The organism is Maritimibacter sp. UBA3975, from assembly GCF_002384975.1.
GTDB lineage: Bacteria > Pseudomonadota > Alphaproteobacteria > Rhodobacterales > Rhodobacteraceae > Maritimibacter.
In genome coordinates, this window is the sequence record NZ_DGCP01000011.1 from 516145 (window position 1) to 571275 (window position 55131).

Sequence of the window (55131 nt, forward strand, 5' to 3'; positions counted from 1 at the left end):
TGCCTCCCCCGGACCCCCTCCGAGGTATTTTCAGACCGAAGAAGGGGTCAGAAGCTCGCCTCTGGCTTGAAGTCGTCCGGGATGGCGTCGCGTCCGTCGAGAACGAGGTCGGCCATGACCTGTCCGATCATCGGGGCGATCCCGAAGCCGATCTTGAACCCGCCGTTGGCGATGAAGTGACCGGGTCTGTCGGGCCAGGCCCCGATCATCGGCGACCGGGTGCGCGCGCGGGGGCGCAGGCCCGCCCAGCGCTCGATCACCGGGGCGTCGGCGAGCGCGGGCACTGCGGCGAGCGCGCGGGCGAGGACGGCGTCGAGCTGGTCATCGGTGGTGTCCGGCGCGTCGAACTCCCGCTCGGTGGTGGAGCCGATGGCGGTGGTGCCGTCCGCATGGGGCACGACATGCACCGTGTCCGCGAAGATCTGCGGCAGGTCGCGGGCATCGAAGGCAAGGCGCGCGGACTGACCCTTCACCGCGACACCGACCATACGCCCCCGCTCCGCCGAAAGCGCCGCGAGGCCCGCCGCGCCGGTGGCCCAGACCACCGCGCCCTCATCCTGCGCCTCGGTGGCGAGAGTGCCGCCCAGTGCCTGCACCGCAGCCGCGAGCGACGCGCAGGCGTGGCGGGGAAACATGCGCGCGGTGAGCGTATCGTGAATGACGAGGCCTGTGGGCGTGACGGGCGCCCAGTCCGACGGCGCCGCGACCACCTCCCACACATAGCGCCCTTCCCAAAGCATCTGCGCCGTGACCGCGCGCGCCTCGGCCAACGCCCTTGCGTGATCGTCGGCGATGGGTTGCAGCCGCCCCGTGCGCGCATAGCTCGACGGCACGCCGCCCGTCTCCTCCACCCCGCGCCAGAACGCCTCGCCCATATCGAGGGCCGCGAACTGAAACGCCTTCTTCGCGTTCCAGTTTTCCGGCACATGGGGTGCGAGCGCGCCGACGATCCCGCCCGACGCGCCGCCACCCACGCCCGCCGGGTCGACCACCCGCACCCGCGCCCCCTTGAGCGCACAGGCATAGGCGACCGAGAGCCCGAAAGCCCCGGCGCCGCGCACGGTTACGTCCACCATTGCCAAGCCGTGATCCCTCCTTCATGCATCGGGAGCGGACAGTAGGGGATCGGCGCACGATGGGCCAGAGAGCGGAACTGGAGTGGCGGGACGGAAGCCTGCCGGTCTCGACCCGCTTCGACGATCCCTATTTCTCAATAACCGACGGGCTGGCCGAAACCCGGCATGTCTTTCTGGATGGCAACGACCTCCCCGCCCGCTGCGTGACGGGGTTCCATGTCGCGGAACTGGGCTTCGGCACCGGGCTGAACATGCTGGCGATGGTTCTGGCCCTGCGCGACAGCAACATCCCGATCCGCTTCACCTCGTTCGAGGCGTTCCCGATGCGCGGCGACGACATTGCCCGCGCGCTCGAGGCCTTTCCCGAGGCGCGCGCCGTCGCGGACCCGTTCCTCGCGGTCTGGGACGCGGGTATCCGGTTCTTCACGGTCGGCCCGGTGTCCGTCGAAGTGATCGAAGGCGACGCGCGCGAGACGCTGCCTGCATGGACGGGCATGGCGGATGCGTGGTTTCTCGACGGCTTCTCCCCCGCCAAGAACCCGGAGCTGTGGTCGCCGGACCTGATGGCCGAGGTCGGGCGCCACACCGCACCGGGGGGCACCGCGGCGACCTACACGGCGGCGGGTTTCGTGCGCCGGGGGCTCGCGGATGCCGGGTTCGAGGTCACGCGCCAGCCGGGCTATGGCCACAAGCGGCACATGACGACCGCGCGGAAGGTGGGCTGATGGACCAGCAGAACAACCGCCTCGGCATCCTCCTGATGATCTCCGCCGTCTTCGTCTTTGCCGTGCAGGACGGCGTCTCGCGCCTGCTGGCCGACAAGTACAACGTCTATCTCATCGTGATGATCCGCTACTGGTTCTTCGCGCTCTTCGTCACCGTTCTGGCCGCCCGGACCGCCGGAGGGCTTCGACGCGCGGCGCAGACCACGCAACCGCTGCTCCAGACGTTTCGCGGCGTGGTGCTCATCGTCGAAGTGATCGTCACGATCTATGCCTTCGTGGTGCTGGGCCTGATCCCGACCCATGCGCTGTTCGCCTCCTACCCGCTGATGATCGCGGCCCTTTCCGGCCCCGTGCTGGGCGAGAAGGTCGGCCCACGCCGGTGGGCGGCCATCGCGGTGGGCTTCGTCGGTATCCTCATCATCCTGCAACCGGGCTTCGCCGTGTTCGCCCCCGAGGCGCTGATCGCGCTGGCCGCCGCCTTCCTTTTCGCCGTCTACGGGCTTGCCACCCGCTACGCGGCGCGGCGCGACAGCGCGGCCACGTCGTTCTTCTGGACCGGCGTCACCGGGGCCATCGCCGTCACCCTCATCGGCGTGTTCTATTGGGAGCCTCTGGCGCGTCCCGACTGGCTCTGGATGGGGATGCTCTGCATCACCGGGGCGCTCGGGCATTTCCTGCTCATCAAATGCTACGAACAGGCCGAGGCGAGCGCGGTGCAGCCCTTCGCCTATTTCCAGCTCGTCTTCGTATCCATCATCGCGATCACCTTCTTCGGCGAGTCGATCGAATGGAACGTCGCGCTCGGGGCGGTGATCGTGGTGGGCGCGGGGCTGTTCACGGCGTGGCGCGAACGCCAGCGCGGACGCAAGCCTAGCGCCGCTTCAGCATTGCGGTGAAGTCGAGCGGAACCACCTCACCCGTCAGCCGTGCCTCATAGATCGGCAGCGTTTCGGTCACGCGCATGACGTAGTTCTGGGTTTCCTCGAACGGGATCATCTCGATCCAGTCGATCACGTCCACGTCCGGATCACGCGGATCGCCCCGCTCCTCGGACCAGCGATAGGCCCGGCCCAGCCCCGCGTTATAGGCCACCGAGATCAGGACCGGGTTGTTCCCGAACCGCTCCTTCAGCCAGGCGAGGTATTCGGACCCCAGCCGCGCGTTGTATTCCATGTCGGTCGTGAGCCTCGACTGCTCATAGTCGATGCCCAGCCGGCTCGCCATGTCACGCGCCGTACCCGGCATGAGCTGCATGAGGCCCAGCGCCCCGGCATGGGATCGGACCGTATGGTTGAACTCGCTCTCGCGCCGCGAAATGGCCATCTCCAGCGCGCGCGGCACCTCCGGGTGGCCCTTGCCAATGTCGGGCGTCGGGAAATAGGCCCGCTCCAGCACCTTGTCGAAATTCACCGAATGCTTGGCGATCTTGAGCATGACATAGGGCAAATCCACGCTCTCGGCCCAGTCGGCGAGTTGCCCGGTCTCGGTCCGGTCGAGCCGCTCCGACAGATGCACGACGAAACGCTGGGTCAGGTAATATTCGTCCAGCGCGGCGGTCAGGCGCGCGGCCTCCATGATCGGGGTGCCCCAGAAGCTGGCCGTCTCGAAATCGGGGAACGCTTCGGTCCCCGCGAGCTTCGGGTCCATCGGCACACCGGCCTTCTCGGCGGCGAGCAGACCGTAGAACGCCGTCTGATGCTGGGCGCCGAACGCATAAGCCGCCTCGGCCTCCGCCGTCCGGTCCGCTGCTTCAAGCGCGCGCCCTTCCCAATACCCCGCGCGGCCCTGGCTGATCGGCGTGTCCACGGTGGCGCGGAAGTTGCGGAAATGCGTCACGGCCGCCTCGGGGTCGTCCAGCATCCTCAGCGCGACGAAGCCCGCGATCCACTCGTTGTCCTCACGGTCCCAGACCGCTTCGTCGATGAAGTGGTTGGCGGCGATGTCATAGGCCACCTGCGCCTCGCCCTCGCGCATCTTCTCGCGGGCGAACCGCCGCCGTTCATCGCCCCACATGAGCGGGCGGCCAAGATCCTCGGCAGAATCAGAGCGGTCCAGCACCATCTCGATTGCGTCATCGATCCGGCCCTTACGGAGCCGCCACAGCATCCGCTCATAGGCCAGCCCCGGATCGTCGGCGAGCGCCTCGGGCACTTTCGCGATCATGTCGTCGACACCCGCTTCGGTCTCGCGCAACCCGATGCGGGCACGCGCGAGGATCTGCTGGTCGGTCGTCACCCGTGCCATATGACGCTCGGCCTGACTGGTGCGACCGGCCCACAGCAGGCTGTCCATCCGTTCCCAGTGATAATCGGCGAGGGTCTTGGGCCAGTCATGCATGAACTGGTCCTCTTCGGAACTCGCCAGCGACATCTCGGTCCACGCCCGGCGCGCCTCGGCCATCGCCGCGTCCTGCGCCCCGCTCTCCCACAAAGCGCGGGCATAGCGGATCGCGCCGGTTCCCGTCTCTGGCGTGTGGCCCTGAAAGAACCGCAGCACATCGGCCAGAAGCGCATCCGACGGGATGTTGCGCTCGGTCCGTTCGCGCAGCAGGTCTTCGCCCGGCCAGTCGGGATGACGCTCCAGAAAGGCGAGGCTTTCCTCGAACGTCCCTTCCCCGGCGCGAAGGCGGTTCCACTGGATAATGTCGCGCGGCAGGTCGCCGGGGTCCCCGGCGGCCTCCAGCGCCTCGTCCCATTTGCCGTCGCGCATGAGCTCAAGGCCCTTCTTCAGCGCGTTCACCTCGGCTGTTTCCTGCGCATGAGCAGGCAAGGCGACCACGATGAGGACCATGAACAAACGGCGGAAAAGGCGGGCGAATTCGGCGGCTCGTCTCAACATGCCCGAATACCTATCCCGCTTGAGTGCTCTCGCAACACACATTCTTGGCATTTCCCGTCATCGCGGCTAGTTTCCGCCGCGTTTGCACCGGACCGACTCGCGGCACGGGCGATAGACCAAGATAACAACAGGAGCGTGACATGCTGAAAGGTTCGATTCCGGCCCTTGTGACGCCGTTCAAGGACGGCAAGGTGGATGTCGACGCGCTCAAACGGCTCGTGGACTGGCATATCGAGCAGGGCTCGCACGGCCTCGTCCCCGTCGGCACGACCGGCGAAAGCCCCACGCTTCTGCACGAAGAGCACCAGATGGTCGTCGAAGAGGTGGTGAAAGCGGTCGATGGCCGGATCAAGGTGGTCGCGGGCACCGGCTCGAACAACACGGTCGAGGCGCTGCACTTCACCGAACATGCCAAGCGCGTGGGCGCCGACGCGGCGCTCGTCGTGACGCCGTACTACAACAAGCCGACGCAGAACGGCCTGCTGGCCCATTTCCTCGCCATCGCCGAGGTCGGCCTGCCGATCATCATCTACAACATCCCCGGCCGCTCGGCCGTGGACATGGCCCCCGCCACGATGGCGGAACTGGCCAAGCATGAGATGGTCATCGGCGTGAAAGACGCGACCGGCGACCTCGCCCGCGTCGCCTGGCAGCGCGAGATGTGCGGCACCGACTTCGTCCAGCTTTCCGGCGAAGACGCGACCGCCGTGGGCTTCAACGCGATGGGCGGCGTCGGCTGCATTTCCGTGACCGCCAACGTGGCACCGAAACTCTGCGCCGAGATGCAGAACGCCACCCTCGCGGGCGACTATGCCGCCGCGCTTGAAATCTCCGACCGGCTCATGCCGCTTCACCGCGCTGTGTTCATGGAGCCGGGCGTCTGCGGCGCGAAATACGGTATGGCCAAGCTCGGCCTGATCGAGGACGAGGTGCGCCTCCCGCTCATGGCGCTCTCGGACGAGACCAAGTCGGCGATGGACAGCGCCATGCGCCACGCGGGCCTGCTCAACTGAGGCCGCAAGGCCGCCGGCGTTCAGTCGTCGGCGGCCATTGCCACGTGAAGCGCATCCGCACTGACCGACGCCAGACCCGGCGCATAGGGCTTTATCCCCTCCAGCTTCCAGCGCTCCCCGGTCCGGTGATCCGTGACCGCGACGATGAAGTACTTGGTTCCCACCGCCAGCAGGTCGAGAAACAGGCTCTCCCCCGGAAGGTCGTCGCCGGTCATCTGCCGGTGCATGGCGACGAGCAGGGCAATGGCCTTCACGATGTTCTGCGCTTCGGGAATTTCGCCAAGTGCCACGAGGTCCAGACTGCGCACCGGCCCGGCCGCGCCCAGCGCCTCGGCGCGGTAGGTCTCGCGCCCGATGTCATCGCGAAAGGCAGGGTCTTCGTAAATGTTGTAGCCGCTGATCTCACCCCCCACGGTCTCGATAACCGGTGGGAGCCCGACCGCATCCCGCATGGCCTCCTCCACCAGCGGCCGTTGGTCCTCGGGCACGTCCTTCAGCCGTTCCTCGATGATGGCTTCTAACCCGGCAAACGCCTCGTCCAGCGCCGCGTTCGCTTCCGCGTTCCCCCCGCCCATCGCAGTGCGCACCGCCATCGCGGCGGAAAGCTGAACAAGCCGGCGGTTCTTGTCGTCCGCGAACCAGATTTCTTCACCCGCCAAGTCGCCATAGATCGCGCCGTCCCGTCCCCCGTTCACAGCCACCCAACCGGGCAGAACCGTGACAGTCGTGGTCTTGCCGCTCCCCGACGGCCCGAGAAACCTGACTTGCGTGGGCGTGACCCCGAAAATGTCGAAATCGTCGGCGGTCGCGGGCGCAAGGTCGGTCTCGGCCCAGACGGGCACCGCCACGACTGCGGCCAACGCCGCCAGAAACAGTCGTCTGAACATGGTTTTCCCCCCGGAAAGTCCGTAATGGACACCGACAACATAGCATTTTTTGGCCAGACTGGACAGGCGCGGCCCGCCCGCCTACATCAGGCCGATGGCCAAGACTGACGAAAACAAGAACTACAAGGTGATCGCCGAGAACCGGAAGGCGCGGCACGACTACGCGATCGAAGACGATCTCGAGGTCGGCATCGTGCTGGAAGGGTCCGAGGTGAAAAGCCTGCGCGTGAACTCCGCCAACATCGCCGAAAGCTATGCCGAGGTGAAGGAAGGCGAGCTGTGGCTGGTGAACGGCTACATCGCGCCCTACGAACAGGCCAAGACCTTCGGGCATGAGGAACGGCGGCGGCGCAAGCTCCTGTGCAACAAGCGCGAATTGGCCCGGCTCTGGAACGACACGCAGCGCAAGGGCATGACCATCGTGCCGCTCGTGCTCTACTTCAACCATCGCGGCATCGCGAAGATGAAAGTGGGCATCGCCAAGGGCAAGAAGAACCACGACAAGCGTGCGGACAAGGCCAAGCAGGACTGGAACCGTCAGAAACAACGCCTGCTCAAGCACCAGGGCTGAGGCCGCAGCCTTCGCGCCCTGTTAACCGACGTCGGCCTCAGGTCTTACCGTTTCGGCGCGACCGGCACCCAGATTTCGTAAAGCATCTTGCCCGGCTCCGGGCTGTCGTCGTCCGGATAGCACTCGAACACAGCACCGTCGCGCTGAACGAAATCCGAATTGGGCAGCCAGTCGGAAAACACCGCATCGAATCGCGCGGGCAGCTCCGAGATGGCCGTGCGCTGGGAAAACACGACGTAATCCCCGCCGACGAGGTGCATTTCGCAGGTGCCCTCCGGCAGGTCCTCGGCCTCCTCGACCTCGATCCCCACGCCGTAACGGAACGATCCGTCCGCCCGCGCCTCCATCGAAATCCCGTAAAGCACGTCCGAGACCTTGTGCTTGATCCCGTCCTTCAGCGTGAAGAACTTTTCATAAAGCGCCGGGATCGTGTCACGCGACTCCATCGTGTAGTCACCGGCCAACCCGATGATGAGTTTCTCGCGGCTCTCGACGATGGCTGCGTTGGGCAATGTGACCATAAGGACCTCCTGTCGGAGGGACGGTAGCGCAGGCTCCGCCGGGCCGAAACCCCTACTCCGCCGGTTCCCACAATTCCACCGGATTGCCCTCCGGGTCGTGGATACGGGCGAACCGGCCGACGCCCGTCATGTCTTCCTCGTGGCTGATGTCCAGCCCCGCCTTGCGCAGCGCTGCGACCATCCCCGCAAGGTCGTCGACCCGGAAATTCAGCATGAATTGCTGGCTGTCCCGCCCGAAATAGTCGGTGCCTTTCGGGAACGGCGCAAAGACCGTCGGCCCCGCCTCCTGCATCCACGGGCGTTCCTCTGCGTCGCTTGGCGTCAGGTCGATGCCGAGGTGGGTCCAGTACCACTCCGCGAGCGTCCCCGGATCGTCCGACCGGAAAAAGACCCCACCGATTCCCGTAACCTTCGCCATGTTTGCGCTCCCACCCTGAATTGACGCCACGCAACGGTATCACATTTCTCCGGAACGCGGCGTCGGCACGCAACTTTTGGTCGCTTTGGCATTGTGACACCCCCGAAAACCCCGCTACACCATGCTCCAGCAACGGCCCCGACGGGGCGCAAAGGGAGAGAACGCTCATGAAGGTGCTCGTGCCTGTCAAACGCGTGATCGACTACAACGTGAAGGCCAAGGTTAAGTCCGACGGCTCCGGTGTCGATCTTGCGAACGTGAAGATGTCGATGAACCCGTTCGACGAGATTGCCGTGGAAGAGGCGATCCGGTTGAAGGAAGCGGGCACGGCGGAAGAAGTCGTCGTCGTGTCGATCGGTGTGAAACAGGCGCAGGAAACCCTGCGCACGGCGCTGGCGATGGGCGCGGATCGCGCGATCCTCGTGGTCGCCGCCGATGACGTGCATCAGGACATCGAGCCGCTCGCCGTTGCCAAGATCCTCAAGGCCGTGATCGACGAGGAGCAGCCCAAGCTGGTCATCGCCGGCAAGCAGGCCATCGACAACGACATGAACGCGACCGGCCAGATGCTCGCCGCCCTCCTGGGCTGGGGTCAGGCGACCTTCGCCTCGGAGCTCACCCTCGACGGCGACGCGGCCACCGTGACGCGCGAAGTGGACGGCGGCCTTCAGACGATCAAGGTCGGGCTTCCCGCCATCGTCACCGCCGACCTGCGCCTGAACGAGCCGCGCTATGCCTCGCTCCCCAACATCATGAAGGCCAAGAAAAAGCCGCTGGATGAAAAGACCGCCGACGACTACGGCGTCGATGTCACCCCGCGTCTCGAAGTGGTCAAGACGACCGAGCCGCCGACCCGCTCGGCCGGCATCAAGGTCGAGAGCGTCGATGAACTCGTCGCGAAACTCAAAGAGAAGGGGGTCGTGTAATGGCCGTTCTGCTTCTTGCCGAAGTCAATTCCGGCGAACTCGCTATGGACGCCACCGCGAAAGCCGTGACTGCCGCCCAGTCGCTTGGTGACGTGACCGTGCTTTGCGCCGGGGCCTCCGCCGCTGCCGCCGGTGAAGCCGCGTCGAAGATCGACGGTGTGTCCAAGGTGCTCGTCGCCGAGGGTGACTCGCTTGGCCACCGTCTGGCCGAAGCGACCGCGGAGCTCATCGTCTCCCTCGCCGGCGACTACTCGCACATCTGCGCGCCCGCCACGACGGACGCCAAGAACATCATGCCGCGCGTGGCCGCTCTTCTGGATGTGATGGTGATCTCCGATGCCTCCGCCGTGGTGGATGCCGACACGTTCGAGCGCCCGGTTTATGCCGGCAACGCTGTCCAGACCGTGAAGTCGAAGGATGAAAAGAAGGTCATCACCTTCCGGACCTCCACCTTCGACGCGGCCGGTGACGGCGGCTCCGCGAGCGTTGAGACCATCGACGCGCCCGCCGCGTCCGGCCTTTCCGAATGGGTCGAGGACAAGGTGGCCGAAAGCGACCGCCCGGAACTCACCTCGGCGGGCATCGTCGTGTCCGGTGGCCGTGGCGTCGGCTCCGAAGACGACTTCGCGCTGATCGAAAAGCTCGCCGACAAGCTCGGCGCCGCCGTCGGCGCGTCGCGCGCCGCGGTCGACTCGGGCTACGCGCCCAACGACTGGCAGGTGGGTCAGACCGGCAAGGTCGTCGCGCCCGAGCTTTACGTCGCGGTCGGCATCTCCGGGGCCATTCAGCACCTCGCGGGCATGAAGGACTCCAAGATCATCGTCGCGATCAACAAGGACGAAGAGGCCCCGATCTTCCAGGTGGCCGACTACGGCCTGGTCGCCGACCTCTTCACCGCCGTGCCGGAGCTGATCGAAAAGCTCTGAGCCATACGATCGTATGTACGCGGTGTGCACACGTTGTGCATACGCCGTGCACACCAAAAAGGCCCGCCACTCGGCGGGCCTTTCGCATTGCGGTCAGAGGAGTCGCCTGAGCGCCGCATCCAGCGCCGACGCCGCCCGTTCATGCGCTGAAATGCCCAGCATCCCCCGCGCCGCTGGCGCTTCGAACTCGGTATAGGCCAAGCCCGCGAACCCTTCCGAGATCTCATCCGGCGTCACCACCACTTCGACGATCTCCTCCACGAAGGGCGACACGGCATCGAGCATTTCACGGTCCACGAAAAGCGGGTCCGACCCCTCCGCCGTGTCCCGGTCGGGCTGTTCCGGTGCGTGACCGGAGAGCCAAAGAAGAACGACCCGCGAGTCGATCCGAGATACCAGCGTTTTCATCCGCGCGACCCATGCCTCGCGCAGCTCTTGTTCGACCATCGCGAACTTTTCCGGCGACGTCGTCTTGAGCGCGGTCAGCAGGTGGCGCGTGAAGTTGAACTCCGTGAAATCGACTTCGCGATAGATCGTTTTCAAAAGGTTCGACGCCCGCAGGAACCGATCGTTGCGGCGCGGATGCACGGCATAGAACCGGTTGGACATGTTCTGCGCGCCGGTGATCTGAATGACCGTCACCTCGGCCCTGGACGCGATGTCCACGACCGTGCCATCGGTCGAGAACACGTCGATCCCCGCATTGACACAGCCCAGGTTCACCACCGGCATGTCGAGCGCACTTTCGGTCAGCACAGGAAAGGGCAGATCGACGAATTTGCCATAGGTTTCCGTCCCGCCCAGCATCGCCACATAGGGCGCGTTCAGCTTGCGCTTGGGACCACGGAACAACAGTTTGGATTTCCCGTAACGACACGGGGCATAATCCAGGGCACCCTCGCCCAGGTTTTCATAGGTCATACCACCCACTCCATTTTCTTCACCCGGGATGGAGATTGGCAGACCTTCGTTGTGAAACACTTAATCGAAACAGGGTCCAAGGGGTGAATTTGCGCGTCGAGGTTAACCCGCGGGTCTTGCCCCTCCCGCACCCCCAAGCCTATGGTCCACGTGGACATCGGAAGGGTCGGCAATGGCAATCGAAACGGTAGGCGTGATCGGCGCCGGGCAAATGGGCAACGGGATCGCGCATGTCATGGCGCTCGCGGGTTACGAGGTGCTCCTGACGGACATCAGCCAGGACGCCCTGGACTCGGCCATTGAGACGATGACCGGCAACCTCGACCGCCAGGTATCGCGCGACAAGATCTCGGCCGCCGACCGCGACGCTGCACTCGGGCGCATCAAGACCACTTTGACGCTTGCCGATCTGGGCAAATCCGACCTCGTGATCGAAGCCGCGACCGAGCGTGAAACCGTCAAGCAGGCGATCTTCGAAGACCTGCTTCCGCATCTGAAACCCGAGACGATCCTGACATCGAACACATCCTCGATCTCGATCACTCGGCTGGCCTCGCGCACCGATCGCCCGGAGAAATTCATGGGGTTCCACTTCATGAACCCGGTCCCGGTCATGCAGCTTGTCGAACTGATCCGGGGCATCGCCACGGATCAGGCGACCTTCGATGCCTGTCAGGAAGTGGTCGAGAAACTCGGCAAGACCGCCTCGAGCGCCGAGGATTTCCCGGCGTTCATCGTGAACCGCATCCTGATGCCGATGATCAACGAGGCCGTCTATACGCTTTACGAGGGTGTGGGGTCGGTGAAATCCATCGACGAGGCGATGAAACTGGGCGCCAACCATCCGATGGGGCCGCTCGAACTCGCCGACTTCATCGGGCTGGACACCTGCCTCGCCATCATGAACGTCCTGCATGACGGGCTGGCCGATACCAAATACCGGCCCTGCCCGCTCCTCACGAAGTATGTCGAAGCCGGGTGGCTGGGGCGAAAGGCTGATCGCGGGTTCTACGACTACAGGGGGGACACGCCCGTCCCCACGCGCTGAAGGTTACTTGCCCAGAGACAGCGTGTGTTCGCGCAGCCACTTGATGAAGTCGCGCGGACTTTTGGACAGCGTCTTAAGCTGATCTTCGTTCAGCGGTTCACCGATGGTCGGGGCATGCGGCTGGTTGCAGGCGCGCACGATCTCATGGATCAACAAGCCCTGCCGCAGCGTGGCTGACACCTTGTTCGCGATATTGTAGGCGCGGGTGTTGCGGCCGTGGAACTTGACCGGCACCACTTTTGCGCCCGTCTTGCGGATGAGTTGCGCGGTAAACAGGTTCCACTCCGCCTCGATCGGAGGGCCCCACCAGGTTTCTGACGCCGCCACGACGCCCGAGGGAAACACGGCGATCACGCCGCCCTTCTGGAGCCGCTCGAGCGCCTGAGCGCGCATTTCCTTGCCCTTCTGCTGGGCATCCGGGTCATGCGGGAACGGCACGGGGATGAGGAACGAACTCGCCACCTCGTCCAGCCCGGTCAGGACCGACCGCGTCAGGATCTGGAAATCCGGACGCACGCGCGAGATGATTTCGCCCAGGATCATGCCGTCGACCAGCCCGTGCGTGTGATTGGCCACGACGATCACGGGCCCTTCCTTCGGGATGTTGTCGATCTGCGCCTGTGGCGTGCGGATCTCGATCCCCATCGCTTTCATCGCGCCGGCCCAGAAATCGATGCCGGTTGGCGCGCCGAGCCGCTCGAACTTGCCGATCATCCGGAAGATGAGGAGTTTGCCTGTCAGCATCTCCATCCAGCGGATCAGACGGGCCTGCACCTTGTTGTCGAACGTGTCGGCATAGGTCAGGTCGCGTTTGGAGTAAGTATGCCCGATCGCGGGTCTTTCAGGCGAAGGAGATGCGGCGACGGAGCCGCTTTCCTGCGTCTTCGTCGTCCGTCGTACCGCTTGCGTGCGGGCCACGTTGTTCACGGATTGATCCAAACGGGGTGCCCCCTCATATTGTGCGACTCGCGCGACACGTGTTTCTACATGCCTTCGCCGAATTTGTCAGCCACCAGCGAATCGAGCGCCTCCATCAACGCTTCGGCCTGTGGCCCCGAGGTCTCAACCTCGATTTCCGAGCCGCGGGACGCGGCAAGCATCAGGAGGCCCATGATCGAGTCGCCTTCGGCCTCCATCCCATCCTTAGATACGCGTGCGCGGGCGTCATGGTTTTCCACGACGTCCACAAATTTTGCCGAGGCCCGTGCATGAAGGCCTTTTTCGTTCACGATTTTCATCTTCCGCGCGAGTGACGTGCTCATGGATGCGTGTCCTCCGCCGTCGCACCGTCGATGGCATCAATGTACTTGCGACCGGCGGCCAGCGCTGCCCGCGTGGCCTCTTCCACCGTTCCGTGGCGGGTTTTCGCCAGTTTCACGAGCATCGGTAGGTTCGCACCATAGAGGATTTTGCGGTTGCGACCGGCGCAGGCCGGCAGCGAAAGGTTCGAGGGCGAGCCGCCGAACATGTCCACGACGACGATCACGCCGTCGCCCGTGTCGACCGCATCCGCCGCGGCCATGATCTCGGACCGCTTGCGAGCACGGTCGCAGTCGGCGGCGATACGGATGGCCCGGACCCCTTCCAGTTTTCCCACCACGTGTTCGACCGCAGACAGGTATTCACCGGCAAGGCCGCCATGCGCAACGATCACGATTCCGATCACGCGATGAACCTCGAATTTTCGTCCCTTGCCCTTTGCGCCTCATATCCCGTGGCGCTCGAGCTCCCGGTGCCTAATTGACACCTGCCAGCCCTTGTCTGCAAGGGCCTTGGCCATAGATTCCGCAAGGGTCACCGAACGGTGACGTCCCCCGGTGCACCCGAACCCTACGGCAAGGTGCGCTTTGCCCTCTTCGGCATAGGCCGGGAGCAGGAATTCGAGCAGGTCGAGAGTCTTTTCAGTGAATGCAGCATAACGTGGATCGCGGGCGACGTAATCGGCCACCTCCTGCGCGCGGCCTGTGAGTTTGCGCAGCGCGGGCTCCCAGTGCGGGTTGTTCAGGAACCGCACGTCGAACACGAGGTCGAGCCCGCGCGGAACCCCGCGTTTATAGGAAAAGCTCTGCACCGAGAGCGACAGTTTGGTGTCGTCTTCAGGGTCGAAAATCGCGAGGAGTTCGGCCTTGAGTTCGTGCGGCGACATTTCCGACGTGTCGATCAGAACGTCGGCGCGCACCCGGATGGGTTGAAGCAGGTCCGTCTCGCGCGCGATTCCGGCCTCGGGCGTCTCTTCCGGGGCGAGCGGGTGGCGGCGGCGCGTCTCGGAATACCGGTTGACCAGTACGTCGGGCCGGCAATCGAGAAACAGCACCTGGATACGGTCGGACCATCCAGCCTCGCCCGCGTCGATCAGGTCGAGCACGGCGGCGGTTGAGAAATCGCGGTTGCGCACGTCGATGCCAAGCGCGATCGGGTGATCGGGGGGCGAGCCATGCAGGAGCCGGGGGATCATGCTGATGGGCAGATTGTCGATGCTCTCGTAACCCAGGTCCTCGAACACCCGGATCGCCGTGGTGCGTCCGGCACCGGACGGGCCAGTGACCAGCACCACGCTGGGCGGAGTTTCGGTCTGTGTCGTTTCGCTCATGTCACGCGTCCGCCCTTTGACAGGGCCAGAATGGACGCTGCGAAGTGAGGGGAGTCAACCCGCGCCACGGCGGGGATCGCCTGCCCGAGAACAACTCTGGTCACGGGTTCGGGAAGCCGCGCTTGCTCGGTGCGGTCGAGGTCGACGATCAGGCAAACGGGTGCGCGCGCAACGTGCGGCACATGCAAAAGCCCGACGCCCCGCGCCTCGATCACACCGGCCATACGCCCGGTCGTGGCGGCGTGGGGCCACCCCTCAGCCCCCGGTTCGATCCGCGTGAGGTCGTCTGAGATCAGGCGCGCTCCGAGTGCGATCAGCTCCAGCGCAAGGCCCGATTTTCCGCTGCCCGATGCGCCTGTGATGACGACGGCGCCGCCGTCGATGGCGACGGACGTGGCGTGGATCGTTTCGGGGGTGGGTTGTCGCGCGGCGTCGCGGCTCACACCGGCAGGCCCACCACGAAGCGGGCACCGAGCGGTTCAGAGGTGATGTCGGCGTCGGTCGGGCGGATGTTCTCGGCCCAGATCACGCCGCCATGTGCCTCGATGATCTGCTTCGAGATCGCGAGGCCGAGGCCGGAGTTGTTGCCGAACTGGCCTTCGGGGCGCTCGGAGTAGAAGCGGTTGAAGATCTTGGTCAGCGCCTCTTCGGGGATGCCGGGGCCGGTATCCTCGACCACGACCAGCACGCGGTTGTCGCGGTGCCGTGCCCAGACGCGGATCGCGTCGCCTTCGTCGCAGAAGGACAGCGCGTTGGTGATGAGATTCACGAACACCTGCGCCAGCCGCGCCTCGAGCCCGTGGATCACGGAGGGGTCGGCGGGCAGATCGGAGATGAAGTCGACCCCTTTGCCCTCGGCCTCGTTGCCCAGATACTCGGTTAGGTTGCGGATCATCTTGATGAGGTCGAAGGCCTCTTCCTCTTCCTTCACCAGTTCGCTGTCGAGGCGGGAGGCGTTGGAGATGTCGGACACAAGCCGGTCGAGACGGCGCACGTCGTGGTCGATCACGTCGAGGAGCCGTTCGCGTTGTTCGTCCTTGCGCGCCATGCGCAGGGTGCCGACGGCGGAGCGCAGCGAGGCGAGCGGGTTCTTGATCTCGTGAGCGACGTCCGCCGCGAACTGCTCGTTCGCATCGATCCGGTCATAAAGCGCCGAGACCATGCCGCGTAACGCTTTGGAAAGACGCCCAATTTCGTCAGGGCGGCCCGAAAGGTCCGGGATACGCACACGCCCCGCGTTGACGGCGGCCTGGCTGTTCTTGTCGCGCCCGATCTCTGCCGCAGCCGCAAGGTCGGCCAGCGGATTCGCGATGGTCGAGGCCAGCACCAGCGACAGGCCGATGGAAACAAGAATGGCGATGACGAACATCTGGAGCACCTGTTCGCGCTCCGCCCGCACCAGCGCGTCGAGTTCCCCGCCCACGGAGGTCAGCGCGACGGCGCCGCGCACGGTGCCGTCGATCGTGATGGGCGTGACGACAGTGAACCGGGTGGCCCCGGTCGCGTCCTGTCCGCCCTTGATCCGGGTGTTGCCGTTGTAGACGTCCGGCAGCAATTCCTGCGCAAGCGATACGCCATCGACCGGCATCGGCGGCTCGGTCGACTGCGCGGCGATCAGGCTCGCGATCGCTTCCCAGATTCTGCTGAGGAAATCGGTGATGATGGTCGAGCGCTCGTCGACCTCGAGGCCCAGCACCTCGGGCCGGTTCGAGCGTGACATGCCCGCGTTCGTGCCCAGAACCTCGCCCCCAGCATCGAAAACGATGATGTCGCCGCTGTCATAGACGTTGGTTTCGGCCAACACCTGCTGAACGATGGCAGGCGTCAGGGTTTCGGTGGTGACCTCAGGTGCCGGGGCCGGTTCGGGCTCCGGCGTGTCCGGAGCCACCGTCTCAGGCGCGGGGCCCGACGGGGTGCCGTTGATGGTCTGCTGAACGACGAAAACTTCCGCCAGAAGCTCCGCCGTCATGACCAGCGCGCGTTCCCGTTGCGCCACGAGGCTGTCGCGCACCGGGTTGAGATACAAGACCCCGGCCACGAGAACCACGAGGCCGAGGAGATTGAAGGTGATGATCTTGCGGGCGAGCGGGGATCGGTTGACGGAGATGGAGCGCCGTTTGTTACGCGATGCGCGCAATTCCGTATCGACCGAGGATTGGTCTACCCAATCCTCGCCGAGCACCACATCGGCGCCGTCATGCGTACTCTCGGTATCGCGCACCACGTTCTCTCCGCCTTGACGGTACCCCCCGTCCTAGCCTCACTCTTCGTTGTAACGGTATCCGATGCCGTACAACGTCTCAATCGCCGAGAATTCGTCATCCACGGTCCGCATCTTCTTGCGAAGACGCTTGATGTGGCTGTCGATGGTCCGGTCGTCGACATAGACCTGATCGTCATAGGCCACGTCCATCAGCTGATCGCGGCTTTTCACGAAGCCCGGACGCTGGGCCAGCGCCTGAAGCAGGAGGAACTCGGTCACGGTCAGCGACACGTCCTTGCCCTTCCAGGTCACGGCGTGGCGCAGCGGGTCCATCGAAAGCTGACCGCGCTGCATCACCTTGTTTTCTTCGGTATCGGGCATCGCGACGCCCTCGATCGCATCCTGCCGGCGCAGAAGCGCGCGGATGCGTTCGACCAGCAGACGCTGGGAGAACGGTTTCTTGACGTAGTCGTCCGCGCCCATGCGCAGCCCCAGAACCTCGTCGATCTCGTCGTCCTTGGAGGTGAGGAAGATGACCGGCATGTTCGTTTTCTGGCGAACCCGCTGAAGCAGGTCCATGCCGTCCATGCGCGGCATCTTGATGTCGAACACGGCCATGTCCGGCAAAGCTTTGTTGAATGCATCCAGCGCTTGCTGGCCGTCGTTATAGGTCTCGACCTCGAAGCCTTCGGCCTCAAGCGTTATGGAGACCGACGTCAGGATATTCCTGTCGTCGTCAACCAGGGCAATTTTCGACATTTGAGATGTCCTTGTGCTGCTCGTTTCTGCCAATTTTTTGCACTCATAGAATCCATTTATACGAACGGAATCAACTCCCAAGTGCGAATCGGCCACGGGTATGCGTCTATTCAGCATCAATAGGGGTTAATTTTGGCTGATTTGTGGCGCATCGGAAAACAGCTCCACCCCCCGGAACGCATGGTTGCGCAAACAGACCTGCTGCTATCGCTAACGCGACAAAGCGCCCTGTTCCTTCACAAAAGCGACATGCTATAGGCGCTTCACGCGCTGCCTCTCCGGCATCGCGGCCAGCGGCCGTTATCGCCTGTAGGCGAAACCGGCCCTCAGGACTATCATACAGACCGGCGGTGGGCCGGCGACAGGAGCACGCAGATGACCATTGGACGGGTGAACCCCTCGTACCGTTTGGAGGAGCAAGGCATCACGGGGCTTGGCAATGTCCATTACAACCTCATTGAGCCGGCTCTGATCGAAGAAGCCCTGAAGCGCGGCGAAGGCCACCTCGGCAAGGGCGGCACCATGCTTGTCGAGACCGGCAAGCACACCGGCCGCTCCCCCAAGGACAAGTTCGTCGTCGAGACCGAGAACGTGAAGGACTCGATCTGGTGGGAGAACAACCCGCCGATGGAGCCGGCCAAGTTCGACGTGCTTTACAACGACATGGTCGAGCACATGAAGGGTCGCGACTACTTCGTGCAGGACCTGTTCGGTGGTGCGGACCCGGCCAACCGGCTCGACGTCCGTGTGGTGACCGAGCTGGCCTGGCACGGCCTGTTCATCCGCCACATGCTGCGCCGTCCGGAGCGTGACGAGCTGGACGAGTTCGTGCCCGAGTTCACGATCATCAACTGCCCGACCTTCAAGGCGACGCCCGACAAGCACGGCTGCCGCTCGGAAACCGTGATCGCGCTCAACTTCGAAAAGAAGGTGATCCTGATCGGCGGCACCGAATACGCGGGCGAGAACAAGAAGTCCGTCTTCACGCTGCTCAACTACATCCTGCCGGGTCGCGGCATCATGGCGATGCATTGCTCCGCCAACCACGCGCCGGGCAACCCGGTCGACACGGCGATCTTCTTCGGCCTCTCGGGCACCGGCAAGACGACGCTCTCGGCCGACCCGACCCGCGTGCTGATCGGCGACGACGAGCATGGCTGGTCCGATCGCGGCACTTTCAACTTCGAGGGCGGCTGCTATGCCAAGACCATCAGCCTGTCTGCCGAAGCAGAGCCGGAGATCTACGCCACGACCGAGAAATTCGGCACCGTGATCGAGAACATGGTCTATGACGCGGACACGCTGGAGCTCGACTTCGAGGACAACTCGATCACCGACAACATGCGCTGCGCCTATCCGCTGCACTATATCTCGAACGCCTCGTCCTCGTCGCTGGGCGGGCATCCGAAAAACATCATCATGCTGACCTGCGATGCCTATGGTGTCCTGCCGCCCATCGCGCGGCTGACCCCGGCGCAGGCCATGTATCACTTCCTGTCGGGCTTCACCTCCAAGACGCCGGGCACCGAGGTGGGCGTGGTGGAGCCGATCCCGACCTTCTCGACCTGCTTCGGCGCACCTTTCATGCCGCGCCGCCCCGAGGAATACGGCAAGCTGCTTCAGGAAAAGATCGCCAAGCACGGCGCGACCTGCTGGCTGGTGAACACCGGCTGGACCGGCGGCGCTTACGGCGTCGGCTCGCGCATGCCGATCAAGGCGACCCGCACCCTTCTGGCCGCCGCGCTGGACGGGTCGCTTTCGGATGCCGAATACCGCAAGGACCCGAACTTCGGCTTCGACGTGCCCAAGGACGTGGACGGTGTTGCCGAGGTCCTTCTCGACCCGCGCCGCACCTGGGATGACAAGGCGTCCTACGACGCGCAGGCGGAAAAGCTGGTGAAGATGTTCGCCGAGAATTTCGAGCAGTACCTCGAATACATCGACGAAGACGTCAAAGCCGCCGCCATCGGCTGATGCTGACCCGGTTGGCCCAGACAATTGCACGCCCCGTCCTCACCGGCGGGGCGTTCGCGCTTCTGGCCTCCGTCGCGGTGGCGCAGGAGGGGCTGACGGTCAGGGACCCGATGGTGTTCATCGAGGCCGGCATCTTCTGCCCCCGCGAAGCGTCGGGGCGCGAGGAAGCACCGGGGACCGAACGCGGCTACATCGACCTGATCGACGGCGAGTTGTACGCCGACTTCCACACAAACGTCGTGCCGGGTGAAATCGGGCTGGGCTTCGGCATCCGGTTCCAGTTGCAGGAGGGACTTGGCGCGCGCAACGTGGAAATCGTGACGACGCACCCGCCGTTTGGTTCACCCCCCGTGACGGTGGAGCGCTACGCGACGACGGCCTACGACGATTCCCCCAACGCCTCGCTCTTCACGTTCGACTACCCCTACGAAGTGGCGCTCGGAGAGTGGACCATCGCGGTCGAACTGGATGGCGAGGTCGTGCTCTCGCAAACCTTCACCATCATTCCGCCGGAAGACAGCATCATTCACGCCGACATGTGCGACGGGCCGGCGTTGATGAGCTGACCTCGCGTCCCGATCAGCCGAAGATCCCGCGCCGCACGAGGTTCAGACCCGCTATCGTCAGGACAAGAAGCATCGCGCGGCGGAACGTGGCCTGTGGCATCCGGTCGTGCAGCATGTAGCCCAGCGCCATTCCGGCAAAAGCTGGCAAGACGGCGGCCAGCGACAGGGGGAGCGTGTGGGTGTTCAGGACGCCCGAACGCAGGTGCGCCAGCAGGAGCGCGATTGAGCCGATGCCGTAGATCACGCCCTGTACCCGCATCGCCTGCGCCTTGGGCGCGTCGGTGGCGGTGAGATACATGACCGTCGGCGGGCCCCAGATCCCCGACACCCCGCCCAATGCCCCCGCCACTCCGCCGATGGCAAGTTCGTCGCGAACGCGGTTCAGCGGGTCGAGGCGCAGAACCCACCCCGACAGTTGCAACGCGCCGAAGATGATGAGGACGCCGCCGATCAGCAGGAACAGCGCCCGTGTCGGGATCACGCTGACCAGTTGCGCCGACAGGACGAGGCAGATGAGGAGCGCGGCAAGAAACAGCCAGTAGCGCCGCCCGGTTTCCACGGCACCGCGCCAGCCGCCGCGCAGGGACTGGCGCAGGTTGGTGGCGAGGGTCGGCAGGATCAATGCCGCAAGTGCAGTCTCGGCGGGCAGGATCGAGCCGAGACCCGAGATGATGATCATGGGCAAAGCGAACCCCACCGCCCCTTTCACGAACCCCGCGAAAAGCACGATCACCGTCCCTGTGATGAGGGTCCAGGCCGGTAATTCCCCAAGGATGCCAAGCTGCTCCATGCTCTCTCCTACCGCGCGGCCCGCGCCGGTGCAGCCAAAATCGCCCGCGACATTTTTGATCCGCCCGCAGACCTCCGGCGAATTATTGTTGCGCTGCACCTGCAAAATACCTATCACCGACAAGACCTCGAAGACGGAGATTCCCATGCCCAAGGACGCCGCCATGACCCAACCGCTGCTCGACGATCTTCTGGACCTGACCGGAGAGGCGCTCGGCCCTGTCGAGGTCGTTCTGGAGGCCGCGACGGCGAGCGTGAAGGAGATGGTGAGCGAGGGTGGCAAGGTATCGGCCGCGCTGCTGGAAGAGAACCAGTATGCCGCTCATGCGCTGGCCTGGCTCGCGACCTATGTCGAGGCCCTGCGCCAGACCCGGAACTGGGCGGTCAACCTTCAGGAGGCTGGCAAGCTGGGCGAGATGGAGAAGCTCCTCCTCCAGATCGCGTTCGGCGAATACCTCTGGCAGATTCAGGGCGGCATCCCGATGAGCCAGAACGAAACCGCCAAGCTGATCGACATGGGGCTCGCCCCGCAGGACATCGGCGCGATGATGCAGCCCGCCGTGATGACGTTGATCTCGGGCGGCAACACGCAGTCCGCGCGGATGCGGCTCGTTGAGCTGATGCGCGACAACGCGGGCCACGCGACCTTCGGCGCCTCCGGGCTCGATGAAGAGCTCGAAATGATCCGTGAGCAGTTCCGCCGCTATGCCGACGAAAAGGTCGTGCCATTCGCGCATGACTGGCACCTCAAGGACGAGCTTATCCCGCTCGACGTGATCGAAGAACTGGCCGAGATGGGCGTTTTCGGCCTGACCATCCCCGAAAACCTCGGCGGTCTCGGCCTGACCAAGGCGTCGATGGTCGTGGTGTCCGAAGAACTCTCGCGCGGCTATATCGGTGTGGGGTCGCTGGGTACCCGGTCCGAGATCGCCGCCGAGCTGATCCTCGCAGGCGGCACGGATGAACAGAAATCCAACTGGTTGCCCAAGATCGCCTCGGGCGAGGTGCTTCCGACCGCCGTGTTCACCGAGCCCAACACAGGCTCCGACCTCGGCTCCCTGCGCACCCGCGCGGTGCGCGACGGCGACACCTACACCGTGACCGGAAACAAGACCTGGATCACCCATGCGGCGCGCGCCAGCGTCATGACGCTTCTGGCCCGGACCGATCCGTCGACGGACAACTACAAGGGCCTGTCGATGTTCCTGGCCGAGAAAGAGCCGGGAACCGAGGACACCCCCTTCCCGACCGAAGGCATGACCGGCGGCGAGATCGAGGTGCTGGGCTATCGAGGCATGAAGGAATACGAACTTGGCTTCGACGGCTTCAAGGTGCCGGCCGCGAACCTGTTGGGCGGCGAAGAGGGCCAGGGCTTCAAACAGTTGATGCAGACTTTTGAGAGCGCCCGCATCCAGACCGCCGCCCGCGCCATCGGCGTGGCGCAATCGGCGCTGGAGGCCGGAATGCAATATGCCGAGGACCGCAAGCAATTCGGCAAATCGCTCATCAACTTCCCACGGGTCGGCGGCAAGCTGGCCATGATGGCCGTGGAAATCATGGTGGCGCGTCAGCTCACCTATTTCTCGGCGTGGGAGAAGGACAACGACCGGCGCTGCGACCTCGAGGCCGGGATGGCCAAGCTGTTGGGTGCCCGCGTGGCCTGGGCCTGTGCAGACAACGCGCTTCAGATCCACGGCGGCAACGGTTTCGCGCTGGAATACCAGATCAGCCGTATCCTGTGCGACGCGCGCATCCTGAACATCTTTGAAGGTGCCGCGGAAATTCAGGCGCAGGTCATCGCACGGCGTCTGCTCGGCTAGTCTTCAGCTATGTCGCAGGATTGGCGGGGATCGTGCTAGACTCCCCGAAACGCCGACGAAGGGACAGGGCCATGCAGGATCTTGAAGCGAACAAGCGCAACGTCGTGGCGTTCTACGGCCTCATGTTCAACGACTGCCGCCCGCGCGAGGCGATCGAGCGCTACACAGGCGACGATTACATCCAGCACAACCCGCATGTCGCCACCGGCAAGGACGGCTTCATCGACTATTTCGAGCGCATGGCCGAGGAATACCCGGGCAAGGAGGTCGTGTTCAAAGGTGTCTGGGCCGAAGGCGACCGCGTGATCCTGCACTGCCACCAGATCTGGCCCGAAGGCCTCGAATACGCCGGGATCGACATTTTCCGGATCGACGGCAACGGCAAGATCGTCGAGCACTGGGACGTGCTTCAGGTTCTCCCCGAGGAGAGCGCGAACCCGAACGGGATGTTCTGACTAGCCCCCCGCGCCCAAGTCGACCCCGATGTAATAGGGCCAGAGCAACAGGGCCAGGATGCCCTTGAAGAACCCCAGTTGCAGGTAGCCGAGGGTGAAAAGCCACCCCGCGAACCACAGCATCCCCAGCGAGCTTTGAACGACTATTTTCTTGTCCGCCATCATGTTCCCTTTGCTGTCACACCCCGACCTTAACACCCGAAGGGCCAAAGTTGCCCCCCTTTCGCGGCAGGCCCAGACTCGCATGCCAAACTGGGGTCGCATCGATCCGTGACCAGTTCAGACGTCGATCTCGTGCTGATGGGGAAAGGCGCCATCGGCGATATAGGCCGCTTCATCCGCCGTCGTCTCACGCCCGAGAACGGCATTGCGGTGCGGATGGCGCCCGAAACGCGCGATCACGGCCCTGTGCCGCCGGGATTGTGCGAGGCAGAACTCATAGGCGGGCTTGAGAGGCTCTGGCGCCATCTCGAGCGTGTCGGCGGCGAGGCGTTCGCCGAGCGCAGCGCGGGCGGCATGATCCGGCCCTTCGGCGTGGACGAGGGGCAGCGCGAACATCGTCCGCTCCCACGAGTGGACGAGGGCCGTGAAGTCACCGTTGGCGAGCCCCTCCTCGGTCAGCGCGAGCGCTTGAGCGTCGGTGGCATAGGCGCGCGGGTCGTCACGGTAGAGCGAGCGGGGAAATTGGTCGAGCACGAGGATCAGCGCAAGCCGTCCGCGCGGCGTATCGGCCCAGTCGTCGAGCTCGCCTGACGCGGCCAGGGGAACGAGCCCCGCGAACCGGGTGACGATGCCCTCGTCCGCGCCGCCACGCATCATCCATCCCCAGTAGGCGAGATGACGGTCGAGGTCGGCGTCCAGCCCCTCGGGGAAACAGAACGACAGGACGTCGCCGGCATTCATGGCGTCACATAGCTCAGAGCGAGGTCGCCGATGACGGTCGTCACGGCCCCGCCTTCCGAACCACGCATATGGGCCAGATAATCCGCCGCTGCCGCATGGTTGATGTTGTCGGCCACGATCAGGCAGCCGGGCGCCAGCTTTGGCCGCAACAGCGTGAAGACCGGCAGATACATGCTCTTCCACCCGTCGAGGACGAGCATGTCGATCGGGGCATCCACTTCCGCCAGAGTCTCCCGCGCATCGCCTTCAAGCAGGGTCACGGTCTGGCTCACCCCGGCCTCGTCGAACGTCCGGCGCAGGGACGCGCATTTGTCGGGATGCACTTCCGTCGTTGTCAGATGCCCGCCCTGTTTGCCCAGCGCAGCGGCGAGATAAAGCGAACTGATGCCGAAGGACGCGCCGAACTCCACCACTCTTTTGGCACCGCAAGCCCGTGCGAGTATGTGCAGGAGCCGCCCCTCGTCCGGCGACACGGCCAAGTAGAACTCCCCGAGCCGGACAAGGTCGCCCCCACCCGCCGAAGTCGCTACTGCCCCATCGCCGCCGTCCCGTTCACGCCAACGGCCCGCGTCCTGCGCGGCTTGCGCGTGCAGGCGGTCAAGCACCGTCTGGATGGCTGGGGGGATGTCTGCATGCATGGAGCGCCCTTTCCGGTTCGCCCCAGACTAAGCGAGCGCGGCGCGGGTCGGAAGCCCGGTCAGACAGAGACACCCTTGAGCAACTGGTCCCGCGTTACCTCACCCTTCGGCCCGGACAGCGTCACCGCCCCCCGGCGCAACACGACGAACCGGTCGCCGAGGTCGTGGGCGAAGTCAAAGAACTGCTCGACCAGCACGATGGCCATGTTCCCTTCGTCGCGCAGAAGCTGAATGACCTTGCCGATCTGCTGGATGATGTTGGGCTGGATGCCCTCGGTCGGCTCGTCCAGAAGCAGGAGCTTTGGCTTGGTGATGAGGGCGCGGGCAATTGCCAACTGCTGCTGCTGCCCGCCTGACAGGTCGCCGCCACGCCGGTTCTGCATTTCCTTTAGCACCGGGAACAGCTCGAACATCGCCTCCGGCACGTCGTGCGCACCCTTGGGGAGACAGGCGAAGGCGGTCTCCATATTCTCGCGCACGGTAAGCAGCGGGAAGATCTCACGCCCCTGCGGCACCAGCGCGATGCCTTTCTGGGCCAGTACATGTGCCGGGAGGACGCCCAGCGCCTCGCCGTCCAGTTCCATCTTGCCGCCGGAGCGGGGATGGCGCCCGCAGATCGCGCGGATGAGCGAGGTCTTTCCGACGCCGTTCGTGCCCATGATACAGGTGATCTCCCCCGTCGCGGCGTCGAGGTCGATGCCGTTCAGGATCTGGGAATGGCCGTAATGCAGCGTGAAATCGCGGATCGTCAGCATTGTCAGCGCCCCAGGTAAACGTCGATGACGTGTTGGTTTGCGGTCACATGGTCGAGCGAGCCTTCGGCCAGAACCGACCCCTCATGCAGGACCGTCACCTTGCAGTTCAGCCGCCGCACGAATTCCATATCGTGCTCGACAACCACGACGGCGCGGGTGCGGGCAGCCTCGACCAGAATGTCGGTGGTATGCTCACGCTCCTCCGGCGTCATACCGGCGGCGGGTTCGTCGACCAGGAGCAGCTTGGGTTCCTGGGCGAGGAGCATCCCGATCTCCAGCCACTGCTTCTGCCCGTGGCTGAGCTCCCCCGCCTTGCGCAAAAGCTCATTCGACAGCCCGATTTCCGCAGCCAGTTCCCCCACCCGGTTCATGTCGTGATCGGTCGGTTTCCAGAACAGGACCGAGAACGCGCCCCGGTTGTTCTGCAACGCCATGAGGAGGTTGTCCTCGACCGACTGATCTTCGAACACCGTGGGTTTCTGGAATTTGCGCCCGATCCCCTCCTGCGCGATCCGCGCCTCGTTCATGCCGACAAGGTTCTTGGACATATCGCCCCACAGCACCTTGCCCGCGTCCGGCTTGGTCTTGCCGGTCACGATATCCATGAACGTCGTCTTGCCTGCGCCGTTCGGCCCGATGATGGCGCGCAGCTCGGCGGAGCCGATGTTGAAGGACAGGTTGTTGATCGCGCGGAACCCGTCGAAGGTGACGGAAATCCCGTTCACTTCCAGAAGCTGGCCGCTCATTCCCGCGCCTCCTTCTCCTGCAACGAGCCCTTGTCGGGTCCGAGGTCGGCGCCGTGCCGGTCCGGATGGCGGCGGTCGGTGATCAGGTCGAACAACCCGCCGATGCCCTTGGGCGCGAAGAGGGTGACGAAGACGAAGGACAGACCCAGAAGGATGGTCCACCAGTCGACCCATTGGATCGTGTAGAACCCGAGGTTGATGTCCGGGGCCTGACCGCCGGTGAAGTAGGTCGAGACAAGGCTCACGAACACCGCGCCGATCACAGCGCCATACAGCCGACCGCGTCCGCCAATGGCGACCCAGACGGCGAGGTAGATCGACGCGATGGGCGCGATTTCGGCCGGGTTGATGATGCCCGCCTGCGGGTAATAGAGCGCCCCGGCGATGCCTGCGATCATGGCGGTGACGGTGAAAAGGAACAGCTTGTAGCCCTCGACCGAATAGCCAAGGAACCGCACCCGCGCCTCGTTGTCCCGGATGCCGCGAATGACGCTGCCGAACTTGCCCGACACGATCCATGCGGAAAAGACGTAGCCCAGGCCAAGCGCAAGCGCCGAGGCCCAGAAGAACCACATCGACACGAAGTCCTGGCTCGCGGTGACGCCCGGCAGGTTCTGAAGACCAGACAGCCCGTTGTTGCCGCGCAGACCGCTGTCGTTCTGGAACAGATAAAGCGACAGGGCGAGCGTCATCGCCTGCGTCAGGATCGACAGGTAAACGCCGGTCACGCGCGAGCGGAAGGCAAGCCAGCCGAAGACCAGCGCGAGCAGGCCGGGCACCGCGACCACCAGCGCCAGTTGCAGAAACAGGCTGTCGGCGAAGAACCAGATCGGCGGAAACTCGGACGAGCCGACGACGCCGAAGATCTGCGTCCCGATGCCGTCCACGACCTCTTGTTCCGTCGGCGGAATGGCGGCAGAGGCCATCGACGACACGACGATCTCTTTCGTGCGCTCGTACATGAGCCACATGCCGATCATGTAGCCGCCCAGCCCGAAGAAGGCGAAATGGCCAAGGCTCAGGATTCCGGCATAGCCCCAGATCAGGTCCATCGCCACGGCGACGAGGGCGAGGCAGAGCGTCTTGCCCAGCGTCTTGACGAAGGAGGTCGACACGAGGCCCGCGCCGAAGGCTTCCGACATGAAGGTGATCGCTATGGTGAAGACCGCGAGGATCAGGAGGAAGACCAGGATCGACGGGTTACGACCGATGAAGCTGCGCGTCATGGCTCAATCCCCCGCCGCGCGGCCCTTGAGGGCGATGATCCCCCGTGGCCGGAACTGGATGAAGATGATGATGAAAATGATCATGTAGGTCTGCGCCGCCAGCGTATTGGACGGGTTGAACCATTCGATCCCCTTATGCAGCGCGCCGATCATCCCGGCACCCAGCAGGGTGCCCCAGATGTTGCCGACGCCACCGACCACGACGGTCATGAAGGATTGCACGATATAGGCCTGCCCGATCTCGGACGTGACCTGTGCATAGAGCCCGATGGCGACCCCGGCGATCCCCGCGATACCCGAGCCCAGACCGAAGGTCAGCATGTTCACGCGGCCCGGATTGATCCCCATCGCGCCGGCCATGCCGGGATTCTGCGTCACGGCGCGGGTTTCTAGCCCCAGCCGCGTGCGCTTCATGATGAACAGGAACACCCCGAGGAAGATCAGCGCCAGCACGAAGATCGCAACCCGCACGGTCGAAATCGACACGACGTCGTTCAGCACGATCGCGCCCCCGAGCCAGTCGGGCGAGGTCAGCGGGCGGGCCTGCGTGCCGAAGATGTTCTTGGCAAGCTGTTGCAGCGCAATGGAAATCCCGAAAGTGGCGAGAAGCGTTTCCAGCGGCCGGTTGTAGAGATAGCGGATCACCAGCCGTTCCATCGCCACACCCGCCGCAAATGTCACGGCGAAGGCGAGCGGTATGGCGAGCAGGATCGACGTGGTGTGGTTCGGCACGATCTGCTGCACCACATAGCCGGTATAAGCCCCCATCATGATGAACTCGCCATGCGCCATGTTGATGACGCCCATCACCCCGAAGGTGATGGCGAGCCCGATGGCGGCAAGGAAATAGATCGAGGCAAGGCTCAGGCTGTCGAGCCCGAGGTCGAGCGCCTGATTGAGGCCCACGTTGGTTTCGATCCGCGCAAGCGCGCGGTTCGCGGCGGCGGTCACGTCGGCGTTGGGTTCAGAATAGACGGCAGCGAAGGTGATCCCGTCGAAGGCATCGTCCACGTCCTGTTCGGTCGCGGCGGGTGGCACGGTGCCTGCCGCCTCCAGCGCCTCGAAAGCCTCGATGCGCTTGAGCGGATCGGACAGCTCCGCGACGGGCACGCCACCCACTTCGCCGTCCACGATATGCTCCTGCAACACGTTGCGCAGGTCGGCGGATGTCAAAAGCGGCTCGCCGTCCGTCAGCGCATAGGCGTCTTCGCGTGACAGCTCTTCGGTGCCGGGGCGCAGGATCTCGGCCACGTTCACGCTGTCGGGCACCTCGCCCTCGAAGGCGCGGATGCGGGTCGCGACCAGCGGGTTCAGGGCCGCGCGCAGGTCGACGCCAAGGTCCCCGCCCATCGCTTCGATCGCGGCGATGCGCGCGTCGGGGTCCGAGCCGTAGGCAATGGTGATGAGTTTTTCGAGTCGTTCCTTGCGGGCCCGGATCGCCGGGTCGTCTTCGGTCTCGATTGAGGCGCGCAGCGGCTCCAGCAGGTCTTCGTTCGCGCTGCGTTCGAGCGAGTCGAGCGCCTCGCGCCGCTTGGCGGGGTCCGGGTCGTTGAGCTGGAAGCTGACCAGCGCGGTGCCGATCAAACCCTGAATGCCCGAGTTCGGCTTGATCTGGTCGAGGTCATCCTTGGGCACCGTCGCCACGACCTCGCCACTGTCGAAATCGGTCAGCGCATAGCCGTCGTCGACCTTCTCGGCCTTGAAGAAAAGCCCGTCCGACAGACGCACCCACATATCGCGGGATTGCCAGGTTTCCAGAAGGAACGGCACGTCCTCGATGCCCGAATTGGCAATGGCGTCGATGGCCGGCTGGATCGTGCGGCGCGAGCTTTCGAGGATCAGCTCAGACTGCTCCTGCAACACGCCCTGAAGCGGGCCCATCGTCGCGTCGCCCGTATCGCTGTCGGCTGTGTCCTGTGCCATTGCCGCGGCGCCGAGACACATCAGCGCCAGCACGACCACGAAAAGTCGCTTCAACATCGCCCTCACCCCGATGGAATGGATAGGCGGCGGGTCAGGCCCGCCGCCCGTTTTTTATGATTAGTAGTTCGAGGTCAGCTGAACGCAGGTCTCGGTCTCGGTGTTGTACATCCCGCACTCGAGATCTTTCCAATCCGAGGTGAGCACGGCCGATTCCGGGAGGAAGTCGGTCCAGGCGTCGCCCGGAACCGGATCGGTTTCCGAGATGATGTCGAACTGACCGTCCGCGAGGATTTCACCGATCAGCACCGGCTTCGCGAGGTGGTGGTTGGTGCCCATGACGGCGGTTCCGCCTGTCAGGTTCGGGAATTCCTGGCCCCACATGGCTTCGCGCACAGCGTCGACATCGGTGGTTTCAGCTTCGGTGACCGCGTTCACCCACATGTTGAAGCCGATGTAGTGGGCTTCCATCGGGTCGTTGGTCACGCGCGCTTCGTCACCGATGAACTCGTGCCAGGCCGAAATGAACTCCGCGTTGGCCTCGGTATCGGCCGACATGAAGTAGTTCCACGCGGCGAGGTGGCCGACGAGGTTCGAGGTGTCGAGGCCCGAAAGCTCTTCTTCACCGACCGAGAAGGCCACGACGGGGATATCGTCAGCCGAAACGCCGGCCGCTGCGAGTTCCTTGTAGAAACCCACGTTCGCATCGCCGTTGATCGTCGAGATGACGCCGACCTTCTTGCCGTCCGCGCCCAGCGCGACGACATCGGCCACGATCTTGGACCAGTCGGAGTGACCGAAGGGGGTGTAGTTGACGAAGATGTCCTCTTCGGCAATCCCTTTGTCCATCAGGTAGCTTTCGAGAATGTTGTTCGTCGTGCGCGGATAGACGTAGTCGGTGCCGAGCAGCGCGAATTTCTCGACGCCCAGTTCCTCAAGATAGTAATCGGTGGCCGGGATCGCCTGCTGGTTCGGTGCAGCGCCGGTGTAAAACACGTTCTTGGACGACTCTTCGCCTTCGTACTGGACCGGATAGAACAGCAGGCCGTTCAGCTCTTCGATGACCGGCAGAACCGACTTGCGCGACACGCTCGTCCAGTTGCCGAAGATCACATCGACCTCCTGGACCGTCAGAAGCTCGCGCGCCTTTTCGGCAAACAGCGGCCAGTCGGAGGCCGGGTCGACGACGACGGCTTCGAGATCGCAGCCCAGCAGGCCGCCCGCTTCGTTCTGCTGCTCGACGAGCATCAGCATGGCGTCTTTCAGCGTGGTTTCGGAAATTGCCATCGAGCCGGACAGCGAGTGCAGGACGCCGACCTTGATCGGGCAATCCTGAGCCAGCGCGGCGGTCGACATGGCGACGGTCGCAGCGCTGCCGGCGAGAATGGTTTTCATGAGTTTCATAAGACTCTCCCAAGCGGAGACGAACGGTCGCACTTGCCTCTGAAGGCAATGTTCCCCATGTCTGTCCCCGCAACTTTGTTGCATCCGTGTGGCGGCCTCCGGTTTGCAGACTGACGGGCCGTCACACACCCTCTACGCGATGAGTCGCGTCCCATAGGGCAGGCTTACCTTTCGGCTCCAGTCTCGTTTCGGCAATTCCTCACGGGGTCCCAATGGCCGGATCGGGCCATTCGCACAATTATTGCGCAACTTTTCCGGTTACCGCCCAAAAATAGGACTATTCTCTGTGAGTTTTGTCGGACTGCGCTCGCAACCCGGCAAAAATTAGCGAGTCGGCCCTCACATCTGCGGTCGCTCACGGAATCGATTGAATTTTCAAATACCTTCCATAGGCTAGGGTCAGGGAGAGAGAAAATGACAATCATCCAGCAATGGACACGATCGCCGTGCGCCTGACCGTCAAGCAGATGGAGGTGTTCCACGCCATCGTTGTCGCCGCGCAGCCCTTCCAACACGATGCGGATCTTCTCCTCAGATGAATGCTGCTGGGCGGGTGCGCTTCCTCAGCCGCCGCCCTTGTAGGGTATTGGAAATAGCAATAGGTTTTATTGTCACCCGTCTGGAGAGGTCCTGTGGAAATAACCCTTCGCCATCTTGAGATCCTGCAAGCCATCGTGGTGAGCGGGTCCATCAGCAAAGCAAAAAGGGCACTCGGGCTGTCTCAGCCGACGATTTCACAGCAGCTCGCCAAGTTTGAGGAATTGCTCGGCGCGCAACTCATATACCGTCAGCGCGGGAATGACGGGCAGCTGACGCAGGCCGGTGAACATTGGTTCAAGGTTGCTCAGAGCGTGCTCGGGACACTCGATCAGGCGACGGTCAATCACAAGGCCCGCCTCGGCAAGGACGGGGTCGAATTGCACTTCGGCACGACACCGTCCATGCGCGGACGCTTCATGGAGAAGGCCGCGACCTTGTCACGCGACATCCCCGGCTTTTCGCGCATGGAATTCGTCTGGGCGCTCGGATCGGCCGAATTGGTTGAAATGATCGCGACCCACCGGATCAACTGCGCCATCCTGAGCGAAGCCAGCGTCGTCGAATACAAGATGTCCATACACATGGTCCATCTGTTCAACGACAAGATCGTTCTGGCCGTCCCCGCCGATGTCGACGATGCCGCGCTCGTGCGGACACTGAACAGGCTGGAGCACGACGACGACGAAACGAGTCCCCTGCGCAACTACGTGGAAGTCGGCAAGGAAGTGCCTTGGAAATCGCGCAGCGAGCATTGGTACCGGCAGCGCATGCCGAGGGCGGCGCCCTATTTCTCCTGCATGACGCATCAGGGCGCGGTGGATATCGTGGCCGCGGGACTGGCGACCTGTCACGCCCCGCTGTCACTCCTGCCCAACCTGCCGAATTCGGTGCGGGATCGGATCAAGGTCTATGATCTGGGGGAATATGTGCGCGACGCGGTTCTCGTCATGCCGAAACACCTGCTGACCCTGCGTCCGTTCGCCGAGTTCCAGCAACGTCTGAGCGACTGGGTGATAGACGAGTATTCCGAGGCCCATCTGGAACAGGAACTCCTCTCCCTGCCGGAACTGCGCATCGCAGCCGAATAGCTCAGGTGCCAGCCAGGCCGCAGCTCCTTGCGGTTTGGGATCGGACAACGAGACTGACATTCCACCCTCCAATTCATTGGATTGGGAAAGGCTATACTGGGTGGACGAGACGCTTTCGCGCCGTCCGGGCGGCCCGACGGCATGGCGCGCGTCCGGCGGACGCGGCGGCCCGAGGCTGGGAAAAACCCGTTTTATCCCGGTGCGTTAACGGTTTTTTGGCAGCTTACCATGTCCGCCCCCTGCGTCCGAAACGGCCCGCCAGGCAGCCAGACCGATCGGTTCGACCTTATCCGTTAGCCCCGTGAAACCGGCAAGTCCGCGAACAGCGCGCCCCGGCCCGAGGCTTGACTTGGTAAAAATGACGCTGCTACTATGCCTCAAGTCGCCTAAGTAATTGCAATCATTGGCTAAAAAGCGGGAACCCGGAAAATGATCGGGGCGCCCGAAGGGGAGGAATCATGGTGCAAACAGATGTCCAAGGAGCTGCGCGTTCCGGCGCCGGGGTCTGGATTTTCAGAGTTTTGCTCATCGCGGGTGCCGCATTCATGGTGTATTCTTGGTATACACCTTGGTGGGGGGCCAAGATCGGGGTCCTGCCCGGCGAGGATCACATGCTGATGCGGCCTTGGGGCATCGAGGCCCACGGACAGGTCCGGGCGAATGCAGACCCGGAACTCTGGGCGATGCCCGCCATCTTCCAGCCCTTCATGTGGACCTACTTCACGGTCTGTTTGCTTGCGCTTGCCTTGAGCCTGTTCATCTCGCGCACGATCTCGCTGGGTCGGTTCAAACTGCCGGTCGCAACGCTCCTCATCCTGTTCGTCGGCCTGTCCTACATTGTCGCCGTCGTGCTCGCCTATGTCATCGGCGAGTGGCGCGCGGAAGTGGCCGGCAGCGCCTTTGTCGGCGAGGCCACCGTGACGCACGCCATGACGGGCAACAAGCTGAAGATGGAGGGCTACCTGAAGGTCGGATACTACTATGCGCTCGCCGCGGGGGCTGTCCTTGTCGTCATCGCCTTGCTGCGTGGGTTGTTCGTGCGCCGAACCTGATACAGGAAAAAGTAATCGAGATCGACGTGCCCGGGCCCCCTGCCCGGGCACTTTTCGTTTCAGCACCGGTGCGGGCCCTTGTGACAAGACGCGCCGAGCTCTGAACCGAGGTTCGCTGTCCAAATCCGGCCGTCGCGGGACGCCCCCGCCTGCTGTCGCGCGCGCCTCCGGCCTCCCGTCTCCACGAGGTCCGGGGCCGTTTCGAAAAAAAGCAATGTCGCATATTGGTCAACCCATCAATCGAAAGTGACAGCATGGCCTCACATAGGGATTCAACATATCCAGATGGGAGGAAGACTATGAAAATGAAGTATAGTTACGCAGTGCTGGCAGCCATGACGGCCGCAGGCATGGCGAGCGCGGGGTTCGCGCAAGTCACGTCCGAACGCCTTTTGGCCGCGAGTTCGGAGGAAGAAGCCGGTAACTGGCTGATGGTCCACCGGAACTACGATTCCAACCGGTTCTCGCCCCTGAACGACATCAACGCCGAGAATGCCTCGGACATGGACCTGGCGTTTGCTGTTCCGATCGGCGGGCTCGAGCCGTCGGGTTTCGGTGCCGGCTACATGGAAGGCACGCCCCTGGTCGACAACGGGATGATGTACATCTCCGACCCCTGGGGAACGCCGTACAAGATCGACGTCTCGTCAGGCACGAAGGGCCAGATCCTCTGGGTCTGTGACACCGGGCTCGAAAAAGACCCGACCGCGGGCGTGCTCCTGGCCAACCGCGGCCTCGCTCTGCACGGCGACAATGTCGTCACCGCGCTGAACGACGGGCGTGTCGTCGCCTGTAACACCGAAACCGGCGAGGTCGCTTGGGACAAACAGCTCGCCACCGAACCGGGCGAAGGTTTCACCGCCGCCCCTCTCGCGGTCGGCGACAACCTTCTGATCGGCCAGTCCTACGGTGACTGGGCCACGCGCGGCTGGCTGGCCGCCGTCGACGGCGAGACCGGCGAGGAAGTCTGGCGCTTCTTCACGGTGCCGGAACCGGGTCAGCCGGGCTCCGAAACGTGGCTGTGTGAGGAAACCGGCAACCCCGACTGCTGGAAGACCGGTGGTGCGGCCCTGTGGGTGACGGGCTCCTACGACCCCGAAACCAACACGACGTTCTGGGGAACGGGTAACCCGGTGCCGATGTTCGACCCCGAATTCCGTCCGGGTGACAACCTCTACTCCAACTCGACCATCGCGCTGGACGCCGATACCGGTGAGCTCAAGTGGCACTTCCAGTACACGCCGGGCGACTACATGGACTATGACGAAGTCGGCATCCAACTGCTGATGGACACCACGGTCGATGGCGAAGAGCGCAAGGTGCTGTCGCACTTCGGTCGGAACGGCATCTTCTACACGCTCGATCGAAACAGCGGTGCCTACATCCAGTCGGCGCAGTACGTGACCGAGCTGAACTGGACCGAAGGGGTCGATCCCAAGACCGGTATGCCGGTTGAATACGACCCGTCGAAGTCGCTGCAGACCTACGCCCAGGGCGTGATCAGCCGTGGCAGCGACAACGTGGACACCTGCCCGCACATCACGGGCGGCGTGAACTACTACCCGACCGCCTACAACCCGAACACCGGTATTGCCTATGGCGCCGGTCAGGAAGGTTGCTCGGAAATCGGGACGCAGGAAATGGCTGCGGACGACGTGTTGCCCGGTGTCATTTTCCTTGGCGGCACCTATGCTTCCAGCAACGAGCAGACCGGTTCGATCACGGCGATGGACGTGTCGACCAGCGAGCAGGTTGCCAAGCAGAACATGCCCTATCCGAACCACAGCGGTGTGCTGGTCACGCCGGAAGTGGTCTTCTCGGGCTCGCTTGACGGCACCCTGGGCGCCTACGACGCCACTACGCTGGAACCGCTCTGGTCGGTCAACACCGGCACGTCGTTCCGCTCCCCGCCGATGACCTACGCGGTCGATGGCAAGCAGTATGTCGCCATCCTGGGCGGCCCGGTCGGCGGCAACGCCAATGGCCATGCCGAACTGGAAGTCATGCAGCAGGCCAACATGCTCTGGGTCTTTACGGTCAATTGATCTGAAGCCCTCCCATTGCCGGGCAGTTCGCGCTGCCCGGCATTTTCGTCTGCACATTTTTCCCGAATTCCAAGGACCAACCATGCACGTCACCCGTCTCGCGGCCACGATGCTCTTATCCATCGCGCTGACCGCACCCCTGACCAAAGGGCTGCAGGCGGAGGAGCTGTTGGGGGATCCGGACCGTGGCAAGTATGTATTTCGCTCGGCCGGAGACTGCATGAGGTGCCACGGCTGGCCCGCCGACGGCAGAACCGGCGTTCACCTGCGGGCCCCGCCCGGATCGAACCTGCGCGACTCCGCACTGGATGCAGAGGCTTTGGCCGAGGTCGTCAGATGCGGACGCCCGGGCACCGCAATGCCGTATCATGATCGACAGGCCTACAAGGACGAGGCCTGTTACGGAATGACGATGTCCGATTTCGACGAGGACGACAGGCCGATTCAGGGCAAGTCTATCCGCGACGAAGATATCGCGAACGTCGTCGCCTACCTGCAGGCGCACGTCATCGGGCGTGGCAAGCCGACGTTGGAAGAATGCGGCGAATTCTTCGACGATCCCGAGGCCGGCGCCTGCGACTTCCTGAGGCAACGCTGACATGCGACACACGACACTTACCGCAATTCTTGGCCTCGCCCTCTCCGCGCAAATGGCCGCGGGCCAGGTGCGGCTTGAACCCGAATTCTCGATCTGGGACTTTGAACTTGGCGCGCCCGTTACGCAGGCGCCCGACATCAAGGTCGGCGAGATCGCCTGTGGCACGAACGGCGGCCCGCAGGGCCGACCCCTGGTGTCCTTTGCTGATTATGAGACCTGCGAACCGGAACCGTCCGGATTGCGGGAGGTCAGTTTCACCTACGATGACGAACAGGACTACATCGCGCTCGCGCTGAACGCGGAATACAAGTTCCTCTATGGCGGCACCTCGGTCTTCGCCCATCCCGTCATCGTATCCGTGCTCGTCGACCCCGAGGGGATCGTGCAGGGCCGTCGCATCTTCACCGACGATCGCGTCGACACGTATGACCGGCGCAACGCCGTCACGCTTATCCGCAATTTCAAGGCCCGTTTCGGAAACTGGTCGCTGGAGTGCAGGGATATCGACATGAAGGAGGGCGAACAGCCGGTCGGCAAGCAGTTCATACACGAGCTATGCACGGGCGAAGCGCCCGATGGCACCAAGCGCATCGAACTCGAAGCCACCCTGTTGCGCAAGAAAGGGCAACGCGGCCTGAACCCTGAAACGCAGGAGGTCAACCAAGGCTATTTCGAAAGCAAGACACGGTTCGAAGAGGTGCAAAAGCCCTACGAACCCGGAGCCCCGCGATGAACTCAGTTCTGCTGCTGGCCGTTGACCATGAAATTGCCATTCATGGTGGCTTGCTCGAAATCGACCCCACCTGCGGCAGCAGTGGTGAAGCGGTTGCCGATCAGGGTGGCCCCCGCCACGCTGGCCCGGCGCAGGTCGGCGCCGTAGAAGTCGGTATGCGCGATCTTCGCGCCGTCGAAGATCGCACGACCCGCCTTGGCCTGGACGAACCCGGCGAAGCTGATCGTGGCCCCTTCGAAGGTTCCGCGGCTCAGGTGCGCGCCGGTCAGGTTGGTCCGGTTCATCGAGGTTCCGCTGAAGTCGGCGTTGTTCGCAACGCTTTCCATCAGGAGCGCCCGGTCCAGCATCGCGCCCGGCAGCTTCGCCGAGGTGAGCCGGGACGTCTGCATGCGCGCATCCGTCAGGTTCGCTTCGCTCAGATCCACACCGGACATTTGCGCGGCGTAGAAAAAGGCACGCGTGAAATCCCCGCCGCCCAGTTGGGCCAGGGTCAGATCAGCCACGTTGAAATTGGTCTCGACAGCGGTGACATCCGTCAGGATCGCCTCGCGCAGGTTCGCCCGGTGAAAGGTCGCGTCGGTCAGGTTCGCCCCCGTCAGGTCGACACCGGCGAGGTTCGCCTTCTTGAAGTTCGCCCCCTGCAGATCGCAGCCGCGACATTCCTTTATCGTTCCCGCAATCAGATCGGCCACCTGATCGGCGCTTGCCGGAGCGGCAGCCATTGCGACGAGCGCTGCGAAGGCGGCGCGACGCACTGTTCTCACATCTTTTCGAAAGGTCCTAAGCATGCCCCCTGATACAGGCCATCTGGCGCAAGTTTGCAAATGCTGGGCATTGATCTTTTCAATCGTCGTGGGGGCCTGGACGGCGCTGCCGCCCACCGCCAGGGCCCAGACGGCCGACACGGGCATCAGCGGCCTGGCCGATGTGATCGACGCCGATGTGCTGAGGTTCGGCCAGCAACGCGTGATCCTCTGGGCCATCGACGCGCCGGAGCGGCCGCAGCGCTGCTATATCAACGGCACGTTCTGGGGCTGTCACGAAGCGGCGAAACGGCATTTGCAGGTCCTCGCCGGTCGTGGCGAGGTGTCATGCACCTATCGCGGCGAGCCCGACAGGTTGGGCCGCCAGTACGGCGTCTGCACGAGCGGAGGACAGGACTTGAACGAAGAGATGGTGAAAACGGGATTCGCGCTCGCCTATGAAGAGCAGTCGGACGAATATCTGCCGGCAATGATCGACGCCATCACGGCGGGCGTCGGTTTGTGGCAGGTGGGCGTGGAATTCGAAGAACCCTGGGAATTTCGCAGGCGCGAGACACCGGGTGGTTTGAGGTAGAACAGAACATGGCACAACTCGCCGATGCAATTTCCGCACCGGGCCGCGATGGCGCCTTCGATGCGGTCATGAAATGGGTCCTCCTGATGGCGCTGATCACCCTTGGTGCAGTGGTCTCCTATGAGTACGGGCTTTTGACCTATCTTTTCTCAGCCGACGAATCCCGGATCACCGTGCTCATCGCGGTTCTCTACATCGGGTTCTCGGTCCATTGTCTGTGGATTCTCGTGGAACTGAGCCGGGAGTATCGGCGCGCTCTTCAGATCAAGGCGCAACTGGAAGCCACCTCCGAGATGCCCGACCTGAAGCGGGGGGACGGTCTGGTCGACCGGTTCGTGGCGGACCTGATCCGTTCGCGCGAGAACCCGGGCGAAATCGAAGGAAACGCCCACTTGCTCATGATGAGCCTGGGGGCGGCTTTCAGGCGTCGCACCAAGATCGGCACCTATGGCGCGGACCTGCTCTACAAGCTCGGGATGCTGGGCACGATGGTCGGTTTCGTCATGATGCTGAACTCGATGGGAGACCTGTCGAATTTCGATGTCGACACCCTGCGCGGGGCCCTCCAGAAGATGATCGCCGGTATGGCCGTCTCGCTCCTGACGACGATCGCGGGGCTGATCGGCGGCATCCTCCTAAGGCTGGAATACAACATCGCGGACGCGCTCGTGACCGACATCAGCCAGACCGCGGTGTCCTTCACCGAGGCCTCGCTCCTCCCCCTGCTGTCGCAAAGGGAGCGCGAAGCCGGCAATGCTGTTTGAGGAAGAACAGGAACCCGAGTTCGAGATCTTCTCGGCCCTTCTTTTTAATTCACTGAAGGCGATCACCTTCATGTTCTTCATCAGTTTCGCCATGATCAACAAACCGGCGGACGAGGGGAAGGTCGACCCGAAGGCCGAGATGCTGATCACCGTGTCATGGCCGGACAACAATCCCGACGACGTGGATACCTATGTCATGGACCCGGCCGGGAATATCGTCTGGTATACGCAACGTGAGGCCGGGCTGATGCACCTCGACCGCGACGACCGGGGCATGTTCAAGGACGTCGTGCTCTTCAACGACAAGGAAGTGACCAATCCGTTGAACCAGGAGATCATCAGCTTTCGTGGCCTCGAAGACGGAGAATACGTGGTGAATGTCGTCCACTACATCGCGAACGGCACGGCCCCTCTCCCGGTTTCGGTGAAGGTGGAAAAGCTGAACCCCTCGGTCAAGGTGGTCTTCTACCAGACGCTTGAACTGACGGGCACGGGAAATGAACAGACTGCCGTGCGCTTCACCCTCGAGGGAAACGAGGTCGTCAACGTCAACAACGTGCCAAAGAGCCTTGTCGAGCTGACACGCTCGCTGAGCGCAAAGGGCGGGAGTTCGCAGGCCGGAAGGCCTTCGGGCCCGATCGACGCAGCGACCGGTCAGACGCTTGGCGGTTCGGAGACGCAGCAATGAACATGACCTACGTGATCCTGGCCCTGACCGCCTCCTACGCGCTGGTGGTGTCACTTCTCGCCTACCTCGTGCTTCTCACGAACATCCACATCGTGATGAAGGTCTTCGCGACCGTGGCGACGGTGGCGACGATCCCCTTGACCTTCTGGGGCGTGGGCGAGCTGCGTGGCATGCCCTCGGACGGGGAACTGCCGCTCAGCTTCAGGATGCTCTGGGCCCAGATGATCGAACCAAACGCTCTGCAGGGCGAAGAGGGGCGTGTCTACGTCTGGCTACAGGCACTCGACACCGAGAATTTCCCGGTCGGCCCCCCTCGCGCCTATCAGCTGCCCTATTCGGACGACCTGATCATCAAGGTCAACGATGCGCTGGGACGGATCTCGGAGGGCGAAGAGATGCAAGGCACCATCGATTCCGACGAGGTTCTGCCCGAAGCCACCTCCGAGGCGCTGGCCGAAGCGATCGATGCGGAGATCAGCGAGACACGACCGGGCGGAAGCTCGACCGCCGGTCAACGGATCTCCAATTTCGATCCGTCGATGTTGAGCTTCGACACCGAAGCCGCGCCGATTACACCCTCCAAGCCGCAATAGGCCACTGGCGGCCGCCGGGACACCGGATGAAACGCGCGGCTATCGGGCGGAGGCGTCGAGGGGGCTGCGGCCCGACCGCGCCTGCCGGGCGGTGAGCAACGGCAGGATCAGGCTCGCCACACCGAACAACAGGACCCCGCCCAGCAGCGCCCCGATCAGCCAGCGCGACCAACGGAGCGCCTCGACATCGGCGCCGAACCAACCGTCCGCGCCCCACAAGAGCACCCGACCGCGCGACCCGGCGTCGGCCCCGATGCGGATGGTGCGCGCAAGGTCGCTGTTCATGCCCTCTTCGCCGATCCAGACCGTGACCTCGCGAACTTCGCCCGCCGCCATGTCGCCCAGTACCAGCGCCGTCATCCCGGTGGAGGTCGTCGTGATTTCGAACGCTTCGCCATCCACCTCGGCCAACCGAGCGTCAGGCACCGTGAGCGCCACGTCGCGCGCAGCGTCGGCACTCGTGATCCTGCCTGTGACGCTGCCACGGAACGCGCCGAGTTCGAGGATCGCCGACAGTTCGGGAATATCGCGCATCATCTCCTGCACCGGGACGACGCTCATAAGGCGCGGCAGCACGATTTCCTTGACCTTCCTCATGTTCTCGGTATCGAGCGTCATGCGCATGGCGACGTCGCCATCCATCCGCTGCACCAGCTTGTCGGCCATGTAGCCGGCCACGCGCGCCGGGTCGATCCCGAACCCTTGCGGCACGGGAAACGCCTGAACTTCGAGCTGGGCTTCCAGCGGTGGCGCGGCAAGGCGCTTGGCCCCACCTGCCAGAACCAGCAGGCCAACGCCCGAAGCGACGATCAGGATGCAAGACAGAAGAAGGCTCCAGAAACGCATCATTCCTCCTCGACCGACAGGTCCATGCTACGGGTATCGGGCATTGGCGTTCGCGATGCCCGGAATTGGGGTTTCCACGGTGCGCGGGCGCAGTTGAGGGCGCAAGTCTCCTACTCCCGTTCGGGGGTCGCGCCCCCGGTCAGCTTTGCGTAGGCGTCGGTCAGATCCTCAGCGCCCGCGTCCTTGATGAGCGTCGCGGGTGCGCCGTCGGCCACCACCTTGCCTTTGACCAGCATCACCACGTCGTCGGCATCATCCACCTCGTCCACGAGGTGCGTGGCCCAGAGGATCGCCACGTCCTGCTCGGCGGCCAGCCGCCGGATATCCGCGACCAGCGCACGGCGCGACGGCGTGTCGAGCCCGGCCGAGGGTTCGTCCATGATGAGGAAATCGGGATCATTAATGAGCGCGCGCGCGATCTCGACCTTGCGCTGCTGCCCGCCCGACAGGTTACGCACCGGGCGCTTCACTAGGTCCGTCAGGTCGAACTGTTCAGCAAGCGCGTCGATCCGCGCGTCGAGCTTGCGCCCGCCCAGCCCGAAGAGCCGCCCGTGAAACCGCAGGTTGGCGCGGATCGTCATGTCGAGATCAACCGAACGCGCCTGGAACACGACGCCCATGCGACGGCGTATGGCGGGGCCGTCCGCGCCGTGGGTCATACCAAACAGCTTGACCGTCCCCGCATCCGGCACGAACAGGCCCGAGATGATCTGGAACAGCGTCGATTTGCCCGCCCCATTCGGCCCGAGCAGACCGACGAACCGGCTCTTGCCCAGCGCAAGGTCCACGCCGTCCAACGCCTTCACGTTGCCGTAGCTCTTTTCGACCGCAGTCATCTCAAGCACGCTCATGCGCCGCCCTCTCCTGTGATCCGCGCCGTTTCGGCCGCGACCATGGCATCGTCCCGCTCGCTCCGGGCCAGCGTAATGCGGCGATCTTCCACAACTGTCGCCGGCCGCCCCTCGATCACCACAACACGGTCGGCCAGCCGGGCCGCGTCTTCCGGGTCGTGGGTGACGAGGATGACCGTATGGCCATACCGCTCGATCACCTCGATGAGAAGCGCCGACAACTCGCGCACCAGCTTGCGGTCGATGGACACGAAAGGCTCGTCGAGGATCAGAAGCCCGGGTGCAACCGCGAGGGCACGCGCCAGCGCCACGCGCCGCTGCATCCCTCCGGACAACTGCCCCGGCAGCGCATCCTCATAGCCCGCGAGGCCCATTTCGCCCAGAAGCTTGTGCGCCTCCGCCACCGGCAGCTCCGGGTTCACCACCCGCAGGTTCCCGGTCGCGGTCTCCCACGGCAAAAGGCGCGGGTCCTGGAACACGAAGCCGGGCACCGGAGCGCGTTCCGGCGACTTGCCGTCGACCTCCACCAGACCATCGAAATCCGTGTCGATCCCGGCGACCATCCGCAGAAGCGTCGACTTGCCGACACCGGACGGTCCGATCAGCGCCAGCACCTCGCCCCCCGCGATCTCGAGCCCGAGATCCCGGAACAGCGGCGTATCGCCGAAGCGCTTTTCGGATATGTCTATGCGGACAGGAACGCCGGACGCCATCCGAGTACCTTCGCTTCAAGTTTCCGCATCACCAAGTATTCGATCAGGATCACCACCGCCATGAACGACATCGTATAGGCGAGGATGCCCTCGATGTCGAAGTTCTGAAAGAAGATACCGATCCGGAAGCCGACACCACCGTCTGACCCCAGAACCTCGAACACCAGCACGATTTTCCAGATGAGCGACAGCCCCGTGCGGGCCGCCGTCAGGACATAGGGCATGAGTTGCGGCACGATGAACCGCCGCACCCGCCGCCAGAACGGCACGCGGTAGACGCGGGCGAGTTCGCCGTAGCCGTGATCCAGCGCCCGAACGCCCTCACGCATCGTCACGGTGACGAGCGGCGCCTTGTTGATGACCACCGCGAGGATCAGCGCGAACTCGGTGAGGCCGAGCCAGATGTAGCAGGTGATCGCGACCACGATCGCCGGGATGTTGAGCCCGATGAGAACCCATGTCCCGAACAGCCGGTCAGCATTGCGAAATCGCCCGAAGACACCGCCAAGCACGATGCCCGCCGTCATCGCGATGACAAAGGCGATGGCCGCGCGGCTCAGCGTCTTACCGACATCGGCGAGAAGCGAGCGTTCCGTTGCGAGGAACCAGACCTCCGCGATCACCTCGATCGGTGTGGGAAAAAGGCGGTGGTCCACGACCACCGCCAGAACCTGCCACAGGAGGAGGAGTAGCGGCAGGGAGAACCATTCCAGGCCCCCCGCCACCCCGGGAGGTTTTTGTTTGCGACGCTCCATCCGGTTCGGTCCGGCGCGATTCAGACGCCGTAATCCGACCAGAACGTTCCAGCGGGCATTTCGGTCGCGTCTCCGACCAGTTCAGGCCCGCCGTATTCCGCCATGATCTTGTAGGACGCCGCGGCGGCGTCGATCATGGCCTGATCATATTCGGGGATGATCCCCTTGCGGTAATCGGCGCGCAGCGTTTCGAACAGCGTCTGATCGTCTCCCACGCGCATGAGCTCCTTGAGATCGTTCCACACGCTGTCGCGATTGAGCAGCATCTTCTTGGCCTCAAAGGAGGCGTCGAGGAATCCCTTGATCGCCCCGGGTTTCTCCGCCGCGATGCTCTCGCGGAAGACCCAGCCCAGAAGCGGGGGCTGATCGGTGACGCCGAGCCCCTCCATCATCTCCGTCACCGAGATGAGCTCTTTCATCCCGGCCGCCTTTGAGCGGGCGTTGAAATGCCAGAAGTTGAGCGAGGCATCCGCCTTGCCCTCCGCCAGCAATTCGTTCACCAGCGGCGGTGCCCCGAAGCGGGCTTCGACCTTGTCCGCAAGGCTCTCACCCGTTTCCTTGTTGTAATAGGCCTGCAACGCGACCCAGCTCTTGTCGACCGGGCCGCCGGCAATCGCGATGGTCTTGCCCGGCAGGTCGTTGATCGACTGGATCGGGCCGTCCGGCTGCACCATCAGGCCGCCGACCGCATAGCTGTGCGGCACGACGGTAAAGTCCTCGCCATCCGCGCGCACCGTGGCGACCCAGATGAAATCCGACAGCACGATATCCACGTCACCCGACATGAGCGCCACATGGCTCGCCTGCTTGCCGGACACGTCCTTGAGGCTCAGGTCCACGCCGTGTTTCTTGTCGAGCTCCATCTTCTTGATGACACTCAGCTCCCACTGGGCGGTGCCGTTGGCGAGCGCACCGACAGTGACCGGCACAACGTCGTTGTTTGGCGGGCTGAAGGCCGCAGCGCGACCGGCGGGCAGCGCCGCCCCGACAAGGCCCGCGCCGAACATGGCCGAAAAATCACGTCTTTTCATTGTATTATCCTCCCTCACGCGCGCGAGCGCGCGCTCCTGCTTTTAGGGCAAACTAACACCAGCCCAACACCAAGACCTCAATAGCGGAAATTGGAATTATCTATTTGATCTGGGCGGGGTCCATCTGCGAACGTATGGCGGCAACAGGGAGTTCAATCTATGAGAGTCATTTATTCAAGTCTATGTGCTGCCGCCACGAGCCTCGTGATCGGCACCGCCGCTATCGCCGAGGGAAACCTCGCATCCAACGCCACGCGGCTCGAGGACATGGTCATCGACAGCGCGGCGCTCACGCTTTCGGTCAACGAGTTCGAGCTTGAGACCGGTAAATACTACCGCTGGCGGATCGTCCATGACGGCGGCGAGGAATTTCAGTTCAGGGCCCCGGACCTGTTCCGCAATTCCTGGATCAACCAGGTGGTCATCAACGACCTGGAGGTGAAGCCGCTGGGCCTTCACTCCGTCGAATTCGACGACGAGGGGGTCATCGACATCTGGTTCGTCCCGATCCGTCCGGGCAACTACGATTTCTACGTTCCGGGATACGAGAACCGCGGCATCGCCGGCACGTTCGTGGTGCGTTGATGAAACAGGGTATTTTCGCCGCAATCGTCGCAGCTGGACTGGCCTTCGGGCCGGCCCACGCCAAAGACACCGGGCTTGTCTTCGTCTCCAACGAGAAAAGTCACGAGGTCTGGGTGCTCGACGCCGAATTCAACGTGATCAAGCAGATCGAAACTTCGCGCCGTCCGCGCGACATGAAGATGAACGACGCGCAGACGATGCTCTACGTCGCCTGCGGGGATGACGACGTGATCGACGTGATCGACATCGAGACGCTGGAAGTGGTCGACCAGATTCCGACCGGCCCCAGCCCCGAGGTTTTCGCCTTTTCACCCGACGAGTCGCGCATGTACGTCTCGAACGAAGAGGACTCCATGCTCGAGGTGATCGACATGGAAAGCCGGATCGTTGTCCACGATGTGCCGACGGGCGCCGAACCCGAGGGCGTGATCCAGACCGCGGACGGCTCCACCGTCTATGTCACCTCGGAAGTCGCGGACATGATCCATGTGGTCGACCCGCAGGCGGGCGTGGTCACCGACAACATCATCGTCGGCACCCGGCCCCGCCGTTTCGTCCTGACGCCCGACACCAACGAGCTTTGGGTTTCGGCGGAACTGTCGAGCGAGATCTACGTCATCGACCGCGACACCAACGAGATCAAGGACGTGCTGGAGTTTCTACCGCCCGGCTTCCGGCCCGAGGACGTCACGCCCGTGGGCATGGCGATCACCGAAGATGGCAGCATCGGGATCATCAGCCTTGGCCGCGCGAACCACATCGCGATCATCGACGCGCGCACCAAGGAATTGCAGGACTACGTCCTTGTCGGCAACCGCGCGTGGTCCGTCGCGCTCAACCGGGATGAAAGCGTGGCGGTGGTCGCCAATGGCCTCTCCGACGACATCACGCTCGTCGACATGGAGAGCCGCCGGCCCATCCGCTCCATCCCCGTCGGCCGTGTGCCGCATACTGTTGTGATCGACGACTGATGCGCTGGTTTCTCGCCTTCACACTCTGGTGCGCCCTGGCCGTTTCGGCTGGGGCGCAGGACGCGCGCGAGGTCCGGCTCGGCTTCCTCGCACTCGAAAATGACCCGCGCTTCGACGAGGATTTCGCCTATGCCCGGATCGCCCTGCGCCCGCAAGGGGACACGGTGACCGGCGTCGAACTCGCCATAGCGGACATGAAAATCCTGACGGACGCCCGTGGGTTCGAGGTCACACTCGACGAAGCCTCGGTTTCCGAGGACGCGCTGGTGGCCGAGGCCGAGCGTATGATCGCGGACGGCGCGGCCTTCATCATCGTCGATCTCCCCGCCGCCCAAGTGCGGACTGTGGCCGAAGCCGTGGGCGACCGCGCAACCGTGCTCAACACCACCGCCCCGGAGGACGACCTGCGCCGATCCTGCATCCCCGGCCTGCTCCACACCGGCGCCTCGGACCGTATGATCTCGGACGCGCTGGTCCAGCATCTCGCCCGTCAGAAATGGACAAGCGCGCTTGTCCTGCGCGGCAAGAGCGAACGGGACATGGCCCGCGCCGCCGCCTTCGCCGAAGCCGCCGAACGGCTCAGGATCGAGGTCGTCGAAACGCGCGAGTTCGATCTCTCCACCAACCCTGCGCTGCGCGAGGAAAACAACATCATGCTCGTGACCGGCGGGCTGCGCGACTACGACGTCATATTCATCGCCGACGACTACGGCGAGTATTCGCGCTACGTCGAATACCAAAGCGCCCTGCCGCGCCCGGTGATCGGGGCCGCCGGCCTCGTCGCGCAGGAATGGTCCTGGGCGCTGGAACGCTACGGTGCGCCGCAGGTCAATTCGCGGTTCGAGGATATGTCCGAGGACAACCGCCGCATGAACTGGCAGGACTGGTCGACATGGGTCGCGGGCCGCGCCGTGCTCACCGCCTATGCCAAGACGCGCGAGGACAGCGTGGAAGCGGTGAACGACTACATGCGGTCCCATCGTCTGAGCCTCGACGGGTCAAAGGGCGTGCCGATGACCTTCCGCTCCTGGAACGGCCAGATTCGAATGCCCATTCTTCTCACCACATCGAACGCAGTGATCGACATCGCACCGATTCAGGGGTTCCTGCACCAGAGCAATACGCTGGACTCGCTGGGTCAGGACGAGGCAGAGTTCTCCTGTGAGTGAAATCGTCAGCCAGCCCCGCTATCTCCTGGGCCTCTACGCCGTCACCGAGCGTGAGGTCCTCAAGTTCATGCGTCAGCGGGAGCGGCTGATCTCGGCGGTCGTGCGGCCGTCGCTCTGGCTGTTCATCTTCGCGACAGGCCTCCAGAACCTGCTCGGCATCTCGATCATCGAGCCGTATCAGACCTACACGCCCTACCAGGAATACATCCTGCCGGGGCTGTGCGGGATTATCGTGCTGTTCCAGTGCATGCAGTCGGCCCTGTCGATGGTCTATGACCGTGAGGCGGGTGTGATGCGGGTGATGCTGGTCAGCCCCCTGCCCCGGTCTTTCCTGCTGTTTGCCAAGATCCTCGGCGCGACGATCCTCGCCGCCGTGCAGATCTATGTCTTCCTTGGCCTCGCCGCGCTGTTCGGGTTCTACATGACCGCGATCGGGATGCTTTACATCCTGCCCGCGATCTTCCTGACCGGGCTGATGCTGGGGTCCATCGGGCTCATAATTTCCGTCTATGCCCGCCAGATCGAGAATTTCGCGGGCATGATGAACTTCGTCATCTTCCCCATGTTTTTCATGTCCACCGCGCTCTATCCCCTGTGGAAACTGCGTGAGAGCGGGGCCGAGGCGCTGTTCTGGATTGCGACCTTCAACCCGTTCACCCACGGGATCGAGCTGATCCGGTTCGCAGCCTACGGGCAGTTCAACGCAGTGTCCGCCGCCGTGGTCGCGGGCGTGACCATCGCGGCCTTCGGGATCGCGGCCTGGGGCTACGATCCGGCGCGCGGGTCCATCGGCCGCATCAAGCGCGGCTGATCCCTGCGCGGCGAATGGCCGTGACCACGAGCCGCGCGAGAGCGGCCACCGTCACGGCGGTCAGGACAATCAGGGCTGCGATACAAAGGCCGGCGATAGAGGCACCGGCAATGATGTGTCGGGCAATAACCCGTATTCAGCCTGACGATAGACGTCGCTCAGACGGTCAGCCCCGTCGCCCGCTTCACGTTCTTCAGAACCACGTTCGTCTGCGCCGCCCGCACCGCGGTCTGGCGGAACAGGAACTCCTCGAGAAATCGGTTGTAGGTCGCGATATCCTCACACACCACGCGCATGTGATAATCCGCGTCACCCGTGGTCGCGAAACACTCCTGCACTTCGGGCCGGACCTCGAGCGCGCGGATGAAATCGGCCACTTCGCCGGGGTCATGGCGGATAAGCTGCACCTCGACGATGGCCTGAAACCTCAGTCCCAGCTTCTCCTGATCCACCACCGCGCCATAGCGCGCGATGATCCCGGCCTCCTCCAGCGCCTTCACCCGACGCCAGCAGGCCGAGGTCGACATTCCCGTGCGCCCGGCGAGGTCGGCGTTTGAGATCCGCGAGTCCTGCTGGAGAATCGATACGATCTTACGGTCCCGGTCATCTATCTCGATCTGGTGAGCCATTCCGCTCCTTCCGCGATTCTGGAAATCCGGTTCCAATATTGCACAGCCCGGCGTGAAGGCTGGAACAAAAATTCGGCATCCCGCTGTTAACTTTGAGGGGAACAGGAGGATTCCAGATGCTGCACGCGCCCGCGACGACGCCCGACTACAAACTCACGGATCGCTACGACCTGACCGAAGGCCGCGTTTTCCTCACCGGGACGCAGGCGCTGGTCCGGGTGATGATGGATCAGGCCCGGCGCGACCGCGAGGCCGGGCTGAACACCGCCGGCTTCGTCTCGGGCTATCGCGGCTCCCCCCTCGGTGCGCTGGACCTCGAGCTGTGGAAGTCACGCAAGCGGCTGGATCAGGACCGCGTGACCTTCATGCCCGCCGTGAACGAAGACCTCGGCGCGACCGCCGTTCTGGGCAGCCAGCAGGCCACGCTCGACCCGGACTGCGAGGTCGAAGGCGTCTTCGGCATGTGGTACGGCAAGGGGCCGGGCGTCGACCGTTCCGGCGACGCGCTGCGCCACGGCAATGCCTATGGCACGGACCCCAAGGGTGGCGTTCTTGTCGTCGCGGGCGACGATCACGGCTGCGTCTCGTCCTCCATGCCGCACCAGTCGGACGCCGTATTCCTCGCGTGGTTCATGCCTGTGCTGAACCCCGCCTCGGTCGAAGAATACCTGACCTTCGGCGAATACGGCTATGCACTCAGCCGCTATTCCTCCACCTGGGTCGGGTTCAAGGCGATTTCCGAGACGGTGGAATCGGGCCGGTCCGTCGAACTCCACGCCGACCGCGCCTTCGTCTACCCGGAGCGTGAGGACTATCCGGGCGGCATCCACATCCGGCGCAGCGACCCGCCCTCGACCGAGATCGAGGTGCGCATGGGCGCCAAACTCCGCGCCGTGGAAGCCTTTGTCGAAGCCAACCCCATCGACCGCGCGATCTATGGCCTGCCCGACGCGCAATACGGCATCGTCACCACCGGCAAGGGGCATCTGGATACGCTTGAGGCGCTGCGCCTTCTGGGGATGGACGAGGCGAAGTGCCGCGACCTTGGCATCGACATCTACAAGGTCGGCATGGTCTGGCCGCTGGCCCGCCGCGACGCGCTGTCCTTCGTGAAGGGCAAGAAAGAGGTCCTCGTCATCGAGGAAAAGCGCGGGATCATCGAAAGCCAGTTCAAGGAATACTTCTACGACTGGCCCGGCGATAAACCCGAAAAGATGGTCGGCAAGCATGACGCTGCCGCCGAAAACGACCTCGTCCCCTGGACCGGGGAGCTGTCCGCCCGCGAATTGGCCCCGATCATCGCCGCCCGGCTCGACGCCTTTTTCCCGGGCGAAAACCTGCCGGAGAAGGCCCGCGCCCTGACAGCCGAGGAACCGCCGATCCTGAACACCCCCGGCGCAGCGCGCACCCCCTATTTCTGCTCCGGCTGTCCGCACAATTCCTCCACCGTCGTGCCCGAAGGCTCCACCGCCGGCGCGGGCATCGGTTGTCATGTCATGGCAAGCTGGATGGACCGCGACACCGCCGGGTTCGCTCAGATGGGCGGCGAAGGCGTGCCATGGTCGGTGTCGTCCAAATGGAACGGCAACAAGCACCAGTTCCAGAACCTTGGCGAAGGCACATGGTATCACTCCGGCTCGCTCGCCGTCCGGCAGGCCGTCGCGGCGGGTGCCAACATCACCTACAAGGTGCTCTACAACGACGCTGTCGCGATGACCGGCGGTCAGCCGGTGGACGGGCCGGTCAGCGTTCAGAACATCGCGTGGTCCTCACGCGCCGAGGGCGTTCAGCGCATCGCGCTGGTGTCCGACAATATCGGCAAGTTCACCAAGTCCGACTTCCCGCCCGAGACGAGCTTCCACGACCGCGACCAGATGGACACGATCCAGCGCGAATTGCGGGAGGTGAAGGGTGTCTCGCTCCTGATCTACGAACAGACCTGCGCGACCGAAAAGCGCCGCCGCCGCAAGCGGGGCACGCTGGAGGACCCCAAGCGCTTTGCCTACATCAACCCTCTGGTCTGTGAGGGCTGCGGTGATTGCTCGGTGGAATCCAACTGCCTGTCGGTCGAGCCGCGCGAGACCAAGTTCGGTCGCAAGCGCAAGATCAACCTCTCGACCTGCAACAAGGATTTCTCCTGCCTCGACGGGTTCTGCCCCTCCTTCGTCACCGTCGAAGGGGCCGAACGGGCAAAACGCGCAGCGGCCGACATCGACGTGGCGTCGCTCATCCAAGACATCCGCGAGCCTGAGCTTCCCACCCTCGACGATCCCTTCGACCTGCTCGTAACCGGCGTGGGCGGCACCGGCGTCGTGACCGTGGGCGCGCTCGTCACGATGGGCGCGCACCTGATGGGGCTCGGCTCCTCCGTGCTCGATTTCACCGGCTTCGCGCAGAAGTTCGGGACCGTGCTGTCATACATCCGGCTCGGCGCGGCCCCCGAGGCCGTCCACCAGGTGCGTATCGGCGACGGCGCGGCGGATGCGGTCATCGGCTGTGACGTGGTCGTGTCCTCCTCACCCAAGGCATCGGCGCATTACCGGAAGGGCACGCTCGTCGCGCTGAACACCGCCGAAATGCCGACCGGCGACATCGTCCTGCGCCGTGACGCTGACCTGATGGTCGGCGTGCGCACCGGGTCGATCCGCAAGGCGGTTGGGGCCGAAAACGTGGCCCCGCTCGACGCGAACAAGCTCTCCGACGACCTGCTTGGCGATCAGGTGTTCGCCAACACGATCATGCTGGGCTTCGCCTGGCAAAAAGGCCTCGTCCCCGTCGATCTCTGGGCGCTCGACCGCGCGATCGAGCTGAACGGTGTCGCGATCGAGAAGAACCGCGACGCCTTCGCCATCGGCCGGATCATGGCCGAGTCGCCCGAAGCGCTCACCCCCCATCTCGAACCCGAGGTGGAGCGTGAGCCGACGCTGGACGAGATCATCGAGGACCGTGCGCAGTTCCTCGTCGGTTATCAGGATGAGGCCTATGCCCGCCGCTACCGCGACCGGATCGACGCCTTCCGCGCCGCGCTGCCCGAAGGCACGCAGACCCCGCTCGTCACCGAGGCCGCCAAGTCACTGTTCAAGCTGATGGCCTACAAGGACGAGTACGAAGTCGCCCGGCTGCACACGCAAATGGGGTTCGAGGACGAACTCGCCCAGCGTTTCACCGGCGACTACAAGGTGCACTACCATATGGCCCCTCCGCTCTTGCCGCTTGGCAAGGATGAGCGCGGGCGTCCGAAAAAGGTGGAACTGGGCCGCTGGATGCGCCCGGCCCTCGGCGTCATGGCGAAGATGAAGCGCCTGCGTGGCGGGATGTTCGACGTGTTCGGCTACACCCACGAACGCCGCATGAACCGCGAGATGATCGACTGGTACGAGGGCGTGATGGATCGGGTCGCATCCAAGGCCACGCCGGAAAACGCGGGCGACTGCACCGCCATCCTCCACGCGCCGATGGAGATGCGCGGCTACGGTCCGGTATGGGAAGATGCGGTGGAAGCCGAAAAACCCAGGGCCGAAGAGCGGCTCGCCGCACTGGCCTGAGACCGACCCTGACAGAACGCGCGGACCGCCCGTCGGCCCGTGCAACTCTTGCCTCCGACGTTCCCGATCAAATTACTAAGGTATTGCCGGGTCATTGATCCCGCCCTATGGTCGCCGCAAAAATGGAGACCAAGATGAAGACCGCAGACGCATACTGGAAAACCGAGAACGGATCGAAATACCTGCAACAGCTTTGCAAACATTTCGCGCACAAGCTCGACACCACCTGCACGCCGGAAGAGGGGCGCATCGACTTTCCCTTCGGACCCGTCAAGTTGCGCGCCGATGACGGCGGGTTGTGGATCGAAGTGACCGGCGAAGACGACGAGACCGTTGCCCGCGCCAAGGACGTCGTCGACCGCCACCTCGCCCGCTTCGCCTTTCGCGAAGAGTTCGAACATATGCCTTGGGCGGCGTGACGCTGCGCATACGGATGGGGGCCGCGCGCCCTTTCGCGCCGTGAGACGCCCGGAAAAGCAAAACCCGCCATCGGGCGGGTTTGAAGTCGAGCGGATAATTCTGGAATTTGGTTGCGGGGGCAGGATTTGAACCTGCGACCTTCAGGTTATGAGCCTGACGAGCTACCGGGCTGCTCCACCCCGCGCCAATTCGTTCGGGTGATGTATCGCTGTCGCGCGGTGACCGCAAGGGGATTTGGCGATATTTTTCTGCTGATTTTCGTGAGATTCACACCCCACGCTGGTAAGCGTCAAAATCCGGGAGCGACTGATCGGCCGGCGACAGAATCGGTGTCCGGTTCGGCCAGTCGATACCGAGTGTCGGGTCATTCCACCGGAACCCGCGGCGGACAGACGGCTCGTATTCCTGCGACACATCGTTGATGTAATCGACCTCCGTCACGCAATAGAACGCATTGGCGAGTCCCTGGCTGATCAGCAATCTATCCCGGCGGCCCGGTGCGTCCCCCAACATGACCTTCTCATGCTGGCGAAAGGTCGGGCTGTCCGGCCTTGGGTCCACGACGACGATCAATGCTGTGCCGCGTGCGACATAGATCAGCTTGTCCCACGGTTCCGATCGGAAGCCGCGCAGAGTGCCTGCTGCGGAGCGCGAATGATTGCCCTGCACGAACTGGTACGGGCGGCCCAGAGCAGGGTCGACAAGGCTCCGGCGAAAGGTTTCCAGAAAGAAGCCCCGCTCATCCGAAACCGGTTCGCAGGCGACACGCCACAACCCCGCGATCCCACAGGGCTCGACGGTCATCCCGGTGCGCGGCAAGGCATCCAGTCTCGTGGTTTCATCCATTGCGCGTAACCCTTCAACGCGTACCAATAGAGCATGGCCCGAACTCGGATTATCTGTCCCACTTACAACCATGTCGAGACACTTCTAGCCGCGATTCCCAGCGTCCAGGCGCAACGGGACGGCGACTGGGACCTGGTGGTGATCGGAGACGGCGCCCCCGACCGGACGCGCGAAATCGTCGAGAGCTTCGCACAGGACGATCTGCGTATCTCCTATGTCGCGCACCAGAAAGGGGAACGATTTGGCGAATCCTACCGCGACCCCGTCATCCGGAATTGCGATGCCGAGTTCATCTGTCATCTGGGCGACGACGATATCTGGCACGAAAGCCATCTGGACGTGATGGCCCGGCTTCTGGCCGGCGCCGATTGGGCCATGACGGGTGACCTTCGCCTGTCCCCCTCGGGCGAGGTGACCTGGCGGTTCGGCAACGTGTCCTTTCCGCCTCTGCGGGTGGCTGCCTGCGCGGATGACCGGAAACTTGTTTTTGCGACGCTCAACGGGGTCGGAGTGCGTCGCCGCGCCTATCTGTCCCTCCCGCGCGGCTGGGAGCCTTCCCCGACCCCGCGCGGCTCCGACGTGTTCATGTGGTTGAAATATATTCGAAAATCCGACCTGCGTCTGGCCAGCACGGCCGAGCCGACACATGTCAAGTTTCAGTCGGCCGGTGCGCGGGCCGATGTCAGCCCGGCAGAAAGGCTGGCCGAGTTGCAGCCGGTCGCGGAAAGCATCAATCGCCCCAGCTATCTCGACAAACTTCGGCAGCGGGCGACGATCGGCGGGCCGCTCGCCAAGGCTTTCGGGCTTGTGGATCTGGCGGGCGCGCAGGACTTAAGGGCAGCGTTCGGGGCTGTCGGGATTGTCCCCGGCGACGAGACCGACGGGTTCACCCACGGCGCCGGGTCGGCCATGCACGTTCCCCTCACGCACCGTCAATTGGACCAGGCCCGCCTCGCCTGGGCGCTGGCATCGGGCCCTGACCGCGATCCGGAACGCTTTCGCGCCGTCGTGCGCGCGGACCGGCGCGACGACGGGCTGACTCTCCACTATCTTGAGATGATCGCGCAGGCAAATCCGGAGGTCGCGCTGGTCTCGGCCCGCGCCCTCGCGACGGTCTGTCAGGCGCCCGCTCTATCGGCCCACGCAAGAGTTCGGGTCCTTCTGCAGGGCGACGACCTAGCCGCAGCGGAGCACGCGCTGGAACGGGCACGGGAACAGTGGCGGAAAGCACGGTGGGTGGGCGGATTGGAACGGCGCCTTTCCGGGCTCCGCGCATCGGGCAACGCCACATAAGGACACACGGGATTTCGGGACCGCGTGGTATACTTTCTGAGCTCAACACCGGAGATCGCGCGAAATGCCCCATCACGTTCTTGTCGGCACCACCAAGGGTGCGTTCATTCTGACCTCGGACAGTGACCGACAGTCTTGGTCGGTATCCGGCCCGCATTGCGACCTCTGGCCCATCAATCATGTGATTGGGGATCCAGAGACCGGACATCTCTGGGCCGGCGGCGGCGGGGAATGGAGCGGTGCGGGGATCTGGCGCTCGGCGGATGGCGGGACGAGCTGGCAGTTGTCGCAGCTCTCGAACGGATCGATGGCCGAATGGGCCGCGACCGACCCCGGCTTTGCCGAGATGATCGGCGGCGTGCCTCCCGACGCGCCTTTCACGGGCGAGGTCGATGCCATCTGGTCGCTCTCGCAGACGCGCGACCGGCTTTATGCGGGATCGAAGCCCGCGCATCTCTTCACCTCGACCGACGGTGGCGAGACGTGGGAACGCGTGGCGGGACTCACGGAGCATCCGACCCGAGACAGCTGGACGCCGGGCGGCGCCGGCCTGACCCTTCACACCCTTTTGCCGGATCCCGTCCGGCCTGGGCATTTGACAATCGCCAT

General features: G+C 63.9%; 58 protein-coding genes and 1 tRNA gene (1 of these 59 only partly in view). 28 read left to right on the forward strand and 31 right to left on the reverse strand.

Translation table 11 applies throughout. The features are described from left to right. Positions 1-47: 47 nt before the first annotated feature. The gene (locus B2585_RS13430) at positions 48-1076 is read right to left on the reverse strand and encodes an NAD(P)/FAD-dependent oxidoreductase (protein WP_292024050.1); all 1029 of its coding nucleotides are present in this window, start codon (positions 1074-1076) and stop codon (positions 48-50) included. Positions 1077-1135: 59 nt separating this feature from the next. On the opposite strand from B2585_RS13430, the gene mnmD reads away from it, so the two are divergent. Continuing rightward, on the forward strand, positions 1136-1801 hold the full coding sequence (gene mnmD, locus B2585_RS13435) for a tRNA (5-methylaminomethyl-2-thiouridine)(34)-methyltransferase MnmD (RefSeq protein ID WP_292023907.1): 666 nt from the start codon (positions 1136-1138) through the stop codon (positions 1799-1801). Next, positions 1801-2697 carry a DMT family transporter gene (locus tag B2585_RS13440; protein WP_292023909.1) on the forward strand — a complete coding sequence of 299 codons (897 nt, stop codon included), beginning with the start codon at positions 1801-1803 and terminating at the stop codon, positions 2695-2697. Before mnmD ends, B2585_RS13440 begins: the two co-directional genes overlap by 1 nt. Here the strand turns inward: B2585_RS13440 and B2585_RS13445 are convergent. Next, positions 2672-4639, reverse strand: coding sequence for a lytic transglycosylase domain-containing protein (locus tag B2585_RS13445; RefSeq protein WP_292023911.1), 1968 nt, complete (start codon positions 4637-4639; stop codon positions 2672-2674). The two genes, B2585_RS13440 and B2585_RS13445, sit on opposite strands and share 26 nt — an antisense overlap. Before the next feature lie 140 nt (positions 4640-4779). Here B2585_RS13445 and dapA point away from each other — a divergent pair, with 140 nt between their 5' ends. Then, positions 4780-5652, forward strand: coding sequence for a 4-hydroxy-tetrahydrodipicolinate synthase (gene dapA / locus B2585_RS13450; protein ID WP_292023913.1), 873 nt, complete (start codon positions 4780-4782; stop codon positions 5650-5652). A gap of 20 nt (positions 5653-5672) precedes the next feature. Here the strand turns inward: dapA and B2585_RS13455 are convergent, their stop codons facing one another. Next, complete coding sequence (locus B2585_RS13455) at positions 5673-6539, reverse strand: ABC transporter ATP-binding protein (RefSeq protein WP_292023914.1); 867 nt, start codon at positions 6537-6539, stop codon at positions 5673-5675. Between the two features lie 94 nt (positions 6540-6633). Here B2585_RS13455 and smpB point away from each other — a divergent pair, with 94 nt between their 5' ends. Next, positions 6634-7110 carry an SsrA-binding protein SmpB gene (gene smpB / locus B2585_RS13460; RefSeq protein WP_292023916.1) on the forward strand — a complete coding sequence of 159 codons (477 nt, stop codon included), beginning with the start codon at positions 6634-6636 and terminating at the stop codon, positions 7108-7110. A 44-nt stretch (positions 7111-7154) separates the two neighbouring features. Here smpB and B2585_RS13465 read toward each other — a convergent pair whose 3' ends face one another. Continuing rightward, positions 7155-7631: a GyrI-like domain-containing protein gene (locus B2585_RS13465; protein ID WP_292023918.1), complete on the reverse strand. Its 477-nt coding sequence runs from the start codon at positions 7629-7631 to the stop codon at positions 7155-7157. A gap of 52 nt (positions 7632-7683) precedes the next feature. After that, entirely contained in the window at positions 7684-8049 is a 366-nt protein-coding gene (locus tag B2585_RS13470) for a VOC family protein (RefSeq protein WP_292023920.1), read from the reverse strand. Between the two features lie 167 nt (positions 8050-8216). On the opposite strand from B2585_RS13470, the gene B2585_RS13475 reads away from it, so the two are divergent. Next, positions 8217-8975, forward strand: coding sequence for an electron transfer flavoprotein subunit beta/FixA family protein (locus B2585_RS13475; protein WP_292023922.1), 759 nt, complete (start codon positions 8217-8219; stop codon positions 8973-8975). Next, on the forward strand, positions 8975-9901 hold the full coding sequence (locus B2585_RS13480; RefSeq protein ID WP_292023924.1) for an electron transfer flavoprotein subunit alpha/FixB family protein: 927 nt from the start codon (positions 8975-8977) through the stop codon (positions 9899-9901). Before B2585_RS13475 ends, B2585_RS13480 begins: the two co-directional genes overlap by 1 nt. Before the next feature lie 93 nt (positions 9902-9994). Here the strand turns inward: B2585_RS13480 and B2585_RS13485 are convergent, their stop codons facing one another. Then, on the reverse strand, positions 9995-10822 hold the full coding sequence (locus B2585_RS13485; RefSeq protein ID WP_292023926.1) for a DUF6473 family protein: 828 nt from the start codon (positions 10820-10822) through the stop codon (positions 9995-9997). Between the two features lie 172 nt (positions 10823-10994). On the opposite strand from B2585_RS13485, the gene B2585_RS13490 reads away from it, so the two are divergent. Continuing rightward, positions 10995-11870, forward strand: coding sequence for a 3-hydroxybutyryl-CoA dehydrogenase (locus B2585_RS13490; protein WP_292023928.1), 876 nt, complete (start codon positions 10995-10997; stop codon positions 11868-11870). 3 nt (positions 11871-11873) lie between these two features. Here the strand turns inward: B2585_RS13490 and B2585_RS13495 are convergent, their stop codons facing one another. The 7 genes from B2585_RS13495 to B2585_RS13525 form a co-directional block, all read right to left on the reverse strand. Beyond that, positions 11874-12797 (reverse strand): lysophospholipid acyltransferase family protein, encoded by a 924-nt coding sequence (locus tag B2585_RS13495; protein ID WP_414674055.1) that lies wholly within the window; start codon positions 12795-12797, stop codon positions 11874-11876. Positions 12798-12853: 56 nt separating this feature from the next. Continuing rightward, positions 12854-13132 carry an HPr family phosphocarrier protein gene (locus B2585_RS13500; RefSeq protein WP_292023930.1) on the reverse strand — a complete coding sequence of 93 codons (279 nt, stop codon included), beginning with the start codon at positions 13130-13132 and terminating at the stop codon, positions 12854-12856. Next, positions 13129-13536: a PTS sugar transporter subunit IIA gene (locus B2585_RS13505; protein WP_292023932.1), complete on the reverse strand. Its 408-nt coding sequence runs from the start codon at positions 13534-13536 to the stop codon at positions 13129-13131. The genes B2585_RS13500 and B2585_RS13505 overlap by 4 nt, the downstream gene beginning before the upstream one ends. A gap of 39 nt (positions 13537-13575) precedes the next feature. After that, complete coding sequence (gene rapZ / locus B2585_RS13510) at positions 13576-14460, reverse strand: RNase adapter RapZ (protein ID WP_292023933.1); 885 nt, start codon at positions 14458-14460, stop codon at positions 13576-13578. Next, entirely contained in the window at positions 14457-14903 is a 447-nt protein-coding gene (locus B2585_RS13515; protein ID WP_292023936.1) for an HPr kinase/phosphorylase, read from the reverse strand. The genes rapZ and B2585_RS13515 overlap by 4 nt, the downstream gene beginning before the upstream one ends. Continuing rightward, positions 14900-16597, reverse strand: coding sequence for a sensor N-terminal transmembrane domain-containing protein (locus B2585_RS13520; RefSeq protein ID WP_414674057.1), 1698 nt, complete (start codon positions 16595-16597; stop codon positions 14900-14902). The genes B2585_RS13515 and B2585_RS13520 overlap by 4 nt, the downstream gene beginning before the upstream one ends. 123 nt (positions 16598-16720) lie before the next feature. After that, entirely contained in the window at positions 16721-17422 is a 702-nt protein-coding gene (locus tag B2585_RS13525) for a response regulator transcription factor (RefSeq protein WP_292023938.1), read from the reverse strand. A gap of 375 nt (positions 17423-17797) precedes the next feature. Here B2585_RS13525 and B2585_RS13530 point away from each other — a divergent pair, with 375 nt between their 5' ends. Together B2585_RS13530 and B2585_RS13535 are read left to right on the forward strand one after the other, a co-directional pair. Then, entirely contained in the window at positions 17798-19396 is a 1599-nt protein-coding gene (locus B2585_RS13530) for a phosphoenolpyruvate carboxykinase (RefSeq protein ID WP_292023939.1), read from the forward strand. Continuing rightward, complete coding sequence (locus tag B2585_RS13535) at positions 19396-19962, forward strand: DUF3859 domain-containing protein (protein ID WP_292023941.1); 567 nt, start codon at positions 19396-19398, stop codon at positions 19960-19962. The genes B2585_RS13530 and B2585_RS13535 overlap by 1 nt, the downstream gene beginning before the upstream one ends. 13 nt (positions 19963-19975) lie before the next feature. On the opposite strand, the gene B2585_RS13540 is transcribed toward B2585_RS13535, so the two are convergent. Beyond that, entirely contained in the window at positions 19976-20899 is a 924-nt protein-coding gene (locus B2585_RS13540) for a sulfite exporter TauE/SafE family protein (protein WP_292023943.1), read from the reverse strand. On the opposite strand from B2585_RS13540, the gene B2585_RS13545 reads away from it, so the two are divergent. Together B2585_RS13545 and B2585_RS13550 are read left to right on the forward strand one after the other, a co-directional pair. Continuing rightward, the gene (locus tag B2585_RS13545; RefSeq protein WP_292023945.1) at positions 20898-22571 is read left to right on the forward strand and encodes an acyl-CoA dehydrogenase family protein; all 1674 of its coding nucleotides are present in this window, start codon (positions 20898-20900) and stop codon (positions 22569-22571) included. The two genes, B2585_RS13540 and B2585_RS13545, sit on opposite strands and share 2 nt — an antisense overlap. Before the next feature lie 71 nt (positions 22572-22642). Beyond that, entirely contained in the window at positions 22643-23026 is a 384-nt protein-coding gene (locus B2585_RS13550; protein ID WP_292023948.1) for a nuclear transport factor 2 family protein, read from the forward strand. Here B2585_RS13550 and B2585_RS13555 read toward each other — a convergent pair whose 3' ends face one another. The 8 genes from B2585_RS13555 to urtA all read right to left on the reverse strand — a co-directional run bounded on the left by B2585_RS13555 (position 23027) and on the right by urtA (position 30609). Continuing rightward, entirely contained in the window at positions 23027-23188 is a 162-nt protein-coding gene (locus B2585_RS13555; protein WP_292023951.1) for a hypothetical protein, read from the reverse strand. It abuts the gene before it with no gap. A gap of 117 nt (positions 23189-23305) precedes the next feature. Continuing rightward, complete coding sequence (locus B2585_RS13560) at positions 23306-23929, reverse strand: DUF924 family protein (protein WP_292023953.1); 624 nt, start codon at positions 23927-23929, stop codon at positions 23306-23308. Then, positions 23926-24567 (reverse strand): O-methyltransferase, encoded by a 642-nt coding sequence (locus B2585_RS13565; RefSeq protein WP_292023955.1) that lies wholly within the window; start codon positions 24565-24567, stop codon positions 23926-23928. The genes B2585_RS13560 and B2585_RS13565 overlap by 4 nt, the downstream gene beginning before the upstream one ends. A 59-nt stretch (positions 24568-24626) precedes the next feature. Continuing rightward, positions 24627-25322: an urea ABC transporter ATP-binding subunit UrtE gene (gene urtE, locus B2585_RS13570; protein ID WP_292023957.1), complete on the reverse strand. Its 696-nt coding sequence runs from the start codon at positions 25320-25322 to the stop codon at positions 24627-24629. A 2-nt stretch (positions 25323-25324) separates the two neighbouring features. Next, entirely contained in the window at positions 25325-26068 is a 744-nt protein-coding gene (gene urtD, locus B2585_RS13575; protein ID WP_292023960.1) for an urea ABC transporter ATP-binding protein UrtD, read from the reverse strand. Further along, the gene (urtC, locus tag B2585_RS13580) at positions 26065-27294 is read right to left on the reverse strand and encodes an urea ABC transporter permease subunit UrtC (RefSeq protein WP_292023962.1); all 1230 of its coding nucleotides are present in this window, start codon (positions 27292-27294) and stop codon (positions 26065-26067) included. Before urtC ends, urtD begins: the two co-directional genes overlap by 4 nt. 3 nt (positions 27295-27297) lie before the next feature. Continuing rightward, on the reverse strand, positions 27298-29274 hold the full coding sequence (gene urtB, locus B2585_RS13585; protein WP_414674056.1) for an urea ABC transporter permease subunit UrtB: 1977 nt from the start codon (positions 29272-29274) through the stop codon (positions 27298-27300). A 60-nt stretch (positions 29275-29334) separates the two neighbouring features. After that, a complete protein-coding gene (gene urtA / locus B2585_RS13590; RefSeq protein ID WP_414674058.1) occupies positions 29335-30609 on the reverse strand; it encodes an urea ABC transporter substrate-binding protein in 1275 nt (424 codons plus the stop codon). A 641-nt stretch (positions 30610-31250) separates the two neighbouring features. On the opposite strand from urtA, the gene B2585_RS13595 reads away from it, so the two are divergent. The 5 genes from B2585_RS13595 (at position 31251) to B2585_RS13615 (ending at position 36674) form a co-directional block, all read left to right on the forward strand. Next, on the forward strand, positions 31251-32246 hold the full coding sequence (locus B2585_RS13595) for a LysR family transcriptional regulator (protein WP_292023966.1): 996 nt from the start codon (positions 31251-31253) through the stop codon (positions 32244-32246). Positions 32247-32791: 545 nt separating this feature from the next. Further along, positions 32792-33298: a hypothetical protein gene (locus B2585_RS13600; protein WP_292023969.1), complete on the forward strand. Its 507-nt coding sequence runs from the start codon at positions 32792-32794 to the stop codon at positions 33296-33298. A 299-nt stretch (positions 33299-33597) separates the two neighbouring features. Further along, a complete protein-coding gene (locus tag B2585_RS13605) occupies positions 33598-35343 on the forward strand; it encodes a pyrroloquinoline quinone-dependent dehydrogenase (protein ID WP_292023971.1) in 1746 nt (581 codons plus the stop codon). Positions 35344-35425: 82 nt separating this feature from the next. Continuing rightward, a complete protein-coding gene (locus B2585_RS13610; protein WP_292023973.1) occupies positions 35426-35941 on the forward strand; it encodes a c-type cytochrome in 516 nt (171 codons plus the stop codon). 1 nt (position 35942) lies between these two features. Further along, the gene (locus B2585_RS13615) at positions 35943-36674 is read left to right on the forward strand and encodes a hypothetical protein (RefSeq protein ID WP_292023976.1); all 732 of its coding nucleotides are present in this window, start codon (positions 35943-35945) and stop codon (positions 36672-36674) included. Between the two features lie 2 nt (positions 36675-36676). On the opposite strand, the gene B2585_RS13620 is transcribed toward B2585_RS13615, so the two are convergent. After that, a complete protein-coding gene (locus tag B2585_RS13620) occupies positions 36677-37438 on the reverse strand; it encodes a pentapeptide repeat-containing protein (protein ID WP_292023977.1) in 762 nt (253 codons plus the stop codon). 88 nt (positions 37439-37526) lie between these two features. Between B2585_RS13620 and B2585_RS13625 the strand changes: the two genes are divergently transcribed. Genes B2585_RS13625 through B2585_RS13640 form a run of 4 tightly spaced genes read left to right on the forward strand, consistent with a single transcriptional unit; the run spans position 37527 to position 40057 of the window. Further along, positions 37527-38012, forward strand: a complete 486-nt coding sequence (locus B2585_RS13625) for a thermonuclease family protein (protein ID WP_292023980.1) — start codon at positions 37527-37529, stop codon at positions 38010-38012. An 8-nt stretch (positions 38013-38020) separates the two neighbouring features. Further along, positions 38021-38776, forward strand: a complete 756-nt coding sequence (locus tag B2585_RS13630) for a MotA/TolQ/ExbB proton channel family protein (RefSeq protein WP_292023982.1) — start codon at positions 38021-38023, stop codon at positions 38774-38776. Continuing rightward, positions 38766-39464 (forward strand): hypothetical protein, encoded by a 699-nt coding sequence (locus B2585_RS13635; RefSeq protein ID WP_292023984.1) that lies wholly within the window; start codon positions 38766-38768, stop codon positions 39462-39464. The genes B2585_RS13630 and B2585_RS13635 overlap by 11 nt, the downstream gene beginning before the upstream one ends. Beyond that, positions 39461-40057, forward strand: coding sequence for a hypothetical protein (locus B2585_RS13640; protein WP_292023986.1), 597 nt, complete (start codon positions 39461-39463; stop codon positions 40055-40057). Before B2585_RS13635 ends, B2585_RS13640 begins: the two co-directional genes overlap by 4 nt. A 39-nt stretch (positions 40058-40096) precedes the next feature. Here the strand turns inward: B2585_RS13640 and B2585_RS13645 are convergent, their stop codons facing one another. From B2585_RS13645 to B2585_RS13665, 5 genes are all read right to left on the reverse strand, one after another. Further along, the gene (locus B2585_RS13645; protein ID WP_292023988.1) at positions 40097-40903 is read right to left on the reverse strand and encodes a hypothetical protein; all 807 of its coding nucleotides are present in this window, start codon (positions 40901-40903) and stop codon (positions 40097-40099) included. 110 nt (positions 40904-41013) lie between these two features. Continuing rightward, the gene (locus B2585_RS13650; protein WP_292023990.1) at positions 41014-41754 is read right to left on the reverse strand and encodes an ATP-binding cassette domain-containing protein; all 741 of its coding nucleotides are present in this window, start codon (positions 41752-41754) and stop codon (positions 41014-41016) included. After that, positions 41751-42467: an ABC transporter ATP-binding protein gene (locus B2585_RS13655; protein ID WP_292023992.1), complete on the reverse strand. Its 717-nt coding sequence runs from the start codon at positions 42465-42467 to the stop codon at positions 41751-41753. Before B2585_RS13655 ends, B2585_RS13650 begins: the two co-directional genes overlap by 4 nt. Continuing rightward, complete coding sequence (locus B2585_RS13660; RefSeq protein WP_292023994.1) at positions 42440-43192, reverse strand: ABC transporter permease; 753 nt, start codon at positions 43190-43192, stop codon at positions 42440-42442. The genes B2585_RS13655 and B2585_RS13660 overlap by 28 nt, the downstream gene beginning before the upstream one ends. A gap of 50 nt (positions 43193-43242) precedes the next feature. Then, positions 43243-44253: an ABC transporter substrate-binding protein gene (locus B2585_RS13665; RefSeq protein WP_292023996.1), complete on the reverse strand. Its 1011-nt coding sequence runs from the start codon at positions 44251-44253 to the stop codon at positions 43243-43245. Positions 44254-44412: 159 nt separating this feature from the next. Between B2585_RS13665 and B2585_RS13670 the strand changes: the two genes are divergently transcribed. From B2585_RS13670 to B2585_RS13685, 4 genes are read left to right on the forward strand one after another with little or no spacing between them, the layout of a single operon-like run. Continuing rightward, positions 44413-44838, forward strand: coding sequence for a hypothetical protein (locus B2585_RS13670; protein ID WP_292023998.1), 426 nt, complete (start codon positions 44413-44415; stop codon positions 44836-44838). Next, a complete protein-coding gene (locus tag B2585_RS13675; protein ID WP_292024000.1) occupies positions 44838-45809 on the forward strand; it encodes a PQQ-dependent catabolism-associated beta-propeller protein in 972 nt (323 codons plus the stop codon). Before B2585_RS13670 ends, B2585_RS13675 begins: the two co-directional genes overlap by 1 nt. Then, on the forward strand, positions 45809-46978 hold the full coding sequence (locus tag B2585_RS13680) for a hypothetical protein (RefSeq protein WP_292024001.1): 1170 nt from the start codon (positions 45809-45811) through the stop codon (positions 46976-46978). The genes B2585_RS13675 and B2585_RS13680 overlap by 1 nt, the downstream gene beginning before the upstream one ends. Next, complete coding sequence (locus B2585_RS13685) at positions 46971-47789, forward strand: ABC transporter permease (RefSeq protein WP_292024003.1); 819 nt, start codon at positions 46971-46973, stop codon at positions 47787-47789. Before B2585_RS13680 ends, B2585_RS13685 begins: the two co-directional genes overlap by 8 nt. 158 nt (positions 47790-47947) lie before the next feature. Here the strand turns inward: B2585_RS13685 and B2585_RS13690 are convergent, their stop codons facing one another. Further along, a complete protein-coding gene (locus B2585_RS13690; protein ID WP_292024006.1) occupies positions 47948-48418 on the reverse strand; it encodes an Lrp/AsnC family transcriptional regulator in 471 nt (156 codons plus the stop codon). 116 nt (positions 48419-48534) lie between these two features. Here B2585_RS13690 and B2585_RS13695 point away from each other — a divergent pair, with 116 nt between their 5' ends. Further along, positions 48535-51963 (forward strand): indolepyruvate ferredoxin oxidoreductase family protein, encoded by a 3429-nt coding sequence (locus B2585_RS13695; protein WP_292024008.1) that lies wholly within the window; start codon positions 48535-48537, stop codon positions 51961-51963. Between the two features lie 134 nt (positions 51964-52097). Then, the gene (locus B2585_RS13700; protein ID WP_292024010.1) at positions 52098-52382 is read left to right on the forward strand and encodes a DUF2218 domain-containing protein; all 285 of its coding nucleotides are present in this window, start codon (positions 52098-52100) and stop codon (positions 52380-52382) included. A 108-nt stretch (positions 52383-52490) separates the two neighbouring features. On the opposite strand, the gene B2585_RS13705 is transcribed toward B2585_RS13700, so the two are convergent. Together B2585_RS13705 and B2585_RS13710 are read right to left on the reverse strand one after the other, a co-directional pair. Then, positions 52491-52567: transfer RNA gene (locus tag B2585_RS13705), tRNA-Met, on the reverse strand. Between the two features lie 83 nt (positions 52568-52650). Next, complete coding sequence (locus B2585_RS13710) at positions 52651-53229, reverse strand: dTDP-4-dehydrorhamnose 3,5-epimerase family protein (protein ID WP_292024014.1); 579 nt, start codon at positions 53227-53229, stop codon at positions 52651-52653. Between the two features lie 33 nt (positions 53230-53262). Here B2585_RS13710 and B2585_RS13715 point away from each other — a divergent pair, with 33 nt between their 5' ends. Together B2585_RS13715 and B2585_RS13720 are read left to right on the forward strand one after the other, a co-directional pair. Continuing rightward, positions 53263-54522: a glycosyltransferase family 2 protein gene (locus B2585_RS13715; RefSeq protein WP_292024016.1), complete on the forward strand. Its 1260-nt coding sequence runs from the start codon at positions 53263-53265 to the stop codon at positions 54520-54522. 307 nt (positions 54523-54829) lie between these two features. Continuing rightward, a protein-coding gene (locus B2585_RS13720; protein WP_349678313.1) for a sialidase family protein crosses the window boundary here: on the forward strand, positions 54830-55131 show its 5' end (the start). Its footprint extends 595 nt past the window's final position; only the first 302 of its 897 coding nucleotides appear in the window; it begins with the start codon at positions 54830-54832; its stop codon lies beyond the right edge, outside the window.

Bases quoted from the DNA above. Each gene is read 5' to 3' on its own strand.
- B2585_RS13430 (WP_292024050.1), bottom strand. From the start codon at position 1,076: ATGGTGGACGTAACCGTGCGCGGCGCCGGGGCTTTCGGGCTCTCGGTC.
- mnmD (WP_292023907.1), top strand. From the start codon at position 1,136: ATGGGCCAGAGAGCGGAACTGGAGTGGCGGGACGGAAGCCTGCCGGTC.
- B2585_RS13440 (WP_292023909.1), top strand. From the start codon at position 1,801: ATGGACCAGCAGAACAACCGCCTCGGCATCCTCCTGATGATCTCCGCC.
- B2585_RS13445 (WP_292023911.1), bottom strand. From the start codon at position 4,639: ATGTTGAGACGAGCCGCCGAATTCGCCCGCCTTTTCCGCCGTTTGTTC.
- dapA (WP_292023913.1), top strand. From the start codon at position 4,780: ATGCTGAAAGGTTCGATTCCGGCCCTTGTGACGCCGTTCAAGGACGGC.
- B2585_RS13455 (WP_292023914.1), bottom strand. From the start codon at position 6,539: ATGTTCAGACGACTGTTTCTGGCGGCGTTGGCCGCAGTCGTGGCGGTG.
- smpB (WP_292023916.1), top strand. From the start codon at position 6,634: ATGGCCAAGACTGACGAAAACAAGAACTACAAGGTGATCGCCGAGAAC.
- B2585_RS13465 (WP_292023918.1), bottom strand. From the start codon at position 7,631: ATGGTCACATTGCCCAACGCAGCCATCGTCGAGAGCCGCGAGAAACTC.
- B2585_RS13470 (WP_292023920.1), bottom strand. From the start codon at position 8,049: ATGGCGAAGGTTACGGGAATCGGTGGGGTCTTTTTCCGGTCGGACGAT.
- B2585_RS13475 (WP_292023922.1), top strand. From the start codon at position 8,217: ATGAAGGTGCTCGTGCCTGTCAAACGCGTGATCGACTACAACGTGAAG.
- B2585_RS13480 (WP_292023924.1), top strand. From the start codon at position 8,975: ATGGCCGTTCTGCTTCTTGCCGAAGTCAATTCCGGCGAACTCGCTATG.
- B2585_RS13485 (WP_292023926.1), bottom strand. From the start codon at position 10,822: ATGACCTATGAAAACCTGGGCGAGGGTGCCCTGGATTATGCCCCGTGT.
- B2585_RS13490 (WP_292023928.1), top strand. From the start codon at position 10,995: ATGGCAATCGAAACGGTAGGCGTGATCGGCGCCGGGCAAATGGGCAAC.
- B2585_RS13500 (WP_292023930.1), bottom strand. From the start codon at position 13,132: ATGAGCACGTCACTCGCGCGGAAGATGAAAATCGTGAACGAAAAAGGC.
- rapZ (WP_292023933.1), bottom strand. From the start codon at position 14,460: ATGAGCGAAACGACACAGACCGAAACTCCGCCCAGCGTGGTGCTGGTC.
- B2585_RS13525 (WP_292023938.1), bottom strand. From the start codon at position 17,422: ATGTCGAAAATTGCCCTGGTTGACGACGACAGGAATATCCTGACGTCG.
- B2585_RS13530 (WP_292023939.1), top strand. From the start codon at position 17,798: ATGACCATTGGACGGGTGAACCCCTCGTACCGTTTGGAGGAGCAAGGC.
- B2585_RS13535 (WP_292023941.1), top strand. From the start codon at position 19,396: ATGCTGACCCGGTTGGCCCAGACAATTGCACGCCCCGTCCTCACCGGC.
- B2585_RS13545 (WP_292023945.1), top strand. From the start codon at position 20,898: ATGCCCAAGGACGCCGCCATGACCCAACCGCTGCTCGACGATCTTCTG.
- B2585_RS13540 (WP_292023943.1), bottom strand. From the start codon at position 20,899: ATGGGAATCTCCGTCTTCGAGGTCTTGTCGGTGATAGGTATTTTGCAG.
- B2585_RS13550 (WP_292023948.1), top strand. From the start codon at position 22,643: ATGCAGGATCTTGAAGCGAACAAGCGCAACGTCGTGGCGTTCTACGGC.
- B2585_RS13555 (WP_292023951.1), bottom strand. From the start codon at position 23,188: ATGGCGGACAAGAAAATAGTCGTTCAAAGCTCGCTGGGGATGCTGTGG.
- B2585_RS13560 (WP_292023953.1), bottom strand. From the start codon at position 23,929: ATGAATGCCGGCGACGTCCTGTCGTTCTGTTTCCCCGAGGGGCTGGAC.
- B2585_RS13565 (WP_292023955.1), bottom strand. From the start codon at position 24,567: ATGCATGCAGACATCCCCCCAGCCATCCAGACGGTGCTTGACCGCCTG.
- urtE (WP_292023957.1), bottom strand. From the start codon at position 25,322: ATGCTGACGATCCGCGATTTCACGCTGCATTACGGCCATTCCCAGATC.
- urtD (WP_292023960.1), bottom strand. From the start codon at position 26,068: ATGAGCGGCCAGCTTCTGGAAGTGAACGGGATTTCCGTCACCTTCGAC.
- urtC (WP_292023962.1), bottom strand. From the start codon at position 27,294: ATGACGCGCAGCTTCATCGGTCGTAACCCGTCGATCCTGGTCTTCCTC.
- urtB (WP_414674056.1), bottom strand. From the start codon at position 29,274: ATGTTGAAGCGACTTTTCGTGGTCGTGCTGGCGCTGATGTGTCTCGGC.
- urtA (WP_414674058.1), bottom strand. From the start codon at position 30,609: ATGAAAACCATTCTCGCCGGCAGCGCTGCGACCGTCGCCATGTCGACC.
- B2585_RS13600 (WP_292023969.1), top strand. From the start codon at position 32,792: ATGGTGTATTCTTGGTATACACCTTGGTGGGGGGCCAAGATCGGGGTC.
- B2585_RS13605 (WP_292023971.1), top strand. From the start codon at position 33,598: ATGAAAATGAAGTATAGTTACGCAGTGCTGGCAGCCATGACGGCCGCA.
- B2585_RS13610 (WP_292023973.1), top strand. From the start codon at position 35,426: ATGCACGTCACCCGTCTCGCGGCCACGATGCTCTTATCCATCGCGCTG.
- B2585_RS13615 (WP_292023976.1), top strand. From the start codon at position 35,943: ATGCGACACACGACACTTACCGCAATTCTTGGCCTCGCCCTCTCCGCG.
- B2585_RS13630 (WP_292023982.1), top strand. From the start codon at position 38,021: ATGGCACAACTCGCCGATGCAATTTCCGCACCGGGCCGCGATGGCGCC.
- B2585_RS13635 (WP_292023984.1), top strand. From the start codon at position 38,766: ATGCTGTTTGAGGAAGAACAGGAACCCGAGTTCGAGATCTTCTCGGCC.
- B2585_RS13640 (WP_292023986.1), top strand. From the start codon at position 39,461: ATGAACATGACCTACGTGATCCTGGCCCTGACCGCCTCCTACGCGCTG.
- B2585_RS13645 (WP_292023988.1), bottom strand. From the start codon at position 40,903: ATGCGTTTCTGGAGCCTTCTTCTGTCTTGCATCCTGATCGTCGCTTCG.
- B2585_RS13650 (WP_292023990.1), bottom strand. From the start codon at position 41,754: ATGAGCGTGCTTGAGATGACTGCGGTCGAAAAGAGCTACGGCAACGTG.
- B2585_RS13655 (WP_292023992.1), bottom strand. From the start codon at position 42,467: ATGGCGTCCGGCGTTCCTGTCCGCATAGACATATCCGAAAAGCGCTTC.
- B2585_RS13665 (WP_292023996.1), bottom strand. From the start codon at position 44,253: ATGAAAAGACGTGATTTTTCGGCCATGTTCGGCGCGGGCCTTGTCGGG.
- B2585_RS13670 (WP_292023998.1), top strand. From the start codon at position 44,413: ATGAGAGTCATTTATTCAAGTCTATGTGCTGCCGCCACGAGCCTCGTG.
- B2585_RS13675 (WP_292024000.1), top strand. From the start codon at position 44,838: ATGAAACAGGGTATTTTCGCCGCAATCGTCGCAGCTGGACTGGCCTTC.
- B2585_RS13680 (WP_292024001.1), top strand. From the start codon at position 45,809: ATGCGCTGGTTTCTCGCCTTCACACTCTGGTGCGCCCTGGCCGTTTCG.
- B2585_RS13690 (WP_292024006.1), bottom strand. From the start codon at position 48,418: ATGGCTCACCAGATCGAGATAGATGACCGGGACCGTAAGATCGTATCG.
- B2585_RS13695 (WP_292024008.1), top strand. From the start codon at position 48,535: ATGCTGCACGCGCCCGCGACGACGCCCGACTACAAACTCACGGATCGC.
- B2585_RS13700 (WP_292024010.1), top strand. From the start codon at position 52,098: ATGAAGACCGCAGACGCATACTGGAAAACCGAGAACGGATCGAAATAC.
- B2585_RS13710 (WP_292024014.1), bottom strand. From the start codon at position 53,229: ATGGATGAAACCACGAGACTGGATGCCTTGCCGCGCACCGGGATGACC.
- B2585_RS13715 (WP_292024016.1), top strand. From the start codon at position 53,263: ATGGCCCGAACTCGGATTATCTGTCCCACTTACAACCATGTCGAGACA.